Genomic DNA, 46,407 nt, shown 5'->3' on the forward strand with positions numbered 1-46,407 from the left:
TTTTACCAACCACCAAGTTGCCAAGATAATTGAATTGATGATGAGACAGTCAGACTGTTCTACTTAAAACCTTTGCCCGGCATTGGCTCTAAAGAAGCCGTAAGGATGATAAGGAAAGTAGAAGCAAATATCCATCAGGGCCAGAGTATTACCTCTATAACAGGCCGAATATATGGGTGCAATGAACTCTTCTCAAAATTGATATCAAACATCTTGCAAACTGGATGGGTCCATATATGCTGAACTGGCTATTAGATATGGATATCGTTGCAAGTACGTCCATGTAGGCTCAACGAAAACATCCCTGTTTTCGACGGCTTCAGCCGTATCTACACCGGATAATTGGAGTACTCATTTAAGCCATAGCGGTTTGGTGCCTAACACGGAAATGCCCCAAAACGAGTTTATCTTCGAATAAAGGCTGATTACATTTTTTGTTTGGTGCTACCAGGTGGCGAGTTTGAACTGGTAGCTTCATCGTTATCTCTCACCATGTCATGGACGGTCACGGCCGTATCTACACCGGATAATTGGTGTATTTATTAGGCCGTAGTGGTTTGCTATCTAGCATTGGAAATGCCCCTTTTCAAGTTACAGGCGATAAGCAGGAAAGAACTGTGGAGAGCCTGCTGGCCTACTTTTACGAATCGATAAGTAATAATCACGAATTACTTTCGATTCAACATCAATACCAATGCTCATTTTCCAGTTTTTTGCTCGTTTATCCAGTAGGGCTTTGCTAGAGTGATTATTAATCAATGACTTCGCTTAGTCGTAGCTTAAATAATAGGTTTATTAAATGCGCATGCGCGTTTTGCTAAATATACGCGCAACGCACTATACAAATGTTATAACTCACTATGAAATTACACATAACTTTATTTATTCTAGCAACATTGGGATGTTCTTTTGGTTCATACTTTTTTGGATATAAAGTGGGTGCCAAAGACGGGGCTAAGTATACAGTTCAGACGTTTGCCAGTGACTCAATATCTCAAATGAACAAACACACACTAATTTTGGAAGCTTTTAAGCAGGATCGGTTGGACTTAGCTAGGGAAGGTGTTGAGTTACTTGTCAAAAATGATAATGAACACAGGAAAAACATTGAGTCAATCGTAGCTAAGGAGTCATTTGACTTTTGCAAGTTATAACAAGCTGCTAAATCCAGGTTCACCAAGGCTGTCATGCCATTTGCTGCGCAAATCGCCCGCCAGCACTAGGTTCACTTATTAGCAGGGCGTTATACGTTTAGGGATATTTTGGCATGATCGTCATCTACGGAATTAAAGAAAATCTTAACCCAATTAAATCTAAGCTTTCAGATGTCATTCATGATTCAATGAAATCTGTACTCGGTATGCCCGAAGATAAGCGGGCACATCGGTTTATTCCTATGGATAAGTCTGACTTTTATTATCCAGGTGGTCGATCTGATAATTATACTGTCATTGAAATAAATATGATGGAAGGTCGTCAAACTGAAACGAAGAAAAATTTAATTAAATCACTATTTTCAGGAATAGAGTCAGATCTAAAAATTTCACCTGTAGACATCGAAATCACAATTAAAGAGCAACCGAAACATTGTTGGGGCTTTCGTGGTATAACTGGTGATGAAGTTAACGATTTAAAGTACAGTGTAAACGCATAACAAGCTGATAAATAATGAAGAAAATAGTTGACAAACAATAACCAAGACACCCAGAATTGTTAGATAGAGGCTCGTCTACTAAGCTTGAGTTAAGGCTGAAGAGAGGAGTTTGTTATGCCAACGCCAAGAAAAGCGTTAGTAAGCTTGGAGGATACACCTTATTACCACTGCATAAGTCGCTGTGTTAGAAAGGCATTCCTGTGCGGGGTTGATATTCACACGGGACAATCTTATGAGCATAGGCGTGACTGGGTCGAAAGTCGGCTATTGCAGCTAGCTGAAGTGTTCGCAATCGATATTTGTGCTTTTGCAGTGATGAGTAATCATCTGCACCTTGTATTGCGGGTCGATGCTGAGTTGGCTAAGAGCTGGTCAGATATCGAGGTTGTAACGCAATGGCAAAAACTGTTCAAAGGCGACAGCCTCAATCACGACTTTGTAAAAGCCCAGCCGCTTGAATCTTATCAACAAATAATCATCAATAAGCGGATAAAAGAGTACCGACTTCGACTCATGGATATCTCTTGCAGAAAATAACCGAGACACCCAAAATTGTTAGATAGAGGCTCATCTACTAAGCTTTAGGTAAGGCTGAAGAGAGGAGTTTGTTATGCCAACGCCAAGAAAAGCGTTAGTAAGCTTGGAGGATACACCTTATTACCACTGCATAAGTCGCTGTGTTAGAAAGGCATTCCTGTGCGGGGTTGATATTCACACGGGACAATCCTATGAGCATAGGCGTGACTGGGTGGAAGGTCGACTATTGCAGCTAGCTGAAGTGTTCGCAATCGATATTTGTGCTTTTGCTGTGATGAGTAATCATCTGCACCTTGTATTGCGGGTCGATGCCGAGTTAGCGAAAAGCTGGTCAGATATCGAGGTTGTTTCCCAATGGCAAAAGCTGTTCAAAGGCGATAGCCTGAATCACGACTTTGTAAAAGCCCAGCCGCTTGAATCTTATCAACAAACCATCATCAATAAGCGGATAAAAGAGTACCGACTTCGACTCATGGATATCTCCTGGTTTATGCGGGCACTTAATGAACCCATAGCCAGAAAGGCCAATGCTGAAGATAAGTGCAAGGGTCGTTTTTGGGAAGGGCGCTTTAAGTCGCAAGCGTTACTTGATGACGCGGCGGTGCTGGCTTGTATGGCCTATGTCGACCTCAATCCTATCCGAGCCAATATAGCGATATCTCCAGACACCTCAGACTTCACCAGTATCCAAATGCGCATCAAAGCGGCAGTTAAAGGCGAACAACCTAAATCGCTACTCCCTTTTGTAGGCGATGGGCATCAAGATATGCCTAAAGGACTCATGTTTAATGCAAAAGATTATCTACAACTCATTGATGATACAGGTCGAATCCAACGTCATGATAAACGAGGTGCTATCAGCCAATCCTCACAGCAGTTGTTGCACCGCTTAAACATTCCTGCCGAGAACTGGCTTAAAATGACCGCCGAGTTCACGAAAATCTTCAAAGGCGCAGTGGGCAATACTCAAGAATTATCGACGTATTGTGAACACCTAGAGCGTAAACGACGACAAGGTGCAGCCAATTGTCACCGATGGCTAGATTGTAGTTAGTTTATTTTAAACCTGCTTAACCCATATTACGTTACCAAACAGATGTTTGGCGTTTCTGCTGTGTGATTTTCTTTAATTTTCCGAAAGTTTACTCATAAGTGGTATTTAGCTTGTGATTACAGTGCTTAGGCAAGAATAACCCAGACACCCAGAATTGTTAGATAGAGGCTCGTCTACTAAGCTTGAGTTAAGGCTGAAGAGAGGAGTTTGTTATGCCAACGCCAAGAAAAGCGTTAGTAAGCTTGGAGGATACACCTTATTACCACTGCATAAGTCGCTGTGTTAGAAAGGCATTCCTGTGCGGGGTTGATATTCACACGGGACAATCCTATGAGCATAGGCGTGACTGGGTGGAAGGTCGACTATTGCAGCTAGCTGAAGTGTTCGCAATCGATATTTGTGCTTTTGCTGTGATGAGTAATCATCTGCACCTTGTATTGCGGGTTGATGCTGAGTTGGCTAAGAGCTGGTCAGATATCGAGGTTGTTTCCCAATGGCAAAAACTGTTCAAAGGCGATAGCTTGAATCACTATTTTATTAAAGCTGAACCTCTTGAATCTTATCAACAAGCAATCATCAATAAGCGGATAAAAGAGTACCGGCTAAGGCTCATGGATATCTCCTGGTTTATGCGGGCACTTAATGAACCCATTGCCAGAAAGGCCAATGCTGAAGATAAGTGCAAGGGTCGTTTTTGGGAAGGGCGCTTTAAGTCGCAAGCGTTACTTGATGACGCGGCGGTGCTGGCTTGTATGGCCTATGTCGACCTGAACCCTATCCGAGCCAATATTGCTACATCCCCAGACACCTCAGACTTCACCAGTATCCAGCTGCGCATCAAAGCGGCAGTTAACGGCGAACAACCTAAATCGCTACTCCCTTTTGTAGGCGATGAGCATCAAGATATGCCTAAAGGGCTCATGTTTAATGCAAAAGATTATCTACAACTCATTGATGATACAGGTCGAATCCAACGTCATGATAAACGAGGTGCTATCAGCCAATCCTCACAGCAGTTGTTGCACCGCTTAAACATTCCTGCCGAGAACTGGCTTAAAATGACCGCCGAGTTCACGAAAATCTTCAAAGGCGCAGTGGGCAACACTCAAGAATTATCGACGTATTGTGAACACCTAGAGCGTAAACGACGACAAGGTGCAGCCAATTGTCACCGATGGCTAGATTGTAGTTAGTTTATTTTAAACCTGCTTAACCCTTTTTACGCTACCAGACTGATGTTTGGGCGTTTTTGCTGTGTGATTTTCATTTTAATGGCTGATATTTTGCTCGCAAGTCATGTTCAGCTTGTAATTGCCGAGCTTAGGCAAGATATGAGTCAAAATCCGTGGCCATTTGAGTTGTGATTGGGGTGATAAGTGCTGAAAATAATTGTGGATGTCTCCGTTGTCATCTTCGTTGTCATGGATGTCTTCGTTGTCGCCAATTGTCACCGATGGCTAGATTGTAGTTAGTTTATTTTAAACCTGCTTAACCCATATTATGTTACCAAACAGATGTTTGGCGTTTCTGCTGTGTGATTTTCTTTAATTTTCCGAAAGTTTACTCATAAGTGGTATTTAGCTTGTGATTACAGTGCTTAGGCAAGGGCATGAGTAAAAATCCGTGGCCATTTGAGTTGTGATTGGGGTGATAAGTGCTGAAAATAATTATGGATGTCTTCGTTGTCGTGATTTCCTTTAAGTTGCCGAAAGTTTATTCATAAGTCGTGTTTAGCTTGTGATTACAGCCCCTTAAGCAAGGGCATGAGTGAAAAGCCCTGGCCATTTGAGTTGTGATTGAGGGTGATAAGTGCTGAAAATAATTATGGATGTCTTCGTTGTCGATCTAAGCAGCAAGCTCTAGCATCACCCTATAGCCAATAATATTTATGATGAACAGTGAAGCCCAAATCAACGACGGGCGGCATCTTGTTGTGCCTATCATCGCGCTGCGTCCATATCGCATCATTTCACACTTCTTATTTAACGCTCGCCATTGGCAAATTTTCCGGTGTAGAACAATACTTGAAAGGACCTGTTGCGTTTAGCTGTGTTTTTGCTCGGTAAGGGATGGAGCAAACGAGACATTTTAAATTCAGCTTAAAACTCAACTTAAAACTTAACTTAAAACTTAACTTAAAACTTAACTTAAAACATAACGAAAGCCCTCAAGGTGCTCCACATCACAGAGGTAGACATGAAAAGCTTCAAGAAAATCTTATATGTTAGTCAAGGATTACCTAGTGACAGTGACTCCATTGGGCAAGCTCTACGACTATCTCAAGCCAATAATGCACAGGTGGAAGGCTTGATTGCTTGCCCCGCACTCTCAGCCAAACTCATTCAATATAAAGACACCTATGAAAATGCCTTGCGGCAAACTGTCAATCAGCAAATAGACAAAAGTAGGCTGCAAAATCATATTGCGGAAGCGGATGTTCCTTTGTCGCTGCAAATCTTAAGTGGTGAAAAACCCGCGGTAAACATCATCAAAGACATCCTAAAGCATGGTCATGATCTATTGATTAAAGATGCCGAACCCTTGGCTGAAACTGGCGTGGGATTTACAGCTATCGATATGACATTATTGCGTAAATGCCCATGCCCTGTTTGGCTTAATCGTTCAGTTCATCAACAGTTGGATAAACGACAGGTTGCAGTCGCGATAGACCCTATTAGTTCAAGTCTTGAAGAAAATACTCTTTCACTCAGAATGTTGCAGTTAGCACGTGATATTGCTAATCGATGTGACTATCGCCTGCATGTTTTATCTTGTTGGGAGTATCAACTCGAGAGTTATCTAAGAAATAGTCTGTGGATTAAGATTGATCAGGACGAACTTAACGCAGAACTTGATGCCACCAGAATACGTCACCGCGACGCATTAGACAGCCTTATTGAACAATCCGGCATTGATGGTGAAATTATCATTCACCATCTGCAAGGTGCTGCAGATGTTCAAATTCCACGCTTCGTCAACGGGAAGAATATCGATATCTTAGTCATGGGGACCTTGGCAAGGACAGGTATTCCTGGTTTTGTTATCGGCAATACCGCTGAGAATATATTGCGCTCGATTAAGTGCTCGTTAGTGGCGTTAAAGCCTGAAGGTTTCGAGTCTCCGATAAGTTAATGGGGGCGCAATAGGTATAGCAGGCTTTTCAATATCGCCGTTGCTTTAAATAGCCGACGTTCAAACAAATTACCGGATGCTTTAGCATTCGGTAATATCATTGCATGCGATAAAAATAACGGATTAGTGGGATCTCGGTGGGGCGGTACTTTTATTGAACACATCTATTGTCTTTGTTGTGTAAATATTTAGCTGCAATGTAGTTATAAAAACAACTTAAATAAGGGATCAAACAAGGGCTTAAACAAGCTGATTTTAATAATAGTAAAAACGTTTATACTCTCCGGAATTATGGTCACCAGTTTGCTTGTCTTTCAGCTTGCTTCTCTGCTTGATGTTTTATATTGAATGATAAAAGATATGTTTAAATACACACCTCGAATTGACTTCCCTTTACTACTTGCTATTTCGTTGTTGATTCTGCTTGGCTCACTCACGGTATGGAGCGCCAGCGGTTTCAGTGAGTCTATGTTAGAGCGACACCTTATTAGGGCCTGCATTGCAATTGGCTGCATTGTTGTTATGTCTGTCATCCCACCGCTACGATATCAGCGAGCAACTCCCTATCTATATGCTTTGGCAGTGCTTTTATTGCTCGGCGTCATATTTGCTGGTGATAGTACTAATGGCTCTCAGCGCTGGTTAGTTATTGGCCCGATTCGATTCCAGCCTTCTGAATTAGTCAAAGTTGCTATCCCCTTGATGGTTGCATGGCTACTCGTTGCCGATGGTGGACGCCCAGATATTAAGAAAATCATTATCTGTCTACTTGTCACTTCGGTTCCTGCAGGATTGATATTTATTCAGCCGGATCTAGATGGGGCTATCTTCACTGTTATCTACGCTTTATTTGTGTTGTATTTTGCTGGAATGAGCTGGAAAATTATTGGTTCGTTTATTGCTGGTGTGGCGGTCACTGTCCCTATTTTGTGGGTTTTTGTCATGGAAGCCTATCAAAAAAAGCGGGTGACTCAATTTCTAGATCCTGAATCCGATCCCCTCGGTGCGGGTTACCAGATTATTCAATCATTGATTGCAATTGGCTCTGGGGGAATGCATGGCAAAGGTTGGACTAATGCGACGCAGGGGCAACTTGGATTTATTCCGGAAAGTCACACTGACTTTATTTTTTCTACCTATGCTGAGCAGTGGGGTTTTATTGGATGCTTACTCTTGGTAGGACTTTATTTGTTTATTACAGGACGAGTCATTTGGTTAGCATACCAATGTAAATCATCATTCAATCGCCTAGTCAGTGCCACTTTTGCGCTTAGTTTCTTTTTATATGCCTTTATTAATATGGGGATGGTGAGTGGTTTACTGCCAGTAATGGGCAGCCCATTACCCTTTTTTAGTTATGGGGGCACAGCCATGATCACCCAAGGAATTTGCTTCGGTATCATTATGTCTCTTTGCCTACAAAAACCTTATAAACCCTAGCTGCAAAGCGCTTACCCCGAGACACGTTTAAATCTGGAGTGTTATTAACTTACGTGATCGCGATCCCGTTATCTTTGCGACCGGATCGCTTTTGCAACACATTCTGTAATTAAATTAGATTAACGACTGTTAATCTTTGTATCGGTTCGTATAATCCCGTTCCGGCTAGAACGTCTCGTTCACTGCCAGCTTATACCAATCAATATAAAGATTTGGTCACTCAGCGAGAATTTAGCGGTTATGAGGCAAGGCAACGAGTGAAGAGCATAGTTGTTCTACGGTTAAGCTCGTTAACACAGCATCTGAACTGCTAAAACTCGCCATTCTGGAGCGTTTTTGGCTGCCTACTTCTGCGTTGAACAGCTTTACAAGGGAATAACCATTCTTTCAGCTATTCGCCTTGAATTAGTTTGCCAAAAAACGCTCTGAGTAGAGCAACTTCTTATACTGATTGGTATTAATACAAGCCGCTACATGGAGAAGTGATCAACCCACGGAGTTGGACCGGCAAAACTTTTGTAAGTTTTAGATGCTTCATTTTTGTATCAATGGCCGGACACTCAAATCGCTCGACTAGATAGGCTTTATCAATCATTGCCAGCTAGTCGACGTCAAATGTCGCTTTATTTAAAGCATTTCCCCATCGAATACACTTATTCAGAACATCTGCAACTTACGTCTTTGTAGCTCAATTTGGGATAAATGATGTCGTTGTTGATTAGCTTGGTCGGTATTTGGTTTTTAATTGTTTGTGGTTGGATTTTCTCTGAAAATCGCAATGCCATTAACTGGCGTACGGTTTTTGGTGCATTTGCATTGCAGGCCTGTTTAGCGGCATTGGTACTGTATCTTCCTATGGGGCAGAACATACTGGGCTCAGTAAGTCAGGGAGTCGCGTCGGTGTTAAGTTTTGCTGATGAGGGAATTAACTTCTTGTTTGGCGATCTTGCGACTAACAGCTTTGTGTTTGCTATTCGTGTATTACCTCTGGTTATTTTCATTAGCGCATTAATTTCTCTGCTGTATTACTTTGGCATCATGCAGTGGGTGATTAAAGTTATCGGTGGGGCACTGCAAAAGCTGCTTGGCATAAGCCGCGCAGAATCACTAGTGACAACGGGCAATATCTTTTTAAGCCAAGGTGAATCGCCACTACTAGTAAAACCTTTCTTACCTAAGATGACCCGATCTGAGCTATTTGCAGTGATGACGGGCGGAATGGCATCGGTGGCAGGCAGCGTGTTAGGGGGTTATGCAGGCCTAGGCGTTGAGCTTAAATATTTGATAGCGGCAAGTTTTATGGCCGCACCAGGCAGCCTAATGATGGCGAAATTGCTAGTACCAGAAACGGCGACGCCAGCGTGTCAGCAAGCCGTTGATATGAGCAAGAGTGAGCACGGCAATGCTATCGATGCATTGGCATCTGGTGCGATGAATGGTATGCGTGTCGCGGTGGCTATCGGTACTATGTTACTGGCCTTTATTAGCGTCATCGCTATGTTCAACGCAGGCCTTGAGCAAGTGGGCACTTGGTTTAACTTTGATGGCGTGACCATGCAAAATCTACTGGGTTATATCTTCGCACCTGTGGCATTTTTGATTGGCGTTCCCGCCAGTGAGATGATGCAAGCGGGTAGCTTTATTGGCCAAAAGTTAATTCTCAATGAGTTTGTTGCCTTTATGGATTTCACCGAAGTGAAAGATCAACTCTCGATGCATTCTCAAGTTATCATCACCTTTGCTTTATGCGGCTTTGCTAACATTGGCTCGATTGCTATTCAGTTAGGTAGTATCGGAGTGATGGCGCCTGAACGTCGTAGTGAAGTGGCAAACTTAGGCCTAAAGGCTGTTCTAGCAGCCACGCTGGCTAACTTGATGAGTGCCGCGCTAGCAGGTATTTTTATTAGCTTGTAAGTGGATGGTACTAAAGAACAAAGAGCAGCTTAGCTGCTCTTTGTTATGGCGTTAACGCTATTACGCCGCATCGATGACTTTTGCTTAGTGCTTCTGCTTTTGGTATTTCGTCATCACATCTTGGGCGACAGCTTGTCCCCACTGCTGACCCGCCATCATAGATTCTTGCATGATCTGAGGCTGCACTTTAATCAGCTTCTTACCCGCAGGTGTATCATAAAAAGCGTTAAGTGCTTGGACTTCGTCTTCAGTAAGATACTTTTGATAAATAGGCACTGTCATTTTAATCAGATCATCTGGATTAAACTTTGCCATGTAGTCGCTCCAAAATGCCTCAGGTGCATCGGGAACTAAGTTTTTCAGCGCTGGTAGCATCTGGTTCATGGCTTGAACACCGAGCTCTCCCGCCCCTGTTTTATGCATTAGCTGCTTAACACTTTCCGCTGAGGCGGGTTCTGCAAAGGCGTTGCTAGCAAAGGTGATTAAGGCTAGTAGAGGAAGTATTGCGAGTTTCATATTGAGCATCCTGCTGTTAGTTTAGTCTGTATATATCACGAACTTAGCTGACTAAGTGATTAGATAGTAACGTTATTGGATCGAAAAAGTATCCGATTAATGAGTGTTTTATTTAAGTCGACAGCATAGAGCAGAGTGCTTTGTCGTAAAAGTGAATTATCTATCTCTATGACTTAAATCAGATAATTAAACCTTTGTGCCGATAGGGTGTGTAGAAGGTTTATGCTTGCTCTGGCTAGCAGTTCTAAGTGAGATGGCAATTTAAGACGTTAAAGCGGCGAGTGAAGAGTGAATTTTATAGGGTTATAGGCAGGAAAAAGTGGGTTTAAGCTCGAAATCTAGTACGAAAATAAGTTCGGGAAATCTATTTGAACATTATTGTTTTATGTCGATAGTAAGGTTCACCCAAGGCTGAGAAGGTATTAATACCTTATCAGCCTTGGGTGATGGCAACTCACAAAGTCAGTCGCTGGGTCATCAATATTAGAAGTAGTAAGCTACACTAACGTTGAATAGAGAGTAGAAGTCATCATCTTGGTTTTCGATACCAAGACCTTGTTGACCACCAATCCATACCGCATTTTTACCGTAGATATGATCGACAAAGATGTAGAAATCAGATACTGCAATGCTCATACCTGTCGTGTTGATCACAGAGTCATTTAGGCTAGCGTTAACATCAGTGTTTGGTGTTAAGTGGCTGTAGTCGTTATAAAGCGTCACTGTACCCCAGTCATAACCGATAGTCTTGGCGATGTTAGCTGCGAAGATTTGGCCCTTAGCTGCAACTTCATAAGCGCCGCCGCCCATCTTCATCGCATATAGTCCATCTTTATTCGCTTGATATTGGTCATAGTCATAATCGACCATCTGTAGCTGTAGCTGGTAACCACTGTACTGAGCATCTAAGTGAACAGCATAAGCTGTAGACGTACCATGGTCATCGTGAAGAGTGTCGTATAACTGACCGTATTCTAACGATGCACCTAGTTGTACCGTTAACTTATCAAAGTCTAAAACGTAAGACTGACGAATGTTGAATGTGTTGGTTTCTTCGTTGTTGTAGGTATTGTCACCAACAGAACCTGTGAATCCGTCAGCACCGTAACCACGGGTATCTGATGATGAGTATTCGCTGTTCTTGAAGAAGGCAACTTCAGAGGTCCAGTTACCAGTACTATAAATAGCCTTAGCACCTAGATCGTAGTCATCTTCAAAGCCCATGTAGTAGTTGATACTTTCCCACCAGTTGTGAGAAATAAAGCTCTTATTACCAAATGGCTTGCTGATCACACCACCTTGGAACTGCCAATCTTCAACACCATTGTACGCAGCATAAGCGTATTTAATGAAATGGTTGCTTGAAGAGTTTTTGAAAACGTACTTAGCACTTGCAGTCCAGTTTTCACTAATCTGGCTATCGATATCAAGTTCTAATGCGTCAAATGCGAATGTACCGCCATTTGATTTAGAGGCTTCATTGCCATCATCAACGAAGTACTTAACCTTAACCGCACCGCCTAAATCAACAGAAGGTTTGAATTCGTCTGCCATTACAACCGTAGGCGCGCCAAGTAACGCACCAATTAAAATAGATAACTGTAGCTTTTTCACTTTATTATTCTCATATTCATAATCCGACATTGGATTAGCAATGTGAATCATATCCATAATTGAATATTAGATTGTGACGGAATACGCAATCACAGTGGCTGTAATACTTCGTTTGATTAATATTGTGAGCTAGATTGGATTTTTGAGGGAAACTTTTTAACCTGGTTAATGTCGTATCGTGAACGAAATCCTCTATGCGATCGAGTATGAGGTGTAAGGTTTTAGATGTGGCCCGACATGCGGGCCTTTAATAGGTATGTTTGCTAAGGCTAATTAGGCTTTAAAGCGATTTTGCAGGTAATCAAATACCGCGCGAATACCAAAGGCTTCACCGCCAACAGGGCGACCCGGTAACTTACGTACGTTATAGGCCATAACGTCAAAGTGGCTCCAGCTAATGCCTTTATCTACAAACTCTTCGAGATATAACGCGGCAGTAATTGCACCGCCAAATGGCGTTTTGGCGCAGTTAGCCAAGTCGGCAATATCACTACCGGTTAACTCTAAATAAGGTCTATGTAGCGGCATGCGCCATACAGGGTCGTCCACTTTAAGACCCGATGCGGTAAAACCTGCTGCCACGTCGTCATCATTACTGAAAAAGCCTGGGAGTTCGGTGCCTAATGCAATGCGCATTGCCCCTGTCAGCGTGGCAAAATCAATCACCAGTTCAGGCTTGTCGTTATTGGCCTCAGTTAGGGCATCACACAGGACTAAGCGGCCTTCGGCGTCGGTGTTGTCGATTTCAACAGTGATGCCTTTACGTGTGGTGATGACATCTCCTGGTCTAAAGGCGTTAGCCGATACCGCGTTCTCAACTGCGGGTACTAATACCCGTAATCGAACGGGTAAGTTGTGGGCCATAATTAGCTGCGCTAGACCTATGACGTGAGCTGCGCCGCCCATGTCTTTTTTCATTAAGCGCATGCCTGAAACAGGCTTTATATCGAGTCCGCCAGAGTCAAAACACACCCCTTTACCCACAAGGGTTAGTTTTGGCGCTGATTCATCGCCCCAAGTGAGGTCGATTAAGCGTGGCAGATTTTCACTGGCGCGGCCAACCATATGGATTGTTGGATAGTTTTTCTCAAGTAACTCGTCACCAATAATCTGGGTGATTTCAGCGCCAAACTCATCTGCCATCGCCGCCATGGTGTCACCTAGGTGTTGTGGCATCATATCTGCGGCGGGGGTGTTAACCAGATCGCGTACTAATGACACTGAGCGGATCAACTTATTGGCTTCATCAGCTTGTGCTTGAGTCGGTACGATAAGCACTGGCAGTTCCTTGGTGCTTTTCTTATAGCGGTCAAACTGATAAGCGCCAAGACCCCAACTAAACGCGGCAGTTTTTATTTGCTGTTCACTTGCGTTTAGCTGGTATTGCCCTGCGGGCAGTTGGTTTGCAAGCTCGCCGCAAAGCCAGTATGAATCATTGCTATCGCTGACAAAGACAACTTGTTCTAGCTCGCCATCGGCGCTTGGAATTAAGCTTACGCCTTTGCCATTAAATTGGGTGGTGTTGAGCCAGTTTTGAATGCGCTGCGGTTGTTGTTCGCGCCATGCGGCAAAGGTGTCGCTATTAAAAATGGATAAAGGGATGCCTGAAGCACCAGAGATAATAAGGTTGCTCATGTAAGGACTCTTTTTGTTATTAATGAGGAGAATAGCTTAGGGCTAAGAGTATCAGGCCTTCGTTCTAGGAGAAAGACGACAGCAGGTTATTTTAAGTAGTGACAGTGTTAATTAACGAGGAGTTACAGCGATAGAGGTTTACAGGTAATAACAGCTCAATAAGTTAAGCGGCTTGCAGCAGAACTGTCAGCGCGGCTTAATTATTACTCTGAAGTAGACTCTAGTTTGGCCTTCATTGCGCCACGTCTAATATTTGCTTTACGCTCTGACATGTTATTGAAAGAACTAGGGAGTACGTCGACGCCAACAATCTTACCCAGTTTTACCACCAGTGGAATCGTAATGGGGGCAAAAGGTAAAACGGCAAACATGCCTAAACTTAGCCCCTTTAATAGATCGGCAAACTGTTTGTTGGCTTCTGATAGTTCTTCTTTTGTTGCTTGTCTACGAGTGTGGCGCTTGTAGGTGACTAACATATCTTTAGTCTCCTGCTTTTCTTGAGCAAGCGCGTCTTTTAACACTAACATATCGCGTTTTAAGCGTAGCCAAAAACGACGTCTTCCAATGCGGATGACACGAATAGGGGCTTTATGGATGTGGACGTAGATTTTCATGCTGGCGATTGTGCCACAGCAGGCACCTTAAACCTAATTCGAGCCGCGAATAAAAGGCAATAAAGTGCAAACTGTGTAACTTAAGGTCATTTTGCTGCAGAACTGGGATTAGCCCGCTCTGAGACTGAGGATTTGACTGAGAACAATGGGCTCTGGGTAGCGGCAAAATTCGACATCTTTTTTATCGATAGCATAAATAGACATACGGTCAGCCAGCTCGTTACCTTCAATGCCCACGTGAGCGGCAACATGCGCAATCACCAATTTATCTTTTAACGCATCATAAAGCTGATGGGATTGCTGAATGATATCTAGGTTCTTGATATCACCTGCCACTTTTCTTTTCCAGCCTTTGGTTTTCCAACCATAAGCCCAGTTGGTGATGCAGTTTATTGAGTACTGCGAGTCACTTAAGACCTGTACTGATAAACCTTGTTTTAATGCTTTTTCCGCAATTAATAACGCTTGGTGCAGGGCATTTAACTCTGCCGAGTTATTGGTGCCATTAGCGTTATAAAGGCCATAGTAAAGCTCCGTTAATTGCGCTTTATGGTAAACCGCTACGCCTGAACCGGCTTTACCAGGGTTTGGTTCACAACCGCCGTCGGTAAAAATAGACACATCACAGCAAGTCAGATCGATATCTACGCTGGCTTTAGCTGCTGATTTTGCTTTAGCGGGTCCCGATGTTGGCTTTTTGGCTGCATTGCCATAACTCGGAGCCTTTGCGAAAGCAGCTTTAGCTTCGGCTTCACTCGGGAAGGACTTATATTTGGCTTGCGGAAATTTATCAACCAGCTTTTTAGTGTAATCCCAGCTGGTGAAAATGCCGGTTTCACGGCCAGCCCATACCACGTAATACTTTTTAGCCATTCGCTTTTTAGTCCTACATCTTGATAATTAATGATTTGGCTACAACCAACATGGAGTCGCCATTGAGCCGTTGAAAAGGGTTATTGGCTTTTTTTGCAGTGCGCTAATAAGTCTACAAAGAACTGAGTACCTTTACGCTCGGCAAAAGCTATGTTGCGCTCAGGGATGGTTTCGGGCTCATCATAAGTCGCTAGCGCTAATTCCATGCTGGATTCACGGATAATGTGTAACGTCGGATAGGGCGCGCGATTAGTATAGTTTGCTGCCGAATCTTGGGGTTCATCTTCAAAGCAATAATCTGGATGAAAACTGGCTAACTGATACTCACCTTCATAACCTTGTTCGATTAACAGGTCATTGGCAATATCGACTAAATCTAAATAGAGGTAAAAGCCTTCAAAACCACGTGGCATGATAAACAGCGTAGTTTCAATGTCTGTGTGTTCATCTAAATAAGTACATTCTTCGATAAGCGCTTGCAGCACATCTTGCATGCGAGACTCATCAATTACCGCATAACGAATACTGGCTCGCTCGACTTCTCTTCTGGCAAAGGGGCAGATGTTATATTTCATAATCACCTGTTTAACCCAGTTTTCGGTTTCTGTTGCGTATGCTTGTAATTCGGGATTGATTATCTGAGTCATCAGATGCAGCCTTGGAAGAGTTATGGCTGGATCATAGGCAGGATCGATAACACAAGCAAGAGTGCCATAGTGACATTAAATATTTTCTGCTGCTTTTGATTCTTTAATAGTCGTTTCAATGCCACGCCAAACCCTAGCCAAACAAATGCGCTGGGCACTGCGATAAAAAAGAACACTAAAGCGATGGTAACAACTTGCGGCGTTAATGCTTGGCTCATACTGGTAAAAGTCGCAACGGCGCCGATCCCCATGATCCATGCCTTAGGGTTGACCCACTGAAAAGCAGCAGCCTGCATAAAAGACAGGGGGGCGGCGGTGTCTTTGCCATTCATCTTGGCGCTGCTATTGGCTATTAACCATGCCAAGTACAGCATGTAGCTAATCCCGACATATTTGATAATACTGTGTAGCACTGGATAACTTTGAAATACTGCACTTAATCCCAAACCTATGGCTAGTACCATCGCAGGAAAGCCGATACAGATACCGCTAAGATGTGGCAGGCTGCGTTTTACGCCAAAGTTCACTCCCGAAGACATCAGCATGATGTTATTCGGCCCAGGCGTGATCCCCGATGAGAATGCAAATAGCGCAATCGTTAAAATAAGTTCCATAGCCTTAAACCTACCTGTTATACAGGATAAAAATAATCACAAATATGGCGATATCCTATCGTGATAGGCAGGCAAGGGTAAAAGGCTATTAAGCAGATTAATGCGTAAAGAGTTAATCTTATAAGACATATTTTTTTGTTATATATGATTCATAACAATTACAAATTGCATATTTAGTCATCAGCAGCAGTTTGTTAGGCTTCGATTTCGGTTTGATAATTGTTGATGACAAGTTTTGACATCACCAATTTACTCCTACGATAAGAGACAAAAAATCGCAGTGGCTTACAGGAAAAATTCAGACTCATTTGATAATAAAATAACAAAAACTTAGCTCTTGCTGATACTGCTCTGAACTCATTATTTAGTATTAAATCTGGTGTTTACAGTGTTTAAATTACTTTTTCAGTAGCTAACTCGTCTTTTTAGCACTAAAGACTGAATCTTAATTGCCAAAGCCCTATATTGTTAATCTAGCCCTGTTTTAGACTTTTCTGCCACGGATAAAGTGGTTAACTGATTAGTCATTTCTTTGACTCCTGAATGTTCATTCACCACAAAGGTCTGATGTTGCATAGTTACTAATGGTGAGATGTTTTTTTATGCTTGATTATGGATATTGTATAAATTATAAATTAACTCGTTGTTTACAAGAGTTTAACAAATGCAAAGATATCGCAACAAGTGGGTGCGGCAAGCAAACCCGATATAAGTCTGATTATCACTTCCCTGTATTAGGTGGTTTAACGACATCGTCGCGAATAATTGGAGTCAAACATGTCAATCAAATCATCTAAATCACAAGCTAGAAAGGGTCAGTTTAAAGTTCATGCTTTAGCCCTGGCTTGTTCAGCTATTCTTTTTCCAGGCGCTGCGTTAGCAACATCTGAAGTCGCACCAACTGAAAAGGCTTCTTCTAAAGCAGCCCACGGTTCTGATCTTAAAAGTCGCTTTGATAAGGGCGCTAATGTGCCTGGTAAGCAAAAAAATGCTGAAAAGACTCAACGTCAGAACATAGATAAGAGCAAAGAAAAGAAAGTTGAAGGGCCGATGGGAGCTGTTGGTCCTGCTGCTGAAGGCGAAGATAACATCTGTAGCAGTGAACTCGCTAATCTATCGGGTCAAGCGCTGTTTGATGCAGTTAGACAAGCTGATATTTCGTGTATCTCTGAATTGTATTCAAGAAATGATGCCGTATCAGTTGCAGCTTATCAAACTGAAAATGTGGTTTCGGTTGCTAATCAAGCCGCCTCTATGGCAGCGACTTATGACAGCAGCACAGGTTATGAGATGCGTAACTTGTTCTACTTCTTACGCGGTGCATTTTACATTGAGTTCTATAACGACGACCTAACTTACAGCGATACCCAAGCCGCTGATGCGGTTTACGGTGCGCTTGTTGAGTATTCGAAGAACCCTAAGCTGTTTGAGATCACTCCGTCCGCTGGCGATACCTTAATGGAGTTTTTCACTTCATGGTCGAGCGCCGATCGTATTTTAGAAAGCGTGCCTTTAATTACCGATTATTTGCAGATGTTTAATGCAGACTTTTTAGCGAGTAATCGCCACCGTGCTGCAATGACGAGTGCACTAACAACACTCTATTACGGCAGTTGGGCTGAAGACTACAACAGTAAAGCTATGGAACATGGTGAACTGATTGATGCGCTACTCAATATCGCTACTGCAGATTATATTATTAACTCAAATTACCAATATGAGTCGACGGATGCGTTCCATGAGTTTGGCCGTTTTTATGAGTATCAAGCCTATTGGGATCTACCTGAAAGCCTTAAAACACGCCTAAATGACGGTGTGCAGCTGTATATGAGTAAGTTTGAGCGCATGTCTGCACCGTGGGCTGATGCTGCTGGCTACTTAGATTATTACAACCCGGGTGAATGTGAGCAGTTTGGGATCTGTGGTTGGGAAGAAGAGCTTGAACAGACTGCTCTCCCCATCAACTACAGCTGTAGCGACACCATCTATATCCGTGCGCAGCAGTTAACCAATGATGAGCTTCAAGCATCTTGTGATTTGATGGGCGGTGAAGAGACACTGTTCCATAATGTACTCGCTACGGGTTACCAGCCGGTTGCTGATGACTTTAACGAAAGCTTAGAAGTGAATATCTTCGACAGCTATGATGACTATGCCCAGTATGCCAGTGTCATTTTTGGTATTAATACTAATAACGGTGGTATGTACCTTGAAGGCACTCCTTCACAAGAAGGTAACCAGGCACGCTTTATTGCTCATGAAGCAACTTGGACTGAAGATATTTTAGTCTGGAACCTTAAGCATGAATATGTGCATTACCTAGATGGTCGCTTTAATCAATATGGTGCGTTTAACTACTTTGATATCGACACCGGGAAGTCAGTGTGGTGGTCAGAAGGCCTTGCCGAGTACATCTCTAAGCAAAACCGTAATGACGGCGCTATCGACATGGGACGCTCGCAGACTTACAGCCTAAGTGAAATCTTAGCTAATACCTATGACTCAGGGTCTGATCGTGTTTATAGCTGGGGTTACCTTGCGGTACGTTTCCTATTTGAGAAACACAGAAGTGATGTAGATGCGTTACTTGTTTTGGCTCGTGGTGGTGACGCCGATGGCTGGCTCACTTATATCGATAACACGATTGGTGAAAATTATAACAATGAGTGGAACACTTGGTTAGCGTCAGTAAGCAGTAACGATGACACAATTGATACTGGTATTACTGAGCCAGTTGATTCAGATGGTGATGGTGTAATAGATAGCCAAGATGCCTTCCCGCATGATCCGAGTGAAACTCATGATACTGACGCTGATGGTGTGGGGGATAACGCAGATGTGTTCCCAACAGATGCTAATGAGACGGTCGATACCGACGGTGATGGTGTAGGTGACAATGGTGATGTGTTCCCAACAGACTCTACAGAGTGGGCAGATTCTGACGGTGACGGAATTGGTGATAACGCCGATACAGACGGCCCCGTTGACCCTGCTGAGCATTGCGGCGTAGCGACGATTAGAGACGGCAAGCTCACTCAAGATAAAGTTGAGTGTGTTGAAGGCACTGATATCAACTACTTCTACACTTATGTTGAAGAAGACAATACCCAGCTATATATCACTACATCTGGTGGTGAAGGTGATGTTGACTTGTTCTTCAATCAAGGTATTTGGGCTAAGCCATCTGACTTTGATGCGAGATCTGAAACCAATGGTAACGAAGAGTCGCTAAGCGTCGTTGCTAATCGAGGTTGGGTATATATCAGCTTATTAGCGTACCAAGATTTTAACGGTGTAAGCCTTAAAGTTAGCCTTACAGAAGGCGGCGATACAGGAACCACTCCGGTAGCTGTTGCTGATGCATGTGCAACACAATCTCCATATAGCTATGGTGGTGTCGAGTTTGGTGAAGCGATTTGTATCGAAGATGGTCACTCTAGCTACTACTTCTACGTTCCAGCTGGTACTGAAGAAGTTAGCGTAGCAAGCGGACACGGAAGTGGCGATGTAAACCTTTATGGCAATAGTCAAACTTGGGCGGGTCCTAGTTCATTTGAAGTGAAGTCTGAAAACACTGGAAATGTTGAGAGTTTAACAATCAACTCACCAGCTGAAGGTTGGTATTACATCAGTGCAGATGGTGCACCATCAAGCCAAGGTGCAAGCTTAGTGGTTAACATTAAGTAAGCTATTATTATATAAAGAACAACAGTTCGTTTATCAGTAGCCAAAGCCGACTCATACAGAGTCGGCTTTTTATTAGCCTTATGGCAGACGAGCCACCTAAGGAAGGTTAGTTTATTCCATCACATATTTAGTACGATGGGCATTAATAGTCGACAGCGCTGTACGAGTCAGGTTAGGTTAATGTTTCAAGTGTTACGCTGGAGCGGTACATACAAAGGGAATTAAACCTATGATTAAAAATTATGTCTTATTGCTACTAACAGGGCTAACGCTAATTACAGGCTGCACTGCAACCGATAGCGTAGAAGCTGAAATGGCGGTAACACGCACCACTATGGTGACAACGGGCGATCTTAGTCGATTAAACCAATCCACTAAAGCCTTTGCTTGGCACCCAAGCATGTTTGCTGTTCACGCTAGTGATGAGATTGATAATGAGGTTGTGGTTAAGCATATGCAACACGCAATTGCTCAGGCGATGCAGGCAAAGGGCTTTCATTTAGCGACTGCTAATGAAACGCCTAGCTTACTGGTGGGGTTCGGTGTCGCGCTGGAGTCTGAGATGAGCGATAAAGAGATCTTGAAACGTGCAGGTCTCGTTGCGGGTCTGTCAACAGAGGGCGTAGATAAAAACTATGAAAAAGGTTCAGTCTTAGTCGCGCTATTTTCTCCTCATAATCCGATACCAATCTGGCGAGTGTTAGCCCAAGGTTTTACCGATCTTGATAATAACCCAGTACAAAGAGAGCAGCGCTTCGAGCGTTTATTGTCGACCATGCTAAAACCTATTCCAACGGTTTAATCCTATCAAGCGGTCTATGTTAAAGCGGGTGCTATCTTAAATATATACCCAAGCTACTTCAAGATGCTCGTTTCAGCGAGAATTTATTGGCTGCTAATCAAGGCGCAGATTTGTAAGCATAGTCGCTCTACGTTAAAAATCGGCAACGCAGAGTAGAAGCCAATAAAACTCGCCCTTCGGGAGTGACTCAGCGTATCTACTTCTGTGTCAAATAAGTTTAAAAGGGAATGCCATTCCAGCACTCATTTTCCTTGAATTAAACACGCTGAGATCACTCTGAATCCTGCATCTTGAGGTAACTTGGGTATAGTCGCCATAAAAATGCCCTGCATTAGCAGGGCATTTCTGGTTTCACTATCGCTAATCTTAGGCACAGACTGAGGGTTATCGCTGCGCAGTCAGTCTGAAGCTGCCACTAGCAAAACTAGTCATTAGTTGCTAGTAATTCACGCTGACTTCATAAGAGCCAAATTTACGCACATTAATCACGCCGGTATCAAAGATTAAGTACTGGCCTTTGATCCCTTTCAAAATCCCCGATACTTCAGGGTTTTTATCAAAGTTATGCGAACTAATTTTGGTCGGGAACTCGCTTACTGGATAGTTAATCGCTTGAATGGATTCATCGAGCTGCGACACTGCAAACTCACCATGTTCAGCGGTGATCTCTTTTAAACGTTCGCTAATGTGCGGAATTAACGTTTCAGCTTGCTGCTTAAGGTCAAGATCATCGGCATTGCCCTTAAGCATAGTGCGCCAGTTAGTCTTGTCTGCAATCATTTCGGCTAGGGCGGTTTCAACTAAACCAGATAGCAGACGAGTTTCTACTTTAAAAATAGGCAAACCTTGGGTAGCACCCTGATCTATCCAACGAGTCGGCAGCTGAGTGTGGCGGGTAATACCGACTTTGACACCTGAGGTGTTAGATAGGTAAACATAATGCGGTACAAAGCAGTTAGCCTCACCCCAAGATGGCTCACGGCAAGTACCTGCAGCGTAGTGGCAAGTCTCAGGTTTCATAATGCACAAGTCACAGCTTGCAAGCTTTTGCATACACACATAGCAGTGACCTTGTGAGTAGCTCTTTTTCGTTTTCTTACCACAGCTACAACAGAAGATTTTACCGGTATGAGTTAGCGTAAGTTGCTGACCAATCAGAGGGTTAAGATCTAATAATTCTTCACCAACAGGTAGTTGGTATTGCACCACATGGTTTTCATCCAAGTGGCTGCGCATTTTTCTTAAGGTTCCAAGCATGACATTTTAATTCTTATCAATATTTGGGCTTAGTCTAACAGATTGTTATACCCGCTTTGGAATGGTTTTTTCGATTGCTAACTTGGAAATGCGCCAAAACTGTGTGTACTCAACGCATAAATTTAGCGTTAACATCATTTTTATCAAAGCACTCATCTCACCACGGAGCGCTGCGCTTTCACTAAGAACACGGAGATGAAGAGCTTAACTGGCCTCGGCTGATGCTCTTCTCCGTGATCTTCGTGTCCTCCGTGGTGAATAGCTTTGTCCAAATATGAGCTAAGTACCAATAAATTCGACGACTATGACACCGCTATCCGGCTTGTGTTTTTGTCTCGGGAAAAATAACTAAGACACCCCAAATTGTTAGATAGAGGCTCATCTAGGTTGAACGTGGCGTTTTTAATTGCCCCTAATTGCCCAGTACATAATGCCGTTTTCTTGTGCACATGGGCTTAGGTCACTTTATGCGGCGAAACAAGCCCATGATATGGGCCTAACGCCGCTGCTTAATAGGGTAGGTGGCTTTGCCGCTTGGCAACAATCGCAAGGTATCATTGAACAAGGTAAATCATAAAAATAAGCTGCTGTTTGGCAAGAAAATAGCAGCTTATTTGTTTTGCTAATTAATCTGACAAGTTATCAAGCACCACATCATCGCCCATGCTGTACAGGGCTTGAGTCAATAGAACTTCATCATTAGCATCTTTCATACCCACATTAAACTCGGCTCTAAACAGCGCAATGCCAGTATGGCTAGCAGTTTCATAACGTGTGCTCATATGCTCAATATTGATCCCAAGAGCACTAATTTTATTTGAGATCTCATGTACTAACCCCGGTCTGTCATAGGCAACGAGGGAGTAACTTACATGCTTATTTTTAGCTTGTGGCTTACTGGTTTTGGAGTAGGTTAACGATACTCCCTCAAGCATCTCGAGATTTTCTACTAATTCATCCCAATGAGCGGCTGGGACTTCTAGCAGTAAGATTGCTGCAAAAATTCCGTCAATATGGCGTAGTTCAGAATCTAACCAGTTGCCACCATGGCGACTAACCGCATGAGCGATTTGCTCAACTAAGCCTTCTCTATCATTTGCTTGTAGGGTAACTAGGTATCTTAACATTTGATATTACTCCCTTATTTATCTAGTTAGTCTGATAGTTATTGTTGGTTATGCGCTTACTTAACGCCTAAAATAGCCCAACTTAAAATCTGATCCGTATAAGTTAACCGTTGTAACACTAGTGTCATTTTTGCGTCATATAATGCACCACATTAAATTACGCATGCGCAGAAACTGTTTTAAAACACTAGTGTTAGCATAGTCGTTAATTCAATCCCAGTTAAAGTTTGACTGGCTTTAAAATAATCGAGGTTCTTAATGGAAACTCAGGTATCTCAACCTGAACCTGCAGCAAAAAACCTATTGATAAACAATGGGTATTCGCGCAGAGCAATCAAGGATAAAGCAGCCCAAATTGGTGTCACCATTGGTGGAACCATGGTATTTGTTGCGCTGTTACTGATCTTCTTTTATCTACTTTATGTGGTAAAGCCTATCTTCGACGGTGCGGAAGTCACACCTGTTGTTAGTGCTCAATTTCATGATAGTAAGCCAGCCTTAATGGTCGGTAGCGATGAGCAAAATGAAATCATGTACCGAGTGTCACAATTGGGGAAAGTTGATTTTTACGATACGCATACCGCCCAGCTGGTCAGAAGTGAGCAAATTAACACACCTGCTGGCACGCACGTGGTGAGTAGTTCTGCTGCAATGGCGAGCGAGCAGCGCTTTGCACTAGGCCTGAGCAATGGTCAGGCCATTATCGTTGGTGTTGAATTTGGCGTGACCTACCCTGATAATAAACGCCTAATCACGCCAAAGCTTCATTTTTCTAATGATAACCAAGCACTCACAGTCGATGAGCAGGGACGTGCGTTAACCCATTTAGTGTTTGATTACAGTAGCGACAAAATGAGCTTTGTTTATCAAACCGACGATAAAGTGTGGCACCTTTCTCGCCAAGAAGGCGAAGAGAACATGATGACCGAAGAGGTCGAATGGCTTACCTATAACAGCATCATTCCAGACTCTCCAGTTAATGTTCAGCAGCAATTGATGACGCCAGATCAGCGGCAACTGATTTTAAGCTCCGATAATAAATTATTTATTTACGATATTCGCGATGCCGAACACGTTAGCTTAAGCCAAGTGTTATCTCTTGAGCGTGGTAAGACTAACGTGACGCTATTAGCGGGGGCAAGTTCGCTGCTGGTTAGCTATGACTCAGGCGTAGTACAGCAATACTTTCAAGTTAATGGGCAGCAAGGTCGCCAGTATCAAGAAATTCGTGATTTTAACGTTAAGGGCGATATTAAGAGTGTTGCCTCAGAGTTCTACCGTAAGAGTTTTGTCACCATAACCGAAGATGGTGAATTAAGTCTGCTTTATACCACCAGTGAAAGAGAGCTTTTTTCTGAGAAATTCAAGCTTAATAATCCTGGCACTGTTGGTTTTAGCCCTCGTTCAAACGCCTTGATTGTTGAAGCAGAAGGCAAGCTGAATCTATTTAGTGTATCGAATTCTCACCCTGAGGTTTCGTGGAGCGCGATGTGGGAGAAGGTGTGGTACGAAGGTTACCCTGAACCCATGTATGTATGGCAGTCGACTTCAGGCTCTGATGACTTTGAAGCCAAGCTGAGCCTAATGCCGTTGGCATTTGGCACCATGAAAGCTGCGCTTTATGCGATGTTGTTTGCGACGCCATTAGCCATTGCAGGCGCAATCTACACCGCTTACTTTATGTCGCCTAAAGTACGCGCCATTGTTAAGCCGACCATTGAAATTATGGAAGCACTACCCACGGTTATCCTGGGCTTCTTAGCCGGTCTTTGGTTAGCCCCGCTGATTGAAGACAATTTACCAGGGATTTTGACCTTACTGGTGTTACTGCCGGTGTCGATTTTAAGTACCGCCTATGCCTGGCACAAATTGCCTGCTAAATGGAAGCAGCGCCTACCCGAAACCTATCAAGAGCTGATGTTGTTACCCGTGATTATCTTCATTGGCTGGTTCTCGTTTGCGATTAGCCCTAGTCTAGAGTTGGCCTTATTTGACGGTGATACTCGTATGTTTATCACCAACGAGCTCGGTATTACCTTCGATCAACGTAACGCGCTAGTCGTGGGGATCGCCATGGGCTTTGCGGTTATCCCAACGATTTTCTCCATTGCAGAAGATGCGGTGTTCTCGGTGCCGCGTCACCTATCAAACGGCAGTTTGGCACTGGGTGCAACCACATGGCAGACATTAACCCGAGTTGTATTGTTGACCGCAAGTCCTGGTATTTTCTCTGCCGTCATGATGGGACTCGGCCGAGCTGTTGGCGAGACCATGATTGTACTGATGGCCACAGGTAACACAGCAATTATGGAGTGGAGTGTATTTGAAGGCATGCGAACACTTGCTGCAAATATTGCAGTAGAAATGCCTGAATCTGCCATCGGTAGCTCACATTATCGTGTGTTGTTCTTAGCGGCCTTCGTGCTATTTATTTTTACTTTCTTCTTCAACACTATTGCGGAAGTGGTGAGGCAGCGTCTACGTGAACGTTACAGCTCGCTTTAATCGCTCACTGTTATGGATGATAAGAAAATGAATGTTACTACGACTTGTATAAATACTCGTTCACCAGTTGCTTTAAGAGGTTTAGCTAATGGGTAAGTGGTTTAAATCGGGTTCTCCTTGGATTTGGATGACCAGTGGCGCTGTCAGTATTTGTTTGATTGCAGTTCTGGGCCTATTGCTGCTAATTGCTTGGCGAGGCCTGAGCTACTTCTGGCCGGCAGATATCTATCAATGGGAGATGAAAACCCCACAAGGCGAGCGCTACACCTTAATTGGTGAAATCTACGATAAAGAAGAAGTACCTACAGAGCGTTTGCTTGATGCCGGGCATAAGTTCGACTCAGAAGTGGGCGAGAACATCACCCGCTATTTGGTCAAAACCGGTAACCGTGAGTTTGTAGGTTTAGATTTCCGTTGGATTTTGGCGACAAATATTATCTCTCGTTCTAAGCCTGAAAATATAGCCGTTATCGAGCGCAGTAAAAATGGTGACTTCTATGGCTTCCCTGTGGCGATTATTGAAGAGGGTAAACGTCTAACCTCGCAAAATATCGAAGCTGATTTTGCGTCACATATTGAGCGTGCCGTTGAGTTAAATGATCAAGCGCTGGATATTCAAAAAGGCGTGATAGGTTCAATTAACTATGAGCTGGAGAACTTACGTTTAAAGTCGCGCCGTTTTGAGCTCGATAATGCCTTAACGGCAAGCCGAAAAGCACAAATCGAAGCCGACAGTGCCAAGTTAAACGCAGAGTATTTAGTGGTAGAGAAAGAGTTCTTTGCCCTTAAAACTCAAGCAGGGCGAGATTCTGTGGTTATCCGCGATATGCGCGGCGAAGAAGTCACACTTAAATTAGATACAATTTTAGATGTCACTTACGCCAACCGTTTAGGCTTAATGGGCAAAATTGGCCAATGGTTTATAGGTGTGGGCAAATTTGTCAGCGATGATCCACGCGAAGCCAATACCGAAGGCGGTGTGTTCCCTGCGATTTTCGGCACTGTGTTTATGGTGATGCTGATGGCGGTAATTGTGACACCATTTGGGGTTATCGCGGCAATCTACTTACACGAGTATGCCAAGAAGGGCCCAGTCACTAAGATGATCCGCATCGCGGTAATCAACTTAGCCGGCGTGCCATCAATTGTTTATGGCGTATTCGGTTTAGGCTTCTTTGTGTATATGTTTGGTGGCACGCTGGATCAGTTGTTCTACCCAGAGGCATTACCTGCGCCAACCTTTGGTTCACCAGGGGTGATTTGGTCTGCATTAACGCTCGCTATTCTAACTTTGCCTGTGGTGATTGTATCGACCGAAGAAGGTTTAAGCCGTATTCCAAGTTCTGTTCGCCAAGGTAGTTTAGCGCTTGGCGCAACTAAAGCCGAGACGCTATGGCGCATTATTATCCCAATGGCGAGCCCTGCCATTATGACGGGGTTGATTTTGGCCGTTGCTCGCGCGGCAGGTGAGGTCGCTCCCTTGATGCTAGTAGGTGTGGTAAAGCTAGCACCAACGCTGCCAATTGATATGAATTTCCCATTTGTGCATCTAGAACGTAAGTTCATGCACTTAGGTTTCCACATCTACGATGTTGGTTTCCAAAGCCCTAACGTAGAAGCGGCGCGCCCCTTGGTATACGCTACTTCATTCCTTTTGGTCTCGGTAATTGTGGCTCTTAACTTAACTGCCATTGGTGTACGAAACCACTTACGCGAAAAATATCGTTCGCTTGAGCATTAATTGACGATTATCCTTAGCAGTAGGAAACAACATGATTTCAATAGATCAATCGGTAATGAAGACTGATATGCTAGACCTAGAAAACTTAACAAAAGAACAAACAACCCTAGAGATCCGTAACTTAGATCTTAAATATGGTGATAAACAGGCACTGTTTGATGTATCGATGAAGATCCCTAAGAAAAAGGTGACGGCATTCATTGGCCCTAGTGGTTGCGGTAAGTCAACGCTACTTCGCTGTATTAACCGAATGAATGACTTGGTCGATAATTGCCATATTAGTGGTGAGATCATGTTGCATGGACAAAACATTTACGACAAGCGTGTAGATGTGGCGGCGCTACGCCGTAACGTCGGTATGGTGTTCCAGCGTCCAAACCCATTCCCTAAATCAATCTATGAAAACGTGGTTTACGGTCTGCGCTTGCAAGGCGTTAATAATCGCCGCGAACTCGATGATGCAGCAGAGCGCTCTTTGCGCGGTGCCGCAATTTGGGATGAAGTCAAAGATAGGCTACATGATAACGCGTTTGGGTTATCGGGTGGCCAGCAACAGCGTTTGGTGATTGCGCGTGCGATTGCCATTGAGCCAGAAGTCTTATTGCTTGATGAACCCACATCAGCATTGGATCCTATCTCAACCTTGACCATTGAAGAGTTGATCACCGACCTTAAGTCTAAATACACGGTTGTTATTGTTACCCACAATATGCAACAGGCTGCGCGCGTGTCAGATCAAACGGCATTCATGTATATGGGGGAGCTGATTGAATATGCTGACACTAATACCATCTTTACGATGCCGAAGCAGAAGAAGACGGAAGATTATATAACTGGCCGTTACGGTTAATTGAGATAGAGGGTAAATGTAATGGAAAACATGAATTTAAATAGGCATATCTCTGGCCAGTTTAGCGCTGAACTTGATGATATTCGTAATCACGTGTTGGCAATGGGCGGTTTAGTTGAGCGTCAGCTTGAGCAGTCATTAGACGCGCTTTCTGCGCTGGATTCTGAATTAGCACAAAGGGTTATAGAGGGCGATCACAAAGTTAATGGCATGGAAGTGGCTATTGACGAAGAGTGTGCTCGTATTATCGCTAAGCGTCAGCCTGCGGCGAGCGATTTACGTCTTGTATTAGCGATATCCAAGACGATTACCGATTTAGAACGTATCGGTGATGCCTGTGTGAAAATTGCTAAAGCGGCCATGGATAAGCGCTCCAAGAACCAGCAACCTTTATTGGTGAGTATTGAAAACATGGGGCGTCATGCCACCCGCACTTTGCACTTAACATTGGACGCTTTTGCGCGTATGGACGCCGATGTCGCATTTGAGCTGCATAAAGAAGATAGCAAACTTGATAAAGAGTATGAAGGCATTATTCGTCAGTTAATGACCTATATGATGGCGGATCCTCGTTCAATTCCTGAAGTATTAGACGTACTTTGGGCTGCGCGTGCAGTAGAGCGAGTCGGAGATCGTTGTCAGAACATTTGTGAGTACATTATCTATTATGTGAAAGGTAAAGATGTGCGCCATATCTCCTATGAAGAGATGGAAAAAGACCTCAAACTTTAGCATTTTCAAGCAATTGTTTTTGGCGTTAATTAAATTGTTAAAAAAACGCAACGAGATTAAGTTCACAATTCTTGCTAAATGTTGAGTTTGATAATACAAAAAAGCAGCGATAAGCTGCTTTTTTGTTTTTGTGCTATAGACGAAAACCTGAAGTCAGGAAATAATGTATAGTGTAAGTGATAATTGTGTTGTTTTTCTCCGTAAGTCAAATTCTATTCAATAGCTGAACAGGCCTCTTATCGGCATTTTTAGGTTGGGCTATTCAATGTGATTTGTAGTGCCTTTCAGGGTAAGTAAGTGCTTATTTCTTTAGTTTATTCTAGCGATTAGAGTTTAAGTATTATTTAACTCGATTGGTATGAGATGTTAAATAATCAAAAGTCTCATCTAGATTCAATACTAACATGAATAGAGGTGTGGCCATCCAGCGAGAGTTTGGTGTTCAATGGGGTCAAAGTGAGCATCATTGCTTCACTCAATCGCGTTGAGTTAAACAGCAAAAAGTAACGCTGAATAGACCACTTTCTTATCCTCATGGATATTGGATAAGCGATCAGGTTTAAAAAACGCTTAAGGTGAGTCTCACTTAAGAGAAAAAAACATAATAATAACTCCGCCAGTGTATTTTTATATTAGCTAAATGCACTTTTAATCTCTGGCGGCCTTGTCGCGCAAGGCAGAATTATTGCGTGTACTTCCTTAACCGCGGTAACTATATGTCGATAAAATCGAGTATTAATCCACCAGTCTTTTTTTCATCTGTTATTTTAATTACCTTAATGGTTGCTGTTTGTGCCATATGGCCAACTCAATCGCAAGATTTCTTCAAAATGGCGCAATCTTGGTTTGAACTTAAAGCGGGTTGGCTTTATATCCTAGGCGTTGCAGTATTTCTTATTTTTATTATTTTTGTGATGGTAAGTCGCTTTGGTGATATCAAGCTAGGCCCTGATCACGCCGAGCCTGATTACAGCTATAAGAGCTGGATAGCGATGCTGTTCTCAGCAGGTATGGGCATCGGCTTGATGTTCTTCGGCGTCGCTGAACCTGTGATGCACTACATGTCTCCGCCAGATGCGGATCCTTTGACGATTCAAGCTGCAAAAGATGCCATGAAGATCACCTTCTTCCACTGGGGTGTTCATGCCTGGGCTATCTACGCGGTTGTTGCATTAAGCTTGGCGTATTTCTCATACCGTCATAAGCTTCCTTTACTCCCAAGAAGTGCCTTGTACCCGTTAATTGGTGACAAAATTTATGGCCCAATTGGTCATGCTGTCGACACGTTTGCGGTATTAGGTACCATGTTCGGTGTCGCGACTTCACTTGGTTTTGGTGTATTACAGTTAAACTCTGGCCTTAACTACTTATTAGATGTGCCCGTTAATACCACGGTACAAGTTTGCTTGATTATCGGTGTTTGTCTTATTGCGACAGTGTCTGTGTTCTCTGGTCTTGATAAAGGCGTTAAACGTTTAAGTGAATTAAACCTACTGTTAGCGGTATTGCTACTTTTGTTTGTATTGTTATTCGGCCCAACGGTTGAGTTATTGCAAGCATTCGTACAAAACACCGGAGCGTATTTAAGTGATATCGTCGGTAAGACGTTTAATTTATATGCCTATGAGCAGAAGAACGATTGGATTGGCGGTTGGACACTACTCTATTGGGGCTGGTGGATTTCATGGTCTCCATTTGTAGGTACCTTTATTGCTCGTGTTTCGCGTGGCCGTACAATTCGTGAATTCTTAGTGGGTGTGTTGTTTGTGCCATCGGCGCTGACATTCCTTTGGATGACAGGTTTTGGCAACAGTGCGATAGATGTGATTTCAAATGGCGGTACGTATCTGTCTGACGCGGTATCAACTGATGTTTCGGTTGCCTTGTTTGTGTTCTTTGAACATTTGCCATTCTCTACATTGCTATCGACAATTGCACTTTGTTTAGTGGTGACTTTCTTCGTGACATCATCTGACTCTGGTTCTTTAGTTATCGATAACTTGACCTCAGGCGGTGACCATAATGCACCGGTTTGGCAGCGTATTTTCTGGGCTTTAATGCAAGGCGTTGTTGCATCAGTATTGCTATTAGCCGGTGGCTTACAAGCATTACAAACAGCAGCAATTGCAAGTGCATTGCCGTTTCTCATCGTTATGCTATTCATGTGCTTTGGTCTTTACAAAGCGCTGAAAGATGACTGGTTGAAAATCAACAGTGTGCAATCGCATAACACTAGCGTGCAGTTTACTAAAACGAACGTGAGCTGGGAGTCGCATATTGATGTATTGCTGTCTCACCCAAGCCAGCAAGAGGCGCAAGACTTCCTTGATAAAGTGGCACAGCCTGCACTAACAAAAGTATGTGAAAGCTTCTTGAATCGCTCGATTTCGGCAGAGATCTTAAACTTCGATAATCGTGTGCGTTTTGTGGTTCATAGTGAAGATCATAACGATTTTGTCTATGGCCTGCGTATTCGTGCCTATACCATCTCTAATCCGTTAGACAGTGACGTTAGCAATGATGATGGTGATAATTTCTACTACCGCGTAGAAGTGTTCCTAGAGCACGGCGGTCAGCACTATGACGTGATGGGCTTTACTCAAGAACAGATCCTGGCGGATGTGGTGACTCAGTATGAGAAATACTTACATTACCTGCACCTATCCAGTTCAGAGTATTTAAGCAGTGAAACTAACTCTTAGTTGTCGATTACGGCCAAAAACGTTAGTCAGTAATTTGCGGTGAAATTTACCTAGGCTCAATGTTACAATTGCGCCTAGGTAACAAACTTTAATGAGAGTGAGCATGTCGATCAATCAAGGGCAAAGTAAGTTAGATAGAGTATTAGCCGAAGCGAGAGAGTATAAAGCCAAGCGCGAGGTTGGGTATCGTGAGCAGGCGCTTAAGCTTTACCCTTGGGTATGTGGCCGTTGTACTCGTGAGTTTAATAATGCCAACCTGCGAGAGTTGACGGTGCATCATCGTGATCATAATCACGATAATAATCCATCAGATGGTTCTAACTGGGAACTCTTATGCCTCTATTGCCATGACAATGAGCATTCTAAGTTTGAAGAGTTGATTCAGTATGGTTCAACCACTGAAAATAAAGTTGAAGCTGCGACGTACAACCCGTTTGCGGATTTGAAGAGCATGCTGAAAAAGTAACATCCCAAGCTTTTTATAAAAAGCTAATTTATAAAAGCCGCTTATAGCGGCTTTTTTGTTTTCAGTTCACAATCGCTAATCCATCTTCTTTAGCAAGTTCCCCTTTATTAGCCTGCAGTAACCATATTGCAAGTTAGTCAGCTTTTTCTTGCTTTAATTTTTGCTCAGCTTCTATCCATTTAGCCCTACTTAGAATGGCGCTATTTTCCCCGCCTTGCATCTTAGCTTTGCGCTCGGCAAGCTTTTGCCAAATTAATGTTTTCTGTTCATCACTTGCTTGCCCCCAACCGACAATTTCATCGATATGGCGATAACAGCCCATGCAGTAATCTTCATCATTTAGGCCGCATTTAGCCACGCAAGGTGAAAGCTTCATAAAGTTAGCCTTGTATTTGTTGTTCGAATTTGCGGCAGATTTTAAGTTAGCTAGAATTAACTTACAAATGAAACTCTTTTATCGGCCTAGAACTTTGTATTGGTAAGCCTAATGCGTATGCGTGCTAATGATCAGTAGCAGACATAGCGATAGGTATTGTTGAAGTCTAGTGCTAGAATTGTTAGTCAATTATTTTTACTATAATATTCAATGAATTGTGTGTTTTTTGGAGGAGTTATGAAAGCGGTGTTTCGCTTTTGTGTGATAGCTGTTGTTGCCGTGCTAACCAGTGCGTGTTCACTGCTTGAAATTAAATTGGAAAGTGGTATTGAGCCGCTGCCAAAAGATCAACTTAATATGCGAGTTTTTAGTCGTGACTTCAGCACCGTTTTCTACAGTCAGATAGAAAGCGCTGCCGATTTAATCGAGCGTAATACCGATAGCATCCCGGTTCAGTCCAACACCTTGATGTGGAAGATTAACGCCGAGCAGAATTTGCAACACACGATTTTCCAAGCATCACCGACCGCGGCCATGGTCGATACATGGGTGTTTACCGAGCAGATGGCGCAGTTCTTTGAAACTGGCGCGGGTAAAAACCTATTTGCCGAGCAGCAACAAGTGGCCATAGATGCCAGTATTAAATTACGTGATCAGTTTGAACGTACGATTAAGAATTTTGGTGCGGAAAACTTCAAAAAGAACCAAGAATTTGTTAAACAATATGTGGCAAGTCACCCCATTAAAGATATGGCGTTTGCGCGGGAATCTGCGTTTACTGACTGGCTTGAGTTTCACCAACTCAGCGAGTTTGATGCCATTACTACTTTTGGTACAGTGCCAGAAGTGATGAGTGATATCTCTGACCGTATGGCGATGATTGCCGAGCAGATGCCAAAAATCTTAGGCTGGAAAGCCGAGCTTTACGCCTTACATTCTAATATTAACGCCGATGAAATTCAGCGTACGCTAACAAATATTAGTGACACCTCGGCTAAGTTTCAGCAGTTAATGGCACAAAGCCCTGAGATGATGCAAGCGTTAGCGGTGGATATGCGTAAAGAATTAACGCCGTTATTAGACAAGCTTAGTGCTAGTACCGATGACAAGCTAAAGCAACTTTCAGTTGAGCGTCAGGCGCTAGAAATTATGGTGAAAAACGAGCGCGTTGCCTTAGAGGCTATGGTTGCCCGTGAGCGCGCTGCTGCAGCGGTAGATTTAGAGCAGATTTCACAAAATGCTATCGAAGTGGTTTTTCAAGAGCTGACTCAAACCCTAAAAAGTCTGATCTTGTACTTTGTACTCTTCCTGCTTGTGGTGTTCTTTGCGCCATTAGGCTTGGGGGTTTGGTTAGGTAAGCGTATGCAAGTTAAAAAGCAAGGTGTGTTAAATCGCCAGACCGAACAAGCCGAACAAAAAGCCTAATCGGATTGAACCGATGACATGTTAAACTAACGAGCACCCAAGGGTGCTCGTTTTTATTGCAGCTTTAAACCTCAGTGTATTGGAACAGTAAATTAGTAAAAAGATGACTATCACTTCAAATCAAAGCTCAGCCTTGAGTCATAGCGGCGAACCTAGCGCAGCGCAGAGACTTAAGCGGATAGACGCGCTGTTAACTCAGAGTCAGCAGTTATGGCGTAGCCGCTCTTTTGAGTGCGACCAACTGCCTTGGAGTGATACCTTTCCAAGTCTAGCTAAAACGGTTTGGCAATTAAGTGATGACTCACTAGAGGCTATTGATGCATGTCAGCAAAGGCTTAACGAGACATTGTTGCCTGCGTTGGTGGCAGATCTACAAGCGCAAGGCCTACAATGGCAGCTTGAATTATTTTCCCAATCGGCTATTGGTCGAGAGACAAAATCAGTAGATGTTCAGCTTGCTCCAAACGCTGAACAAGCCCGTTTACTTGATGAAACAGATGAGTCCCATTTTAGCGCGCATATTAAAGGGCGTAAGTGGCAACAAATTAATGCGTTCGTAGCCACACTGCCTCGTGATGATTCGCCTGTACTTGAGTGGTGCGCTGGCAAAGGCCATTTAGGTCGACTCATTGCCAAAGCCCATCATCGAGAGGTGGTCAGTCTTGAGTGGCAACAAAGCCTATGTGCAGCAGGCGAACAATTTGCGGCAAAGTGGCAATTACCGCAAAGCTTTATTTGTGCTGACGCCTTTGCTGGCCAAAGTGAGCAGTTACATCCAAAACAGCTAGCAGTGGCACTGCATGCCTGTGGTGACTTACATGTAACCTTGCTAAAGCATGCCAGTAACGCCGGCACTAAGCAGTTGGTGATATCACCTTGTTGTTATCATTTAATTCAAGCTAACCACTATCAAGCGTTATCACAGGTGGCACAGGCAAGCGCACTAATCTGCGATGAACCAAAATTAAGCCGGGCCGATCTACAATTGCCTTTGCAGCAAAGCGTTATCGCTAACGATAAGCATAAGGGGTACAGGTTGCAAGAGATGGCTTGGCGCCTAGGGTTTGATGCGTTGCAACGCAAGGTACGTGGTCTTGATGAATATTTACCTGTACCTTCAGTCAAACAAAGCCAGTTAAATGCTGAATTCGCAGATTTTTGTCGCTGGGCGGCAGACGCTAAAGGGGTATGCTTGCCCCTAGATGTTGATTACGATGCTTATCGAGATATTGGTGAGCAACGTCAGCGACTCACTCGACGTATTGATCTCGTGGCTCATTTGTTTAGGGCGTTAATGGAGCAGTGGCTAATACTCGATAGAGTGTGCTTTTTAGAAGAGCAGGGCTACCAAGTAAAGTTGAGTGAATTTTGTTCGAACAGTATTACACCGCGAAATGCGTTAATTCACGCATTTAAATAGTATTTTCTAGCTAGCTTAATTTAATCCTCTCGTAACAAACTGTTTATTAAGTTGTAATTAAGTTAGCTATGATTGAATCAGCGCGAAAAATGAGGCCATTAGCTAAATCAAGTCGATGAGTATTAAGATTAAAACATCTCAGTAATGAGGTTTTTTATTGAATCATCTGCTTTTTCTTGCTCAAATGGCTGGTTAATAATAAATAACTATCTAGATAGGCTGTTATTGGGCCGATCTTGTGAGTGACGATAAGCAGTTTCATGAAATATTCCCGCGTTTTTATTAATAGTATGGCCTATGAGCTAGCGCCTGAAGTTGTATCGACTTCGGAGCTAGAGTCTCGTTTAGCGCCTTTATACCAAAAATTTCGGATTCCAATGGGGCAGCTTGCAGCCTTAACCGGGATCCATGAAAGACGCTGGTGGCCAAAAGGGCACCGTTTATCTGATGGCGCCTTAGCGGCTGCGCACAAAACCATCGCTGAAACCGGCGTGCAGATCAGTGATTTGGGCGCAGTGGTTTACACTGGAGTTTGCCGCGACCAACACGAACCCGCTACGGCTTGCCGTATTGCGGCGGAGCTTGGCGTCTCAAAAGATACGGCCATTTACGATATCAGCAACGCATGTTTAGGTGTGCTATCGGGCATTTTAGATATTGCTAACCGTATTGAGCTTGGTCAGATTAAAGCTGGCCTGGTGGTCTCTTGTGAGTCAGCGCGTCATATCGTTGATATCACCATAGATAAGATGTTGGCAGAACCAACGATGCAAAACTATGCCCAGTCGTTAGCAACCCTAACGGGCGGCTCAGGCGCTGTTGCAGTGCTATTAACCGATGGCAGTTTAAATCTTAAAGGTAATCGCCAACACCAGTTACTCGGTGCGAGTCATTTGTCGGCGCCACAGCATTATGATTTATGCCAGTGGGGGCTTGAAGAAGCGGGCCCGCAGCTGTATCGCGAGTATATGCGCACCAATGGTGTGGCATTGCTAAAAGAAGGTGTTGAGCTTGCGCGTCATACGTGGAGCCATTTTCTTGAGCAACGTAATTGGTTGGTTGAGCAAGTCGATAAAGTGATTTGTCATCAGGTTGGCGCATCGAATCGTCGCAATGTACTGAGTGCCTTAAATATCCCTGAAGAGAAAGAATTTCCAACTTATAAATTGCTTGGCAACATGGGCACGGTTTCCTTGCCTGTTACCGCAGCAATGGCGCATGACCAAGGCTTTTTGAAAAGTGGCGATCAGGTCAGCTTTTTGGGGATCGGCAGTGGTTTGAACTGCATGATGTTAGGTCTTAAGTGGTAAGTCACGATTATCAAGAGCGTAAACGTTCGTGTAAATCATAATGCCTGTAAATTTTACAGGCATTTATCTCTTTAGCTGAATCAGCGTCCGACAAGTATAAGCAAGATGAGGAACCCTCATGCTAGACACTCTGCACCCGTTTAAACGTAATTACCTAGATAGAAACGGCAACAAACTTCAGTACGTAAACGAAGGCCAAGGTGAGCCTGTCGTTATGGTACATGGCAACCCGAGCTGGTCTTTTTATTATCGCAATCTTATTAGCGCGTTAAGTGATAAACATCAGTGTATTGTGCCTGATCATATTGGTTGCGGTTTGTCGGATAAGCCTGACGACAGTGGTTACGACTACACCCTTAAAAACCGTATCGATGATTTAGAAGCCTTACTTGAACACTTAGGTGTAAAAGAAAACATCACTCTTGTAGTGCATGATTGGGGCGGAATGATTGGTATGGGTTACGCTGCGCGCCACCCAGAGCGAATTAAACGTTTAGTCATTCTTAATACCGGCGCGTTTCATCTACCTGAGAGTAAGCCCTTTCCTTGGGCGTTGTCGATTTGTCGTAATACCATGCTTGGCACATTGTTAGTGCGTGGCTTTAATGCGTTTTCATCGGCAGCCTCTTACGTGGGTGTTAAGCGTAAACCTATGCACAAAGACATTCGCGAAGCGTATGTTGCACCATTTAACTCTTGGGCAAACCGCATTTCGACATTGCGCTTTGTGCAAGATATTCCGTTGAAGCCTGGCGATCGTAATTATGAACTCGTGTCAGATATTGCTGCTAGTCTGTCTAAATTCCAAGATGTGCCAACCGTGATCTGCTGGGGCTTGCAGGATTTTGTATTCGATAAGCACTTCTTAGATGAGTGGAAGCAGAGAATGCCCCATGCCAAGGTGCATGAGTTCAGCGATTGTGGTCACTATATTCTTGAAGATGCCAGTGATGAGGTGATAGGTCACATCAAAGACTTTATCGCTGAAACTGAGCTAGAGGCTAAGCCCAAGGCGGAAGCCGTATCGGCAACAAACGATGAGTCGGTAGCGTAATCGCGATGGTGAGTCAGTTTAATCAAAACAATGACGGCGCAAATTTGTGCCGTCATTTAGTTAGTGCCGCAGAAACGAATCCCACTTCTCTTGCCGTTGCTGTGCAGCAATCTAATGGTAAAGCCGTGAGCGGCCTGCATTATCAAGAGATGGATTTTCACACTCTGAACGCCAAAAGTGATGAGCTCGCTAACGCGCTGCTGCATTACGGCTTAGCTCCGGGTATGAAAGCTGTGTTGATGGTGACGCCAAGTATCGACTTTTTCAGCTTAACGTTCGCGCTGTTTAAGGCGGGTATCGTGCCTATTTTGGTTGACCCCGGCATGGGCGTTAAAAATCTTAAGCAGTGTTTTGAAGAGGCTAAGCCCGATGTGTTTATTGGGATCCCCAAAGCCCATATTGCTCGGCGCCTATTTGGCTGGGGTAAATCCAGCGTTAAGTATCTAATTAATGTTGGTGGTTCGCCGCTTATTCGCGCGTTGACCGGAGCGGTTAGTGTCGAGACGATATTGGCTAATGCGGGCTCCTTGACGGCGGACAAGCCGTTTAAGATGCAGTGGCTTGATGAAGATGCCATGGCAGCAATTTTGTTTACCAGCGGCAGTACAGGCACGCCTAAAGGTGTGGTGTATTCGCACAAGATGTTTGAGGCGCAAATTAGCGCGCTTAAAAATGACTATGCGATTAAATCTGGTGAGCGCGATTTAGCCACTTTTCCACTATTTTCATTGTTTGGCCCCGCATTAGGTATGGCATCAATTGTGCCCGATATGGATGCCAGTAAGCCGATTACCGCAAATCCTGCTTTTATTTTTGCTGCAATAGAGAAGTATCAGTGTAGCAATATGTTTGTAAACCCAGCCTTGATTGAACGCTTAGGACAAGCGGGTGAAGCTAACAAACACAAACTGCCTAGTATTAAGCGTGTGATCTCCGCCGGCGCTCCCGCAACGATTGCATCGATCAAACGCTTTAGCTTAATGCTTAATCAAGACGTTGAAGTGCTCAATTCATACGGCGCGACCGAATCGTTACCCATAAGTAAAATGGCGAGCAGTGCTCTGTTCGATACCACCGCTGTCACCGATAACGGCGGCGGAATTTGTGTCGGCAACGCCATTGATGGCGTTGATATTGCAATCATAGCGATTGATGAGCAGCCGATTGCACATTGGCACAACAGCTTAGCCTTGCCCGTTGATGCCATAGGCGAAATTGTCGTCAAAGGGCCTATGGTTAGCCGCAGTTATTATCAGCGCGATAGCGCAACCCAAGTGGCAAAAATTCAAGATGGTGACAATATTCGCCATCGTATGGGCGACTTAGGCTATCTAGATAGTGATGGCTTACTGTGGATGTGTGGCCGTAAGGCGCATAGAGTCGACGCAGATGCTTTACCTGCAACCAATAACCAGACTAAACGTTATTACTCTATTCCCTGCGAACGCATTTTTAATACTCATAGCGACGTAAAGCGCAGTGCATTAGTGGCTGTTAAGGTGGCGGGGAAGGTGACGCCGTTAATCTGTATCGAGCTCAGACAGTCAGTAGCCTGCTCACTATCTGGTGTGCTTTATAGTGAGCTTAGAGCGATTGCCGAGCAACATGCGCAGACTCAAGGTATTGAGCGTTTTCTTATTCATGCAGACTTTCCCGTTGATATTCGTCATAACGCTAAGATTTTTAGAGAGAAGCTAGCAGTTTGGGCGCAAAAACAAATTAAGGAATAGTGTACTTTGTCCAATGTAATCGATACGCCTAGTCTGAATGATTTTTTACCCCAAGAGCAGGCCGCGCTGTTAGCGCTTAAGCAACAGGTTAATCGCGCCTTTGTTACTGGAGCGGGGGGCTTCTTAGGTAAAGCCATTTGTGAGCGTCTACTCGCTGCGGGTATTAAAGTCACCGGGTTTGCCCGCGGAGCATATCCGGCATTAGATGCAATGGGCGTGGATATGATCAAAGGTGATATCGCTGACGAGCCGGCAGTGTTAACGGCTATGCAAGGCTGTGATGTGGTGTTTCACGTGGCCTCAAAGGCTGGGGTCTGGGGCAGTAAACAAAGCTACTTCTCACCTAATGTCGACGGTGCCCACCACATTATCGATGCTTGTAAAAAGTGTAATATTGAACGTCTGGTTTACACCAGCACGCCAAGTGTCACCTTTGCAGGGGAAGATGAAGCAGGCAATGATGAATCCGCACCTTATGCTAAGCAGTTTCTTAACTATTATGGTGAATCGAAGGCGATAGCAGAGCAGATGATGCTGAGCGCTAACGGTGAAAAGCTTGATAATGGTAAACACTTAGGCACCACCGCCTTAAGGCCTCACTTAATCTGGGGCCCAAACGATCCGCATCTCGTCCCACGAGTGCTTGAACGTGCAGTAGCAGGTAAATTGAAGCTGGTGGGCAAGCAAGACAAGCTAGTCGATACCATCTATGTGGGCAATGCAGCTTACGCTCATATCTTGGCCGCAGTTAAACTTTGCAGTGAAGATGCGAGTCGTGCCGCTTGTGCTGGTAAAGCCTATTATTTGAGTAACGATGAGCCGATCACTATGGCGGCGATGCTAAACAAAATCCTCGCCTGCCAAGGGTTTGCACCAGTGACAAAGCGAGTGCCCAGTCATGTAGCCTATATCGCAGGATGCGTGCTTGAGTCTGTTTATGGTTTATTGGGTAAAACAGATGAACCCATTATGACGCGTTTTGTCGCGCGTCAGCTTTCAACCAGTCATTACTTTGATATTAGCGCGGCTAAAAACGATCTCGGCTACAGTGCCTTAGTGAGTATTGATGAAGGGATGAAGCGACTTAAGACCTCTTTACAATAAACAAGAGCAGAATAAAACCTAACTGGAGGCTGGTTAAGACTCACTTCTGATAAAAAAAACAGCAATTTATTTGCTGTTTTTTTTATGGTAAGAGTACGATTTGTCATATTCTAAAATGATAAACATGAGGATATTATGCTGAACGCAAGCTGTGACTGTGGTCCACTATCGTTAATTGTATAAGGTGAGCCGCAGCGTATATCCATTTGCCACTGTCATACTTGTCAAAAGCGCACTGGTAGCGTATTTCCATACAAGCCCGATATCTGCTAAGTAAGGTTACTTTTGACGGTTCTAGTCAGTATTATCAACATATTGGCGATGAACTCACAACCATTAGTGACCTATTTCGCCCTAATTGTGGCGGCACTTTGTGGTTCACTATGGATATTATGGCCGATTTTATAGCAGTACCCGTTGGTAACTTTGCGGGTGAGATCAGCGTAGAAAATCCAATCTCAACCCCGACCATTTCTGTTTATACCGAATGATGTCAAAAATGGGTTAAGCTTGAAGGGATTGAAGTGGTTTTTGATTAGAATTTTGTGGCCAGAGCTTTATCCTGTAACTATCGCAGCTCAGTTGTATTGAATTATCAATAGGTCGACAAACTATAAAAGGAATTAAAACTTGTTTATCAAAACGCTATTAAAGTTGATGCCCATTATATCGTTAGGTGCTTTTATTGCATTTCCTGCCAGCGGGGCTGAAAATCCATTTATGGGTAGTTGGAAGCTTGTGTCAGGTAAATATCTAGACGGTAAGGGTAACTGGGTTGATTATGCCGATCTGAAACTCAGTGCAATTAAGGTAATCACTGCTAACCACTTTAGCTTTACCACTATTAAAAACACCGGTACCGATAAAAAGCCTGTCAATGAGTTTTGGGCTGCAGCTACTGGGAGCTATGAGTATACGGCGACAGATTATATTGAGTTTCCAGAGCTTAATTCATTTGGGGTAAAGCCTGGTGTGTCATTTGCCTTTACCTATGAGCTTGAAGGTCGTGAGTGGCGTACTAAACGCACCGAAGAGGGGCAATTGAAAGAGCTGGAAGTCTGGTTCAAACTAGACTAAAACTAGAGCAGAACTAGAGCAGAGATAACTTCAATTCCAAATGGAACAAAGTGGCTCAAAATCCAGTTCAACATAGTTGCTTTAGAATCGTTAATAATGAGAGTGAACCTAAGGATAAGGAGTGGAACGTGAGTCAAAAAACCAATAGAGATATTGAGAAAGGTTACACCAATGCCGAGTTCGCCGCCAAACTTAGGCGTCTTGCCGATTCACTTGAGTCAGGGGACAAATTTGAAATTCAAATTGCAGGTGAACGAGTCTATGTTCCTGTTCGTGCTGAGTATAGCGTTGAACACGAACGAGGTGACTTAGAAGAAGAAATTGAATTTCAGATCAAGTGGTCACATGCATAACTGAATATGTATTTCGATTAGGGCAGTACACAGATATTAAGCACACAATTATTTCAATGCTATGTCTGAGGCCTGCCGCAATCACCCGTCTGTAAGTATTAGAGGGTTTCCTCTTTACCAAAGGCCTCATGGTAGGCAATCATAAAGTCTTCTCGAATATGCTGTTCTAGATGTATCGCTTGCTCGGTTGGGCAGAAAATCATGATATGAACATTTTGCTCACCATTAGCGCCGCTATTAATATGGATATGTGGCTCTGGTCCAGGCAAATCGACACCTGCGTGTTTTTCAATAATGCCATTATAGCGTTTAGCCACCTCATAAAAGTCTTCACAGTGGGCTTCAATCTTCTCAAAAAGCTCAGGAAACAGCGGATATAAGTTATAAAATTCCACCACAGTGATATGAAAGTCATGGTAGACATAACGCTTCATGAAATTAAGGTTCTTGACCGCATAGCTGAAAAACATACTATTAGGCAGGGTGGCTGTTTTACCTGTGAAGTGATACTGACCGTGGTATAGATCAATTTCTTGAATAACAGTCGCCATGAGGTTGTGTTCAATCACTTCGCCACATATTTTACCTACTTCAATCCAATCGCCAATCACAAATGAGCGTGAACTGGCTCTTTGTATCGAGCCGGTAAAACAGAGAATAATCTCTTTTGAGGCCACAACAAACGCAATCGCAATCGCGGTAACCGACAGGGCAAATTTATTGATTTCTGTTTGCCACAGCATAAACAAAATGACAAGGATTAAGATAAAAGTGAAGTTTTTAGTGCGGGACATCCACTTGCGCTGAATTTCAGTGAGAAACGCCACATCACCGCGAATTTGCGAAATGATTAAGCGCTTAATCATTGAAATTAAGACGATGACGAGGACTGTAAGTAACAGTTTATGGTTTAATAAAAAATCGACCACGAGTGTTAGTTTTTCCACAAAGCCCTCTTTTGGATTTCAATTAAAATAAAACGTTCGCAGAGTCATCACTGTAAGGTAGTGATTTATTAATACTAATCTACAGCATTATAAGCAATATTATCGTGTTATGGCGATAGCCTGACTAAAACAAGCGGTTTTTATAGCTTAAGATCACACGAATGCTTTCTATCACTTAAATGATAACGCCGCCAATACCCCTCATGCGAAGGGATTGACGTTTTGGTTATTATAAACCGTTGTGATACTGGCTCACTGTTGATTGCGGCACCATACGATTAAGCGTGTCGACGACCTGAGATTCGCCCTGCAATAGCTGCTCAAATTGCTCTATGATCGCCACTTTATCGGGGGCGGTTTTATCACCTAAACCGATATTGGTCAGATCAATCATAAAGCCATCGAATAGATGAGCAAGATCATTAATAATCTCAGTATTTAAAAACTGATCTTGATTGTAAATACTTGGATAGCCCGCTTTTTGCTTATCAATCGCAAAATTATCACCTTTAAGATTGGTAATGCTTGTCGATTTATCGCATGACAACATACAGCCATTATCGATACGGGGTTTTTCACAACCAACACTCTGTTGGAAGAAACACTGCCTACTGGCCATCAATAGAATAGGATGGTAAATGCTGTAGAACATTTTAAAGTTTGCTGGGCGAGCAATGTGCTTTATCTGCTGCAGGTTTATCTCATTTGAGACAAAGGCACCACTACAATCAAACTGCTCCTGTAATGCAAGTAACGCATAGGAGTTAGTCGTGTTTAAAAACGGCCCTGCAATCCACTTAATACCTAGCTCGTATGCTCGGTAGGCAATACCGGTATTATTGGTCACTATCAGTGCCGGTTTAACTTGCTCTAATAGGTTGATGGCCACATCAAAGTCTTTACCAATTAATACCGATGGAAACCAAGGGATGAGTCGTGGATTAGCTTTTAAGAAATCAACATATTGAGTGCAACCCCGCTTGTAAGCATCAGGAAGCTTAAAGTAAATGTCGGCGTCGCAGGCATCGAGTAGCGCTGTATCGGCCTCATCACAGATTAATATCGACAGTTTTGCTTGCTGGCTAGGTATTGGCTTTGGATGATTAACCAGTTTAGGCAGTTCAACTGTGGGCAATACTGGCGTTTCATGGTTGAGTTGAAATTGTATCTGTTTTTTAAGCACGCTCAGTTCTTTAAACGGGATACTTAACCCTGCCACTAAGTCGTCGATATTGAGTTGTTGCAGATTAAATTCGGCATTGTTTAAACTTTTAAAACGTTTCTCAATGGCGCTACTATCGATACACGCATCGTCACTGTTGACCAGTAAGCTGCGTGATTGCACCACAAAATGTTTTGCCTCAAGCTGGGTTTGTCCCACAACAAAGTCTTTGGTGCTAACGCTAATGGTCAGTGGACTACCGAGCTTGCCTGCAAAGGCGAGCGTTAGCGGTAGCTTCTCAATGCTTAAGTGTTTTATTTTATCGGTCACGCTTGCCTGGATATGGCTTTTTTCGACTTGCAGTGCTTGCTCAGCATCGTGGATCTGCACCACCGAGATGGATTGACTGCCGTTGTTAGTTAACTTGTCTTTTAGATGGTTTTTCGAGTGATCACGAGGATTATCGATAAACATCGATTGGTTTAAATCGCCTTTTAAGAAGGCGTTAGTCAAATCTCGATTAAATACTTTATAAAGGCGTTCGCCATCTTCGAGTAGCTCACCTGTGGCTAAGTAGCCGTCTATTTGTTTTCGGAAGCTATCTATCACGGTATGGACGTAACTCGCGCCTTTGATGCGTCCTTCAACCTTAAATGAATGCACTCCCGCTTCAATTAATGCGGGGAGGTCGAAAAAGGCCGAGTTATCTTTTATGTTTAGCGGGAAGTTATTGCCCGATGGCGTGGTTTGATACTCTTCACGGCATGCTTGGCTGCATCGACCGCGATTGCCAGAGTTACCGACACTTGCTGAGGTGGAATAGCATAAACCTGAGAAAGCAATGCACAAGGAGCCGTGTACAAACACCTCTGTGGTAATGTCGTGCTCACGACCGGTTGCAGTGAGCGCCGTGATCTCACGTAAGTTAAGTTCTCTTGATAAGTTTACCCGTGACGCGCCAAGCTTTTTAAGGAAAGGCAGTTGGCCAGCATTATGGGTGGTTAACTGCGTGGATGCATGGATTGCTAAGCTCGGGAAATGCTTGGTAAGCAGGTGGAACATACCGATGTCTTGCACGATAACACCATCTAAGGTGGTATTAACTAGGCGACTTAATAGCTTAGCGAGAGACTTAAACTCTTGCTCTAAGATAACGATATTTAACGTGAGAAATATTTCACATTGGTATTGGTGTGCAAGTCTAATAATGCCAACCAGTTCTTCAAAGGAAATATTAGCGGCGCGGTTACGGGCGTTAAACGTATCTAAGCCACAATAAACAGCATCGGCTCCTGCAATAATGGCCGCTTTTATCGCATCGACATCACCACCTGGGGCTAATAATTCAATTTTCGGATCCATGGTTACCACTTGTTGTCATAAATTTAGGGGGGATGTTACCCGTATATTTTGCGAATGAATATCGTTAAAGTAAATTATTCGCATTTGCTAATAGAGCTCTGCAAGTCACAATGGATAAAAGCATGCAATTACCCGTACTCTACTCGTTAAGAAATTGCCCGTACGCAATGCGTGCAAGACTGGCTATCTATGCCTCGGGGCTGCAGGTTGAGTTGCGGGATCTCGTCTTAAGTAATAAGCCGCTTGAACTTCTTCAAGCATCACCTAAAGGCACAGTGCCGGTTTTGGTACAAGCAGATGGTAAGGTTATCGAACAGAGCCTTGAGGTGATGCTGTGGGCATTAACCTTAAGTGATCCAGATGACCATCTCGATAACACAGATCCACAAGCATTAGATGAGATGCTCGCGCTTATCACGGTTTTTGATACGGAGTTTAAAGTTTGCTTAGAGAAGTATCGTTGCTCAAAACGCTACCATGAAGCTTCTCTTATTGAAGATAGAGAGGCCTGTGAAACCTATTTAAAGGGGCTTGAACAACGATTAACCCAACACAAGTATTTAATCTCAGATAGCCCCAGTTTGGTTGATTTAGCCTTGTTACCTTTTATACGCCAGTTTGCTCGGGTCGAGCGCCAATGGTATCGGCAATCACCTTATCCCAATGTGAGGGATTGGCTTAATAGTTATTTACAAAGTCGAATGTTTAGCAAAGTAATGACTCAGCATCCATTATGGCTAGAAACAGGGGAAGGGATAGTGTTTAGCGCTAATGATTTGTAAAGCAATTCAAAGCGTTTAATCAAAAGCACGTTTTTAAGAGCCTTTTGTTGCTAGTTAACGAATATTAACTGAAACTTAAATCTGTTGAGTTATAATGAGTGTCTAACATTAATGAAGCCATTAATGTAGCCATTAATGTAGCCATTAATGTAGCCATTAATGTAGCCATTAATGTAGCCATTAATGTAGCCA

Annotated in this window: 36 protein-coding genes and 1 pseudogene; 25 read left to right on the forward strand and 12 right to left on the reverse strand. The window is 43.5% G+C overall.

Annotated elements, in window-relative coordinates; genetic code table 11:
* The first annotated feature begins 1,267 nt into the window (after positions 1–1,267).
* The 7 genes from ACVBIL_RS16160 to ACVBIL_RS16190 all read left to right on the forward strand — a co-directional run bounded on the left by ACVBIL_RS16160 (position 1,268) and on the right by ACVBIL_RS16190 (position 9,731).
* Complete coding sequence (locus tag ACVBIL_RS16160; protein WP_447167979.1) at positions 1,268–1,654, forward strand: tautomerase family protein; 387 nt, start codon at positions 1,268–1,270, stop codon at positions 1,652–1,654.
* A gap of 114 nt (positions 1,655–1,768) precedes the next feature.
* A complete protein-coding gene (locus tag ACVBIL_RS16165) occupies positions 1,769–2,191 on the forward strand; it encodes a hypothetical protein (protein WP_447167980.1) in 423 nt (140 codons plus the stop codon).
* A 73-nt stretch (positions 2,192–2,264) separates the two neighbouring features.
* Positions 2,265–3,245 (forward strand): transposase, encoded by a 981-nt coding sequence (locus ACVBIL_RS16170; protein ID WP_447167981.1) that lies wholly within the window; start codon positions 2,265–2,267, stop codon positions 3,243–3,245.
* Between the two features lie 212 nt (positions 3,246–3,457).
* Positions 3,458–4,438, forward strand: a complete 981-nt coding sequence (locus ACVBIL_RS16175; protein WP_447167982.1) for a transposase — start codon at positions 3,458–3,460, stop codon at positions 4,436–4,438.
* 1,003 nt (positions 4,439–5,441) lie between these two features.
* The gene (locus tag ACVBIL_RS16180) at positions 5,442–6,377 is read left to right on the forward strand and encodes a universal stress protein (protein ID WP_447167983.1); all 936 of its coding nucleotides are present in this window, start codon (positions 5,442–5,444) and stop codon (positions 6,375–6,377) included.
* Between the two features lie 360 nt (positions 6,378–6,737).
* Positions 6,738–7,817 carry a rod shape-determining protein RodA gene (gene rodA, locus ACVBIL_RS16185; RefSeq protein WP_447167984.1) on the forward strand — a complete coding sequence of 360 codons (1,080 nt, stop codon included), beginning with the start codon at positions 6,738–6,740 and terminating at the stop codon, positions 7,815–7,817.
* A gap of 705 nt (positions 7,818–8,522) precedes the next feature.
* Positions 8,523–9,731: a NupC/NupG family nucleoside CNT transporter gene (locus tag ACVBIL_RS16190; RefSeq protein ID WP_447167985.1), complete on the forward strand. Its 1,209-nt coding sequence runs from the start codon at positions 8,523–8,525 to the stop codon at positions 9,729–9,731.
* 84 nt (positions 9,732–9,815) lie between these two features.
* On the opposite strand, the gene ACVBIL_RS16195 is transcribed toward ACVBIL_RS16190, so the two are convergent.
* The 7 genes from ACVBIL_RS16195 to ACVBIL_RS16225 form a co-directional block, all read right to left on the reverse strand.
* Positions 9,816–10,247 (reverse strand): DUF2059 domain-containing protein, encoded by a 432-nt coding sequence (locus ACVBIL_RS16195; RefSeq protein WP_447167986.1) that lies wholly within the window; start codon positions 10,245–10,247, stop codon positions 9,816–9,818.
* Between the two features lie 483 nt (positions 10,248–10,730).
* Entirely contained in the window at positions 10,731–11,918 is a 1,188-nt protein-coding gene (locus tag ACVBIL_RS16200) for a hypothetical protein (protein WP_447167987.1), read from the reverse strand.
* Between the two features lie 216 nt (positions 11,919–12,134).
* The gene (locus tag ACVBIL_RS16205) at positions 12,135–13,496 is read right to left on the reverse strand and encodes a leucyl aminopeptidase family protein (protein ID WP_447167988.1); all 1,362 of its coding nucleotides are present in this window, start codon (positions 13,494–13,496) and stop codon (positions 12,135–12,137) included.
* A gap of 203 nt (positions 13,497–13,699) precedes the next feature.
* Positions 13,700–14,110 carry a hypothetical protein gene (locus tag ACVBIL_RS16210; protein ID WP_447167989.1) on the reverse strand — a complete coding sequence of 137 codons (411 nt, stop codon included), beginning with the start codon at positions 14,108–14,110 and terminating at the stop codon, positions 13,700–13,702.
* A 108-nt stretch (positions 14,111–14,218) separates the two neighbouring features.
* On the reverse strand, positions 14,219–14,983 hold the full coding sequence (locus tag ACVBIL_RS16215; protein ID WP_447167990.1) for a ribonuclease H family protein: 765 nt from the start codon (positions 14,981–14,983) through the stop codon (positions 14,219–14,221).
* A gap of 80 nt (positions 14,984–15,063) precedes the next feature.
* Positions 15,064–15,630, reverse strand: a complete 567-nt coding sequence (locus ACVBIL_RS16220) for a DUF1415 domain-containing protein (protein WP_447167991.1) — start codon at positions 15,628–15,630, stop codon at positions 15,064–15,066.
* Between the two features lie 20 nt (positions 15,631–15,650).
* The gene (locus ACVBIL_RS16225) at positions 15,651–16,244 is read right to left on the reverse strand and encodes a LysE family translocator (RefSeq protein WP_447167992.1); all 594 of its coding nucleotides are present in this window, start codon (positions 16,242–16,244) and stop codon (positions 15,651–15,653) included.
* 777 nt (positions 16,245–17,021) lie between these two features.
* Between ACVBIL_RS16225 and ACVBIL_RS16230 the strand changes: the two genes are divergently transcribed.
* Both ACVBIL_RS16230 and ACVBIL_RS16235 read left to right on the forward strand, forming a co-directional pair.
* Positions 17,022–19,931 (forward strand): collagenase, encoded by a 2,910-nt coding sequence (locus ACVBIL_RS16230; protein WP_447167993.1) that lies wholly within the window; start codon positions 17,022–17,024, stop codon positions 19,929–19,931.
* Between the two features lie 229 nt (positions 19,932–20,160).
* Positions 20,161–20,733, forward strand: a complete 573-nt coding sequence (locus tag ACVBIL_RS16235; protein WP_447167994.1) for a DUF4136 domain-containing protein — start codon at positions 20,161–20,163, stop codon at positions 20,731–20,733.
* A gap of 438 nt (positions 20,734–21,171) precedes the next feature.
* Here ACVBIL_RS16235 and ACVBIL_RS16240 read toward each other — a convergent pair whose 3' ends face one another.
* Together ACVBIL_RS16240 and ACVBIL_RS16245 are read right to left on the reverse strand one after the other, a co-directional pair.
* The gene (locus tag ACVBIL_RS16240; RefSeq protein ID WP_447167995.1) at positions 21,172–21,990 is read right to left on the reverse strand and encodes a DUF2797 domain-containing protein; all 819 of its coding nucleotides are present in this window, start codon (positions 21,988–21,990) and stop codon (positions 21,172–21,174) included.
* 626 nt (positions 21,991–22,616) lie between these two features.
* Positions 22,617–23,117 carry a glycine cleavage system protein R gene (locus tag ACVBIL_RS16245; protein WP_447167996.1) on the reverse strand — a complete coding sequence of 167 codons (501 nt, stop codon included), beginning with the start codon at positions 23,115–23,117 and terminating at the stop codon, positions 22,617–22,619.
* Between the two features lie 258 nt (positions 23,118–23,375).
* On the opposite strand from ACVBIL_RS16245, the gene ACVBIL_RS16250 reads away from it, so the two are divergent.
* The 6 genes from ACVBIL_RS16250 (at position 23,376) to ACVBIL_RS16275 (ending at position 32,113) form a co-directional block, all read left to right on the forward strand.
* A complete protein-coding gene (locus ACVBIL_RS16250) occupies positions 23,376–25,622 on the forward strand; it encodes an ABC transporter permease subunit (RefSeq protein ID WP_447167997.1) in 2,247 nt (748 codons plus the stop codon).
* An 88-nt stretch (positions 25,623–25,710) separates the two neighbouring features.
* On the forward strand, positions 25,711–27,363 hold the full coding sequence (gene pstA, locus ACVBIL_RS16255) for a phosphate ABC transporter permease PstA (protein WP_447167998.1): 1,653 nt from the start codon (positions 25,711–25,713) through the stop codon (positions 27,361–27,363).
* A gap of 31 nt (positions 27,364–27,394) precedes the next feature.
* Complete coding sequence (gene pstB, locus ACVBIL_RS16260) at positions 27,395–28,213, forward strand: phosphate ABC transporter ATP-binding protein PstB (protein ID WP_447167999.1); 819 nt, start codon at positions 27,395–27,397, stop codon at positions 28,211–28,213.
* A gap of 21 nt (positions 28,214–28,234) precedes the next feature.
* Entirely contained in the window at positions 28,235–28,945 is a 711-nt protein-coding gene (phoU, locus tag ACVBIL_RS16265; RefSeq protein WP_447168000.1) for a phosphate signaling complex protein PhoU, read from the forward strand.
* Between the two features lie 716 nt (positions 28,946–29,661).
* Positions 29,662–31,647 carry a BCCT family transporter gene (locus ACVBIL_RS16270; protein WP_447168014.1) on the forward strand — a complete coding sequence of 662 codons (1,986 nt, stop codon included), beginning with the start codon at positions 29,662–29,664 and terminating at the stop codon, positions 31,645–31,647.
* 103 nt (positions 31,648–31,750) lie between these two features.
* Positions 31,751–32,113 (forward strand): YajD family HNH nuclease, encoded by a 363-nt coding sequence (locus tag ACVBIL_RS16275; RefSeq protein ID WP_447168001.1) that lies wholly within the window; start codon positions 31,751–31,753, stop codon positions 32,111–32,113.
* 133 nt (positions 32,114–32,246) lie between these two features.
* Here ACVBIL_RS16275 and ACVBIL_RS16280 read toward each other — a convergent pair whose 3' ends face one another.
* Positions 32,247–32,489 carry a DUF1289 domain-containing protein gene (locus ACVBIL_RS16280; RefSeq protein WP_447168002.1) on the reverse strand — a complete coding sequence of 81 codons (243 nt, stop codon included), beginning with the start codon at positions 32,487–32,489 and terminating at the stop codon, positions 32,247–32,249.
* A 237-nt stretch (positions 32,490–32,726) separates the two neighbouring features.
* On the opposite strand from ACVBIL_RS16280, the gene ACVBIL_RS16285 reads away from it, so the two are divergent.
* The 9 genes and pseudogenes from ACVBIL_RS16285 (at position 32,727) to ACVBIL_RS16325 (ending at position 41,962) form a co-directional block, all read left to right on the forward strand.
* Positions 32,727–33,914: a chemotaxis protein gene (locus ACVBIL_RS16285; protein ID WP_447168003.1), complete on the forward strand. Its 1,188-nt coding sequence runs from the start codon at positions 32,727–32,729 to the stop codon at positions 33,912–33,914.
* A gap of 103 nt (positions 33,915–34,017) precedes the next feature.
* On the forward strand, positions 34,018–35,334 hold the full coding sequence (locus ACVBIL_RS16290) for a methyltransferase (RefSeq protein WP_447168004.1): 1,317 nt from the start codon (positions 34,018–34,020) through the stop codon (positions 35,332–35,334).
* A gap of 260 nt (positions 35,335–35,594) precedes the next feature.
* On the forward strand, positions 35,595–36,644 hold the full coding sequence (locus tag ACVBIL_RS16295) for a 3-oxoacyl-ACP synthase III (RefSeq protein WP_447168005.1): 1,050 nt from the start codon (positions 35,595–35,597) through the stop codon (positions 36,642–36,644).
* 118 nt (positions 36,645–36,762) lie between these two features.
* The gene (locus ACVBIL_RS16300; RefSeq protein ID WP_447168006.1) at positions 36,763–37,698 is read left to right on the forward strand and encodes an alpha/beta fold hydrolase; all 936 of its coding nucleotides are present in this window, start codon (positions 36,763–36,765) and stop codon (positions 37,696–37,698) included.
* A 5-nt stretch (positions 37,699–37,703) separates the two neighbouring features.
* A complete protein-coding gene (gene oleC, locus ACVBIL_RS16305) occupies positions 37,704–39,428 on the forward strand; it encodes an olefin beta-lactone synthetase (protein WP_447168007.1) in 1,725 nt (574 codons plus the stop codon).
* A 6-nt stretch (positions 39,429–39,434) separates the two neighbouring features.
* A complete protein-coding gene (oleD, locus tag ACVBIL_RS16310) occupies positions 39,435–40,532 on the forward strand; it encodes a 2-alkyl-3-oxoalkanoate reductase (protein WP_447168008.1) in 1,098 nt (365 codons plus the stop codon).
* Positions 40,533–40,724: 192 nt separating this feature from the next.
* Positions 40,725–40,805: pseudogene (locus ACVBIL_RS16315) on the forward strand (hypothetical protein); the annotation flags it as partial.
* 357 nt (positions 40,806–41,162) lie between these two features.
* Complete coding sequence (locus ACVBIL_RS16320; protein WP_447168009.1) at positions 41,163–41,609, forward strand: hypothetical protein; 447 nt, start codon at positions 41,163–41,165, stop codon at positions 41,607–41,609.
* A 128-nt stretch (positions 41,610–41,737) separates the two neighbouring features.
* Positions 41,738–41,962 (forward strand): amphi-Trp domain-containing protein, encoded by a 225-nt coding sequence (locus ACVBIL_RS16325; protein WP_447168010.1) that lies wholly within the window; start codon positions 41,738–41,740, stop codon positions 41,960–41,962.
* Positions 41,963–42,060: 98 nt separating this feature from the next.
* On the opposite strand, the gene ACVBIL_RS16330 is transcribed toward ACVBIL_RS16325, so the two are convergent.
* Positions 42,061–42,909 (reverse strand): mechanosensitive ion channel family protein, encoded by an 849-nt coding sequence (locus ACVBIL_RS16330; protein WP_447168011.1) that lies wholly within the window; start codon positions 42,907–42,909, stop codon positions 42,061–42,063.
* A 229-nt stretch (positions 42,910–43,138) separates the two neighbouring features.
* Entirely contained in the window at positions 43,139–45,433 is a 2,295-nt protein-coding gene (locus ACVBIL_RS16335) for a DUF3656 domain-containing U32 family peptidase (protein WP_447168012.1), read from the reverse strand.
* 122 nt (positions 45,434–45,555) lie between these two features.
* On the opposite strand from ACVBIL_RS16335, the gene ACVBIL_RS16340 reads away from it, so the two are divergent.
* Positions 45,556–46,215: a glutathione S-transferase gene (locus ACVBIL_RS16340; protein ID WP_447168013.1), complete on the forward strand. Its 660-nt coding sequence runs from the start codon at positions 45,556–45,558 to the stop codon at positions 46,213–46,215.
* Positions 46,216–46,407 lie beyond the last annotated feature (192 nt).

It is taken from the genome of Shewanella sp. 125m-7 (assembly GCF_052977045.1).

What these genes read in the sequence shown, in the direction of transcription:
- oleC (WP_447168007.1), top strand. Translation starts at nt 37,704, where the DNA reads ATGGTGAGTCAGTTTAATCAAAACAATGACGGCGCAAATTTGTGCCGT.
- phoU (WP_447168000.1), top strand. Translation starts at nt 28,235, where the DNA reads ATGGAAAACATGAATTTAAATAGGCATATCTCTGGCCAGTTTAGCGCT.
- ACVBIL_RS16170 (WP_447167981.1), top strand. Translation starts at nt 2,265, where the DNA reads ATGCCAACGCCAAGAAAAGCGTTAGTAAGCTTGGAGGATACACCTTAT.
- ACVBIL_RS16200 (WP_447167987.1), bottom strand. Translation starts at nt 11,918, where the DNA reads ATGGATATGATTCACATTGCTAATCCAATGTCGGATTATGAATATGAG.
- ACVBIL_RS16250 (WP_447167997.1), top strand. Translation starts at nt 23,376, where the DNA reads ATGGAAACTCAGGTATCTCAACCTGAACCTGCAGCAAAAAACCTATTG.
- ACVBIL_RS16280 (WP_447168002.1), bottom strand. Translation starts at nt 32,489, where the DNA reads ATGAAGCTTTCACCTTGCGTGGCTAAATGCGGCCTAAATGATGAAGAT.
- ACVBIL_RS16295 (WP_447168005.1), top strand. Translation starts at nt 35,595, where the DNA reads ATGAAATATTCCCGCGTTTTTATTAATAGTATGGCCTATGAGCTAGCG.
- ACVBIL_RS16335 (WP_447168012.1), bottom strand. Translation starts at nt 45,433, where the DNA reads ATGGATCCGAAAATTGAATTATTAGCCCCAGGTGGTGATGTCGATGCG.
- rodA (WP_447167984.1), top strand. Translation starts at nt 6,738, where the DNA reads ATGTTTAAATACACACCTCGAATTGACTTCCCTTTACTACTTGCTATT.
- ACVBIL_RS16165 (WP_447167980.1), top strand. Translation starts at nt 1,769, where the DNA reads ATGCCAACGCCAAGAAAAGCGTTAGTAAGCTTGGAGGATACACCTTAT.
- ACVBIL_RS16235 (WP_447167994.1), top strand. Translation starts at nt 20,161, where the DNA reads ATGATTAAAAATTATGTCTTATTGCTACTAACAGGGCTAACGCTAATT.
- pstA (WP_447167998.1), top strand. Translation starts at nt 25,711, where the DNA reads ATGGGTAAGTGGTTTAAATCGGGTTCTCCTTGGATTTGGATGACCAGT.
- ACVBIL_RS16270 (WP_447168014.1), top strand. Translation starts at nt 29,662, where the DNA reads ATGTCGATAAAATCGAGTATTAATCCACCAGTCTTTTTTTCATCTGTT.
- ACVBIL_RS16340 (WP_447168013.1), top strand. Translation starts at nt 45,556, where the DNA reads ATGCAATTACCCGTACTCTACTCGTTAAGAAATTGCCCGTACGCAATG.
- ACVBIL_RS16180 (WP_447167983.1), top strand. Translation starts at nt 5,442, where the DNA reads ATGAAAAGCTTCAAGAAAATCTTATATGTTAGTCAAGGATTACCTAGT.
- ACVBIL_RS16215 (WP_447167990.1), bottom strand. Translation starts at nt 14,983, where the DNA reads ATGGCTAAAAAGTATTACGTGGTATGGGCTGGCCGTGAAACCGGCATT.
- ACVBIL_RS16275 (WP_447168001.1), top strand. Translation starts at nt 31,751, where the DNA reads ATGTCGATCAATCAAGGGCAAAGTAAGTTAGATAGAGTATTAGCCGAA.
- ACVBIL_RS16160 (WP_447167979.1), top strand. Translation starts at nt 1,268, where the DNA reads ATGATCGTCATCTACGGAATTAAAGAAAATCTTAACCCAATTAAATCT.
- ACVBIL_RS16300 (WP_447168006.1), top strand. Translation starts at nt 36,763, where the DNA reads ATGCTAGACACTCTGCACCCGTTTAAACGTAATTACCTAGATAGAAAC.
- ACVBIL_RS16225 (WP_447167992.1), bottom strand. Translation starts at nt 16,244, where the DNA reads ATGGAACTTATTTTAACGATTGCGCTATTTGCATTCTCATCGGGGATC.
- ACVBIL_RS16240 (WP_447167995.1), bottom strand. Translation starts at nt 21,990, where the DNA reads ATGCTTGGAACCTTAAGAAAAATGCGCAGCCACTTGGATGAAAACCAT.
- ACVBIL_RS16290 (WP_447168004.1), top strand. Translation starts at nt 34,018, where the DNA reads ATGACTATCACTTCAAATCAAAGCTCAGCCTTGAGTCATAGCGGCGAA.
- ACVBIL_RS16195 (WP_447167986.1), bottom strand. Translation starts at nt 10,247, where the DNA reads ATGAAACTCGCAATACTTCCTCTACTAGCCTTAATCACCTTTGCTAGC.
- ACVBIL_RS16220 (WP_447167991.1), bottom strand. Translation starts at nt 15,630, where the DNA reads ATGACTCAGATAATCAATCCCGAATTACAAGCATACGCAACAGAAACC.
- ACVBIL_RS16205 (WP_447167988.1), bottom strand. Translation starts at nt 13,496, where the DNA reads ATGAGCAACCTTATTATCTCTGGTGCTTCAGGCATCCCTTTATCCATT.
- pstB (WP_447167999.1), top strand. Translation starts at nt 27,395, where the DNA reads ATGATTTCAATAGATCAATCGGTAATGAAGACTGATATGCTAGACCTA.
- ACVBIL_RS16190 (WP_447167985.1), top strand. Translation starts at nt 8,523, where the DNA reads ATGTCGTTGTTGATTAGCTTGGTCGGTATTTGGTTTTTAATTGTTTGT.
- ACVBIL_RS16175 (WP_447167982.1), top strand. Translation starts at nt 3,458, where the DNA reads ATGCCAACGCCAAGAAAAGCGTTAGTAAGCTTGGAGGATACACCTTAT.
- ACVBIL_RS16245 (WP_447167996.1), bottom strand. Translation starts at nt 23,117, where the DNA reads ATGTTAAGATACCTAGTTACCCTACAAGCAAATGATAGAGAAGGCTTA.
- ACVBIL_RS16210 (WP_447167989.1), bottom strand. Translation starts at nt 14,110, where the DNA reads ATGAAAATCTACGTCCACATCCATAAAGCCCCTATTCGTGTCATCCGC.
- ACVBIL_RS16230 (WP_447167993.1), top strand. Translation starts at nt 17,022, where the DNA reads ATGTCAATCAAATCATCTAAATCACAAGCTAGAAAGGGTCAGTTTAAA.
- ACVBIL_RS16285 (WP_447168003.1), top strand. Translation starts at nt 32,727, where the DNA reads ATGAAAGCGGTGTTTCGCTTTTGTGTGATAGCTGTTGTTGCCGTGCTA.